Source organism: Pseudomonas caricapapayae (assembly GCF_001400735.1).
Taxonomy (GTDB): Bacteria; Pseudomonadota; Gammaproteobacteria; order Pseudomonadales; family Pseudomonadaceae; genus Aquipseudomonas; species Aquipseudomonas caricapapayae.
This window is the reverse complement of the sequence record NZ_LJPW01000065.1, coordinates 1-54,794: the sequence shown is the minus strand read 5'-3', so window position 1 is coordinate 54,794 and position 54,794 is coordinate 1. Positions and strand designations below refer to the sequence as shown.

The 54,794-nt window shown below is 60.0% G+C and carries 45 protein-coding genes and 1 pseudogene; 28 read left to right on the top strand and 18 right to left on the bottom strand.

The features are described 5' to 3' along the window. Positions 1 to 443 precede the first annotated feature (443 nt). Positions 444 to 1,223: a ParA family protein gene (locus ALO80_RS10105; RefSeq protein WP_055008908.1), complete on the bottom strand. Its 780-nt coding sequence runs from the start codon at positions 1,221 to 1,223 to the stop codon at positions 444 to 446. A 305-nt stretch (positions 1,224 to 1,528) separates the two neighbouring features. Between ALO80_RS10105 and ALO80_RS10100 the strand changes: the two genes are divergently transcribed. The 20 genes and pseudogenes from ALO80_RS10100 to ALO80_RS10005 all read left to right on the top strand — a co-directional run bounded on the left by ALO80_RS10100 (position 1,529) and on the right by ALO80_RS10005 (position 19,544). After that, a complete protein-coding gene (locus ALO80_RS10100) occupies positions 1,529 to 2,248 on the top strand; it encodes a beta-ketoacyl synthase chain length factor (RefSeq protein WP_055008907.1) in 720 nt (239 codons plus the stop codon). Further along, on the top strand, positions 2,224 to 3,036 hold the full coding sequence (locus ALO80_RS10095; protein WP_055008906.1) for a lysophospholipid acyltransferase family protein: 813 nt from the start codon (positions 2,224 to 2,226) through the stop codon (positions 3,034 to 3,036). Before ALO80_RS10100 ends, ALO80_RS10095 begins: the two co-directional genes overlap by 25 nt. Beyond that, positions 3,011 to 3,271 (top strand): phosphopantetheine-binding protein, encoded by a 261-nt coding sequence (locus ALO80_RS10090; protein ID WP_002551687.1) that lies wholly within the window; start codon positions 3,011 to 3,013, stop codon positions 3,269 to 3,271. The genes ALO80_RS10095 and ALO80_RS10090 overlap by 26 nt, the downstream gene beginning before the upstream one ends. Before the next feature lie 9 nt (positions 3,272 to 3,280). After that, positions 3,281 to 3,535, top strand: a complete 255-nt coding sequence (locus ALO80_RS10085; RefSeq protein ID WP_055008905.1) for an acyl carrier protein — start codon at positions 3,281 to 3,283, stop codon at positions 3,533 to 3,535. After that, complete coding sequence (locus ALO80_RS10080; protein WP_055008904.1) at positions 3,532 to 4,077, top strand: COG4648 family protein; 546 nt, start codon at positions 3,532 to 3,534, stop codon at positions 4,075 to 4,077. The genes ALO80_RS10085 and ALO80_RS10080 overlap by 4 nt, the downstream gene beginning before the upstream one ends. Positions 4,078 to 4,087: 10 nt before the next feature. Further along, complete coding sequence (locus tag ALO80_RS10075) at positions 4,088 to 5,770, top strand: acyl-CoA synthetase family protein (protein ID WP_055008912.1); 1,683 nt, start codon at positions 4,088 to 4,090, stop codon at positions 5,768 to 5,770. Beyond that, positions 5,763 to 6,497: a glycosyltransferase family 2 protein gene (locus ALO80_RS10070; RefSeq protein ID WP_055008903.1), complete on the top strand. Its 735-nt coding sequence runs from the start codon at positions 5,763 to 5,765 to the stop codon at positions 6,495 to 6,497. Before ALO80_RS10075 ends, ALO80_RS10070 begins: the two co-directional genes overlap by 8 nt. After that, positions 6,494 to 7,441, top strand: a complete 948-nt coding sequence (locus ALO80_RS10065) for an LpxL/LpxP family acyltransferase (protein WP_055008911.1) — start codon at positions 6,494 to 6,496, stop codon at positions 7,439 to 7,441. The genes ALO80_RS10070 and ALO80_RS10065 overlap by 4 nt, the downstream gene beginning before the upstream one ends. Beyond that, positions 7,422 to 8,969, top strand: coding sequence for an HAL/PAL/TAL family ammonia-lyase (locus ALO80_RS10060; protein ID WP_055008902.1), 1,548 nt, complete (start codon positions 7,422 to 7,424; stop codon positions 8,967 to 8,969). Before ALO80_RS10065 ends, ALO80_RS10060 begins: the two co-directional genes overlap by 20 nt. Further along, positions 8,959 to 9,396 (top strand): acyl-CoA thioesterase, encoded by a 438-nt coding sequence (locus tag ALO80_RS10055; protein ID WP_055008901.1) that lies wholly within the window; start codon positions 8,959 to 8,961, stop codon positions 9,394 to 9,396. The genes ALO80_RS10060 and ALO80_RS10055 overlap by 11 nt, the downstream gene beginning before the upstream one ends. Next, positions 9,393 to 10,007 carry an outer membrane lipoprotein carrier protein LolA gene (locus ALO80_RS10050; protein WP_055008900.1) on the top strand — a complete coding sequence of 205 codons (615 nt, stop codon included), beginning with the start codon at positions 9,393 to 9,395 and terminating at the stop codon, positions 10,005 to 10,007. The genes ALO80_RS10055 and ALO80_RS10050 overlap by 4 nt, the downstream gene beginning before the upstream one ends. Continuing rightward, positions 9,991 to 12,339, top strand: a complete 2,349-nt coding sequence (locus ALO80_RS10045; protein ID WP_055008910.1) for an MMPL family transporter — start codon at positions 9,991 to 9,993, stop codon at positions 12,337 to 12,339. Before ALO80_RS10050 ends, ALO80_RS10045 begins: the two co-directional genes overlap by 17 nt. After that, a complete protein-coding gene (locus tag ALO80_RS10040) occupies positions 12,336 to 13,508 on the top strand; it encodes a hypothetical protein (protein ID WP_055008899.1) in 1,173 nt (390 codons plus the stop codon). The genes ALO80_RS10045 and ALO80_RS10040 overlap by 4 nt, the downstream gene beginning before the upstream one ends. After that, the gene (locus tag ALO80_RS10035) at positions 13,495 to 14,742 is read left to right on the top strand and encodes an NAD(P)/FAD-dependent oxidoreductase (protein ID WP_055008898.1); all 1,248 of its coding nucleotides are present in this window, start codon (positions 13,495 to 13,497) and stop codon (positions 14,740 to 14,742) included. The genes ALO80_RS10040 and ALO80_RS10035 overlap by 14 nt, the downstream gene beginning before the upstream one ends. After that, positions 14,739 to 15,473, top strand: coding sequence for a class I SAM-dependent methyltransferase (locus tag ALO80_RS10030; RefSeq protein WP_055008897.1), 735 nt, complete (start codon positions 14,739 to 14,741; stop codon positions 15,471 to 15,473). The genes ALO80_RS10035 and ALO80_RS10030 overlap by 4 nt, the downstream gene beginning before the upstream one ends. After that, positions 15,470 to 15,952 (top strand): hypothetical protein, encoded by a 483-nt coding sequence (locus ALO80_RS10025; protein WP_055004890.1) that lies wholly within the window; start codon positions 15,470 to 15,472, stop codon positions 15,950 to 15,952. Before ALO80_RS10030 ends, ALO80_RS10025 begins: the two co-directional genes overlap by 4 nt. Further along, positions 15,949 to 17,145, top strand: a complete 1,197-nt coding sequence (locus ALO80_RS10020) for a beta-ketoacyl-[acyl-carrier-protein] synthase family protein (protein WP_055008896.1) — start codon at positions 15,949 to 15,951, stop codon at positions 17,143 to 17,145. Before ALO80_RS10025 ends, ALO80_RS10020 begins: the two co-directional genes overlap by 4 nt. Continuing rightward, positions 17,142 to 17,593 (top strand): annotated as a pseudogene (locus ALO80_RS10015) (ApeP family dehydratase). The gene ALO80_RS10020 and the pseudogene ALO80_RS10015 overlap by 4 nt, the downstream one beginning before the upstream one ends. Continuing rightward, positions 17,590 to 18,318 (top strand): 3-oxoacyl-ACP reductase FabG, encoded by a 729-nt coding sequence (gene fabG, locus ALO80_RS10010; RefSeq protein WP_055008895.1) that lies wholly within the window; start codon positions 17,590 to 17,592, stop codon positions 18,316 to 18,318. The pseudogene ALO80_RS10015 and the gene fabG overlap by 4 nt, the downstream one beginning before the upstream one ends. Next, positions 18,318 to 19,544 carry a beta-ketoacyl-ACP synthase gene (locus ALO80_RS10005; protein ID WP_055008894.1) on the top strand — a complete coding sequence of 409 codons (1,227 nt, stop codon included), beginning with the start codon at positions 18,318 to 18,320 and terminating at the stop codon, positions 19,542 to 19,544. Before fabG ends, ALO80_RS10005 begins: the two co-directional genes overlap by 1 nt. 173 nt (positions 19,545 to 19,717) lie before the next feature. On the opposite strand, the gene ALO80_RS10000 is transcribed toward ALO80_RS10005, so the two are convergent. Further along, positions 19,718 to 20,608: a LysR family transcriptional regulator gene (locus tag ALO80_RS10000; RefSeq protein WP_055008893.1), complete on the bottom strand. Its 891-nt coding sequence runs from the start codon at positions 20,606 to 20,608 to the stop codon at positions 19,718 to 19,720. A 115-nt stretch (positions 20,609 to 20,723) separates the two neighbouring features. Between ALO80_RS10000 and ALO80_RS09995 the strand changes: the two genes are divergently transcribed. The 6 genes from ALO80_RS09995 to ALO80_RS09970 all read left to right on the top strand — a co-directional run bounded on the left by ALO80_RS09995 (position 20,724) and on the right by ALO80_RS09970 (position 27,947). Next, entirely contained in the window at positions 20,724 to 21,980 is a 1,257-nt protein-coding gene (locus tag ALO80_RS09995; protein ID WP_055008909.1) for an MFS transporter, read from the top strand. 77 nt (positions 21,981 to 22,057) lie between these two features. Continuing rightward, positions 22,058 to 23,320 (top strand): AAA family ATPase, encoded by a 1,263-nt coding sequence (locus tag ALO80_RS09990; protein ID WP_055008892.1) that lies wholly within the window; start codon positions 22,058 to 22,060, stop codon positions 23,318 to 23,320. Continuing rightward, positions 23,317 to 23,958 carry a retron system putative HNH endonuclease gene (locus tag ALO80_RS09985; protein ID WP_055008891.1) on the top strand — a complete coding sequence of 214 codons (642 nt, stop codon included), beginning with the start codon at positions 23,317 to 23,319 and terminating at the stop codon, positions 23,956 to 23,958. Before ALO80_RS09990 ends, ALO80_RS09985 begins: the two co-directional genes overlap by 4 nt. A gap of 299 nt (positions 23,959 to 24,257) precedes the next feature. After that, positions 24,258 to 25,607 (top strand): GntP family permease, encoded by a 1,350-nt coding sequence (locus ALO80_RS09980; RefSeq protein ID WP_055008890.1) that lies wholly within the window; start codon positions 24,258 to 24,260, stop codon positions 25,605 to 25,607. Beyond that, entirely contained in the window at positions 25,608 to 26,468 is an 861-nt protein-coding gene (locus tag ALO80_RS09975; RefSeq protein ID WP_055008889.1) for a MurR/RpiR family transcriptional regulator, read from the top strand. A gap of 3 nt (positions 26,469 to 26,471) precedes the next feature. Continuing rightward, positions 26,472 to 27,947 carry an N-acyl-D-amino-acid deacylase family protein gene (locus ALO80_RS09970; RefSeq protein WP_055008888.1) on the top strand — a complete coding sequence of 492 codons (1,476 nt, stop codon included), beginning with the start codon at positions 26,472 to 26,474 and terminating at the stop codon, positions 27,945 to 27,947. A 29-nt stretch (positions 27,948 to 27,976) separates the two neighbouring features. On the opposite strand, the gene hemE is transcribed toward ALO80_RS09970, so the two are convergent. The 13 genes from hemE to ALO80_RS09905 all read right to left on the bottom strand — a co-directional run bounded on the left by hemE (position 27,977) and on the right by ALO80_RS09905 (position 49,115). Beyond that, a complete protein-coding gene (gene hemE / locus ALO80_RS09965) occupies positions 27,977 to 29,041 on the bottom strand; it encodes a uroporphyrinogen decarboxylase (protein ID WP_055008887.1) in 1,065 nt (354 codons plus the stop codon). Between the two features lie 144 nt (positions 29,042 to 29,185). Next, positions 29,186 to 32,407 (bottom strand): dermonecrotic toxin domain-containing protein, encoded by a 3,222-nt coding sequence (locus tag ALO80_RS09960; protein ID WP_055008886.1) that lies wholly within the window; start codon positions 32,405 to 32,407, stop codon positions 29,186 to 29,188. Positions 32,408 to 32,735: 328 nt separating this feature from the next. Further along, complete coding sequence (locus ALO80_RS09955) at positions 32,736 to 34,283, bottom strand: amidase family protein (protein ID WP_055008885.1); 1,548 nt, start codon at positions 34,281 to 34,283, stop codon at positions 32,736 to 32,738. Positions 34,284 to 34,449: 166 nt separating this feature from the next. Next, positions 34,450 to 35,868, bottom strand: coding sequence for an FAD-dependent oxidoreductase (locus tag ALO80_RS09950; RefSeq protein ID WP_055008884.1), 1,419 nt, complete (start codon positions 35,866 to 35,868; stop codon positions 34,450 to 34,452). A 122-nt stretch (positions 35,869 to 35,990) separates the two neighbouring features. Continuing rightward, entirely contained in the window at positions 35,991 to 40,436 is a 4,446-nt protein-coding gene (gene gltB / locus ALO80_RS09945; RefSeq protein WP_055008883.1) for a glutamate synthase large subunit, read from the bottom strand. A 358-nt stretch (positions 40,437 to 40,794) separates the two neighbouring features. Continuing rightward, complete coding sequence (locus tag ALO80_RS09940; RefSeq protein ID WP_055008882.1) at positions 40,795 to 42,420, bottom strand: SPOR domain-containing protein; 1,626 nt, start codon at positions 42,418 to 42,420, stop codon at positions 40,795 to 40,797. A gap of 10 nt (positions 42,421 to 42,430) precedes the next feature. Beyond that, complete coding sequence (gene aroB, locus ALO80_RS09935; RefSeq protein ID WP_055008881.1) at positions 42,431 to 43,534, bottom strand: 3-dehydroquinate synthase; 1,104 nt, start codon at positions 43,532 to 43,534, stop codon at positions 42,431 to 42,433. A gap of 115 nt (positions 43,535 to 43,649) precedes the next feature. Then, the gene (gene aroK, locus ALO80_RS09930; protein ID WP_054987984.1) at positions 43,650 to 44,168 is read right to left on the bottom strand and encodes a shikimate kinase AroK; all 519 of its coding nucleotides are present in this window, start codon (positions 44,166 to 44,168) and stop codon (positions 43,650 to 43,652) included. Between the two features lie 4 nt (positions 44,169 to 44,172). Continuing rightward, a complete protein-coding gene (pilQ, locus tag ALO80_RS09925; protein WP_055008880.1) occupies positions 44,173 to 46,278 on the bottom strand; it encodes a type IV pilus secretin PilQ in 2,106 nt (701 codons plus the stop codon). A gap of 47 nt (positions 46,279 to 46,325) precedes the next feature. Next, on the bottom strand, positions 46,326 to 46,853 hold the full coding sequence (gene pilP / locus ALO80_RS09920; protein ID WP_054987982.1) for a type 4a pilus biogenesis lipoprotein PilP: 528 nt from the start codon (positions 46,851 to 46,853) through the stop codon (positions 46,326 to 46,328). Next, positions 46,850 to 47,473: a type 4a pilus biogenesis protein PilO gene (pilO, locus tag ALO80_RS09915; RefSeq protein ID WP_055008879.1), complete on the bottom strand. Its 624-nt coding sequence runs from the start codon at positions 47,471 to 47,473 to the stop codon at positions 46,850 to 46,852. Before pilO ends, pilP begins: the two co-directional genes overlap by 4 nt. After that, positions 47,470 to 48,051, bottom strand: coding sequence for a PilN domain-containing protein (locus ALO80_RS09910; protein WP_054987980.1), 582 nt, complete (start codon positions 48,049 to 48,051; stop codon positions 47,470 to 47,472). The genes pilO and ALO80_RS09910 overlap by 4 nt, the downstream gene beginning before the upstream one ends. Beyond that, positions 48,051 to 49,115 (bottom strand): pilus assembly protein PilM, encoded by a 1,065-nt coding sequence (locus ALO80_RS09905; protein WP_002551652.1) that lies wholly within the window; start codon positions 49,113 to 49,115, stop codon positions 48,051 to 48,053. Before ALO80_RS09905 ends, ALO80_RS09910 begins: the two co-directional genes overlap by 1 nt. A gap of 209 nt (positions 49,116 to 49,324) precedes the next feature. On the opposite strand from ALO80_RS09905, the gene ALO80_RS09900 reads away from it, so the two are divergent. Then, on the top strand, positions 49,325 to 51,763 hold the full coding sequence (locus ALO80_RS09900; RefSeq protein ID WP_375232988.1) for a penicillin-binding protein 1A: 2,439 nt from the start codon (positions 49,325 to 49,327) through the stop codon (positions 51,761 to 51,763). Between the two features lie 115 nt (positions 51,764 to 51,878). Here the strand turns inward: ALO80_RS09900 and ALO80_RS09895 are convergent, their stop codons facing one another. The 3 genes from ALO80_RS09895 to rpmE form a co-directional block, all read right to left on the bottom strand. Next, a complete protein-coding gene (locus ALO80_RS09895; protein WP_055008877.1) occupies positions 51,879 to 53,147 on the bottom strand; it encodes a malic enzyme-like NAD(P)-binding protein in 1,269 nt (422 codons plus the stop codon). Between the two features lie 182 nt (positions 53,148 to 53,329). After that, the gene (locus tag ALO80_RS09890; RefSeq protein ID WP_055008876.1) at positions 53,330 to 54,133 is read right to left on the bottom strand and encodes a thermonuclease family protein; all 804 of its coding nucleotides are present in this window, start codon (positions 54,131 to 54,133) and stop codon (positions 53,330 to 53,332) included. A 13-nt stretch (positions 54,134 to 54,146) separates the two neighbouring features. Next, complete coding sequence (gene rpmE, locus ALO80_RS09885) at positions 54,147 to 54,368, bottom strand: 50S ribosomal protein L31 (RefSeq protein ID WP_002551648.1); 222 nt, start codon at positions 54,366 to 54,368, stop codon at positions 54,147 to 54,149. Between the two features lie 171 nt (positions 54,369 to 54,539). On the opposite strand from rpmE, the gene ALO80_RS09880 reads away from it, so the two are divergent. Beyond that, positions 54,540 to 54,794, top strand: a 255-nt coding sequence (locus ALO80_RS09880) for a primosomal protein N' family DNA-binding protein (protein ID WP_456238982.1), incomplete at its 3' end; no start/stop codon positions are given.

Genomic DNA, 54,794 nt, shown 5'->3' with positions numbered 1-54,794 from the left:
CGGTCGCGCCTGATGTACCGCATGCATCGGTTTTGCTGCCGGTTCCCGGCAGTTCGCGGACAAGTCCGCTCCTACAAAACCTAGATATCGTGGACAAGCAAAGCGCCGCCCGATCCCCACATCATCCGGCAGATTCGGCTCCGGCCCAGAGGACGTGGGAGCGGACTTGTCCGCGAAGGGCTGCGAAGCGGCACTGAGACAGGTTATCTCGGTCGCGCCTGATGTACCGTATGCATCGGTTTTGCTGCCGGTTCCCGGCAGTTCGCGGACAAGTCCGCTCCTACGTCCCGCGAGGTCGTGGACGAGCGAATACGGTATTTCAGACGATACATGTTCGGTGACTTTACAGGCCCTTTCGCGGACGAGGCCGCTCCCACGGCTTTCGGCCAGAATCAAAAGCAGACTTGTGTATAACGCTGGGTGCTACGCGCGGTACATACCCATTACGGATGAGCATTGGTCTCCAGCAGGTGATGCAGGTCAACGAACTGCTGAGTCAGTTTGTGGCGGGGGTCCAGATGGATCAGCGGCAGATTGGCCTGATGCGACTCGCGCATTTTGACTGATGCACTCAGATAGACCGGTAGCACCGGCATGCCCTCGGCAATCAGTTCGTCCAGCATCTGCTGCGGCAGGCTTGCTCTGGGCTGGAACTGGTTGACGATGATGCCTTCCACCTGAAGGTCTTCGTTGTGATCTTCTTTCAATTCCTCGATCTCGCGCATCAGTCCATACAGCGCCTGCCGCGAAAAACTGTCGCAGTCGAATGGAATCAGGACGCGATCAGACGCGATCAACGCCGAAACGGCATAAAAATTCAGTGCCGGGGGCGTATCCAGGTAAATACGCTCGTAATCCTCACTCAGTTCGTCCAGCAATTTGCGCAGCTTGTTGATCTTGTGCTTGGCCTCGAGTTTGGGCTGCAAGTCGGCAAGCTCCGCAGTGGCCGTGACCACATGCAGATTGTCGAATGGGGTTTCATAGATATCGACGTGGTTCTTCTTGGCGAACGGAGCTGCCGACAGTGTGTTCTTGAAGAACTCGGCAATCCCCATCGGAATATCCTGTCCGGTAAGACCTGTGAGGTACTGAGTCGAGTTTGCCTGGGCATCGAGATCGATCAACAACGTCCGATAGCCTTCGTGAGCGCTGACTGCAGCCAGATTGCAGGCGATGCTCGATTTGCCGACACCGCCCTTCTGATTGAATACCACGCGACGCATGCTTTGGATTCCTTGAAAGATGAAGAAACAGCAGGAGTGGCCGATAACGACCTTGAAGGGTCGAGTCTAGGCAATGCATATGACAGCAGCGAGCTTATCGCAAAACGGCACATGTCTGTCTGCCTCGCGGGATCAGACTTGAACTTTAAAATACACGCCTGTAAACGATTTTTATGTAACAAATTTGCTAGTCATGACCCCCATCGGGATAATGCGCGCACTCGGTCAAATTACCGCACCCAGGCTGATATCGACCTGATATCGATGTAGCGAGAAACAAGCCCGCAGGGGCGGGAAGAGAAGCCTTGATCACCTTCAACATTGCACGATGGCACGCTTGGGCACCGGGCCTGGCGAGCGCAGACGACCGGCTGCAATGGAGCCTTGATCCGACGCTGCTGGAAACCAGTGACGCCGCGCCGGACGTGTCTTTTCTGCCTGCCATGCAACGTCGCCGCCTGGGCCGCATGGCAAGAATGGCGTTTGCCGTCGGCTGGCCATTGACTGAAGGCCTAGGGCGCGTACCGCTGGTGTTTGTCTCGCGCCACGGAGAAACCCCGAGAATATTTGAAATCCTGCGTGATCTGGCCGCAAACGAACCGCTTTCGCCGACCCAGTTCAGCCTTTCGGTGCATAACGCGGTGATTGGTCTGTGGTCGATCATGCGCGGTGAAACAAGTGAGATGACAGCCCTGGCCGCCGCAGGTGACGGGCTGGAGTATGGAGCGTTCGAGGCCGCTGCGTTGCTGGCCGAGGGTGCAGAAGCAGTCTTGCTTGTGGTGACTGAAGAGCAGCCACCGCAGGCTTATGCCCAATGGATTGATGACGTGCCCTTTCCCTACGCCGTCGGCTTGCTGCTGACCGCCGGGAATGAGTGGCAATTGTCTCTGAACACCGATACGCAAGGCACCGAGCGGCCCCAGTGGCCACATGCACTAAACCTGCTGCGAGCCTTGCACACCCATCAGTCCGTCTGCCTGCACCCCTGGAATAACCGGTTATGGAACTGGCAACGCAACAACTGAAAAAAGGTCGGGATGCTTATTACTGGCGTCTGCTGGCAACCGCTTTCAGCTTTGCCCTGTTCGGGTTGAGCGGTCTGTGCCTGCGATTGTTCGTTTTTCCGGTCCTGAGTTGCCTGCCCGGCAGCGCGGCCAGTCATCAGCGCCGCGCCAGACGGACCATCAGCCGGCTGTTCTGGCTGTTCATCCGCATCATGGCGCGCATGGGTGTGCTGACCTATGAAGTGCAGGGTGCCGAAAAGCTTGGCCGTGCCGGGCAGATGATCATTGCCAACCATCCGTCGCTGATCGACGTCGTGTTCCTGATCGGTCTGGTACGTGACGCCAACTGCGTGGTCAAGCGCAGCCTGTGGGAGAACCCGTTCACCCGCGGTCCGGTGCGCTCCACCGGTTACATCAGTAACGATGGCAGCATGGACATGCTCGACGCCGCCGTGGATCGCCTGCAGACCGGCCAGACATTGATCATCTTCCCGGAGGGAACACGCACCCAGCCCGGCCAGCCACCGGTCTTTCACCGGGGCGCGGCTGCCATTGCACTGCGTGGGGCGAGCGTTATTACACCGGTGACCATCAAGGTCCAGCCAACCACCCTGACCAAGGCCGAACCCTGGTATCGCATTCCGCAACGCCGTGTGCACTTCATTTTGCGCGTTGGTGCCGATATAGACCCGACCGCCTTCAGTGCGCTGGGCCCGGCGCCCGTAGCGTCCCGCAAGCTCAACGATTACCTGCATGACTATTTCACCAAGGAGCTCGCCTCAGATGAGCGATCTGCACCAGGACATTAAATTGTTGATCATCGATGCCCTGGGCCTCGAAGACATCACCCCGGAGGATATCGGCAACGATATGACGCTGTTTGGCGAAGGACTGGGACTGGACTCGGTGGATGCGCTCGAACTGGGCCTGGCCATCCAGAAGCGCTATGGCATCAAGATCGATGCCGACGCAAAGGACACCCGTAACCATTTCGCCAGCGTCGACAGCCTTGCGGCCTTCGTCAGCGCCAGACAACCGGCCTGAGAATTGAACATGCAAACCCGTGAAGACATCTTCGAAATCCTGCGTACCGCCATGGTGGAACTGTTCGAACTGGAACCCGAGAGGGTCACGCTTGACGCCAACCTTTATCAGGACCTGGAAATAGACAGCATCGATGCCGTGGACCTGATCGACCACATCAAACGCAAGACCGGCAAGAAGATTGCCGCTGAAGAGTTCAAGTCGGTCAGGACCGTGAACGACGTGGTAGAGGCCGTCTACAAACTGGTCAACACCACCGAATGAAGCGGCTGATTGGCCTGATTCTGGTGCTGGCCGGTGTGCTGTATCCATTTGCCGTCTACTGGGGAACCGAGCACTTTGCGCCATGGCAGTTCGCGCTGCTGCTGGGCGGCCTGTGGCTGGCGCGTGCGCTGACGGGCGAGCGCAAGCCCGGCAGTCTGGCAATGGCGGTTGTCGCCCTGGTCTTTTGCATGGTGCTCGGCACGCTCGACAGCCATGTGATGCTGCGCTGGTATCCGGTACTGGTCAGCACGTTCATGCTCGGCCTGTTTGGCTCAAGCCTTGTTTACGGCCCGCCGATCGTGGAAAAAATGGCGCGCATAAACCGCCCCGAACTGCCTGAATCGGGCATCCGCTACACCCGTAAAGTGACACAGATCTGGTGCCTGTTCTTTCTGGCCAATGGCCTCACTGCAGCCATCCTGACACTGTGGGCACCATTGTCCTGGTGGACGCTGTACACCGGCCTGATTTCCTACGGGTTGATGGGCCTGTTGTTCGCTGTTGAATGGATCGTCCGCCCACCCGCTGCGGGCGGCAAATGAAATGGAACGCATGAACTGGTTGAACCTGGAACACCTGCTGCTCGATGCCCTTCCCGACCGGCTGCTGGCTCTGACCCCGAGCCTGGACCACGCGCAGTTTCGTGACCAGGCACTGAGCGTGGCCGCCGGGCTGCAAGCCCGAGGCGTCACACGCCTCGCTGTGCACCTTGAGGATGCCGCAGACCTGGCCATCGCCTTGTTTGGCGCCTGGCGGGCGGGTGTGCATGTGCTGTTGCCCGCAGACTTGCAGGGCCAGACCCGTGAGCGCTGGGCGAGTCAGGTGGACCTGTGGCTGACCGACCTGACGGATGACACACCGCTAAGCGACCTGTACGCCAAGCAGCTCGCTCCGACAGAGCTTGACCTTGATGAGTGCCGGTTGAGCCTGTGCACCTCCGGTTCCAGCGGCGAGCCCAAGCTGATCGAAAAGCGCCTGCGTCAACTGGCCAGCGAAGTCTGCGGGCTGGAACAACTGTGGGGCGCGGAGCTTGGTTCGGCGTGCATGATCGGCAGTGTGGCCACTCAACATATTTATGGCCTGCTGTTCCGTTTGCTATGGCCGCTGTGCGCTGCGCGTCCGTTCCTGCGCCGTCAATTGCCGTTCGCCGAAGACCTGCAACGCGCCAGCCGCGAATACCCCTCATTTGCCTGGGTTGCCAGTCCTGCGCTACTCAAGCGCATGGGCGACAACCTCGACTGGAACCGCCTCAGTGCCGTGCGCCGGGTGTTTTCATCCGGCGGCGCATTGCCGGCTGAAGCCGCGCATAGCCTGCAGCAACGTCTTGGCCAGTGGCCGACGGAAATTCTCGGCAGCTCGGAAACCGGTGGCATCGCCTGGCGTCAGGGCGAGCAGCATTGGCAAGCCTTCGACGGTGTAGAACTGAGCCAGGACAGCGAAGGTGCCCTGCGCATCAGCTCGCCCTATCTGCCGCCCGGTCATGTCGAGCAGACCGCCGATGCGGTGCTGATCGGCGCAGACGGACGCTTTGAGCTGCTGGGCAGGCTGGACCGTATCGTCAAACTCGAAGAAAAGCGCATTTCACTGCCACTGATCGAGCAGGCGCTGACAGCTCATGACTGGGTCTGCGAGGCGCGCCTTGGCGTGGTTCAGGAGAACCGTGCGTCACTCGGCGCGCTGCTGGTCCTGAGCGATGAGGGCTTGCTGGCCCTGCGTAATCAGGGCCGTCGGGCGCTGACCGAAACGTTGCGGCAGCACCTGCGACCGCATTGCGAAACCATTGCCCTGCCGCGTCGCTGGCGTCTGCTGCGGCAGATGCCGCTCAATGCTCAGGGCAAACTGGTGCAGACGCACGTTCAGGCCTTGCTCATGGCACCACGACCGAAACAGCCGGAAGTGCTTGAACAGCAGGCTGTCGACGGCGAATTGAATTTGCGGTTGATCGTCCCGCCCGATCTGGCTTTTTTCAGTGGCCATTTTCCCAAGGCTCCAGTCTTGCCGGGCGTGGTGCAGGTTGACTGGGCGTTCAGCCTGGGCCAGCGTTTGCTCGACCTGCCCTCCGGGTTTGCCGGAATGGAAGTGCTCAAATTCCAGCAACTGGTGCGCCCGGGTGACCGCCTCAAACTGACGCTGCGTTTCGATGCGGCGCGCTCCAAGCTGTATTTCGCCTTTCACAACGCCGACGGCGCACCCTGCTCCAGCGGCCGCATCGTGCTGGAGGGTGAGCATGCATAAACCTTGCGTGATCATTCCGGTGTTCGACCACGAGCTGGCCGTGCCCGACGTGGTCAAGGCCGTACGCGACACCGGCCTGCCCTGCATACTGGTGGACGATGCCAGCAGTCCCGCCTGCGCCGTCGTGTTACAGCAACTGGCGCAAGGTGAGGCTGTTTATCTGCTGCGTCTGCCAGTCAATCAGGGCAAGGGTGGCGCTGTCATGGCAGGTTTCCGCGAGGCGGCGCGCCTGGGTTTCAGCCACGCGTTGCAGGTCGACGCCGACGGCCAGCATGACCTGAGCGATATTCCGGTGTTTCTGGCGCAGTCGCGCCAGTACCCGGACGCGCTGATCTGCGGCTATCCACGGTTCGACGAGAGCGTCCCCAAAGGCCGCCTGTACGCGCGCTACCTGACTCACGTCTGGGTGTGGATCAACACGCTGTCGTTGCACATTCGCGACTCCATGTGCGGCTTCCGGCTTTACCCGCTGGCTCCGGTGCTGGCGCTGATCGACAGCGTGCGGATCGGCAGGCGCATGGACTTCGACTCGGAAATTCTCGTGCGCCTGTCCTGGCGTGGTCAGGCGATGCGCTGGCTGCCGACACGGGTTCATTACCCGCAGGACGGCCTGTCGCACTTCCGCCTGTTTCACGACAACGCATTGATCTCGAAAATGCACGCCAAACTGTTCTTCGGCATGCTGATCCGCCTTCCGGTGCTGCTATGGCGGCGGTGGCGCTCATGAGCGTCGACAAGTCGCCCAGGGAACATTGGGCCAGTCATCAGGAGCGTGGCAGCTTCATGCTCATGAAACTCACTGCCTGGGGCATGCGCGTGCTCGGTCGTCGCCTGCTCAGCCCGGTGTTGTATGGCATCGTGCTGTACTTCTTCGTGTTCGGCCGACGCGCCCGGCACAGCATCCACGAATACCAGCAGCGCCTGGCGGACTGGAGCGCCAGGCCGGAACTGCGCCCCAGTCAGTGCAGGGTGTTTGGTCAGTTCATGGCGTTTGCCGATGCGTTGCTCGACAAGCTGGACGTCTGGAACGGCAGGCTGGGCATCGATCAGATCGAGATCATCGACCCGGCGCTACTGCGCCAGAACCTGCGCGGCGAGCGCGGGCAGATGCTGGTCGGGGCGCACCTGGGCAATCTTGAAGTGTGCCGCGCGCTGGCCGAACTCGGTGAAAAAGTCACTATGAACGTGTTGGTGCACACCAAGCACGCCGAACGCTTCAATCGCCTGCTCGGTGAGGCCGGAGCGACCAATCTGCGTCTGATCCAGGTCAGCGAGCTGGACCCGGCCATCATGCTGCAATTAAGCCAGCGCCTGGACGAAGGCGAGTGGCTGGCCATCGCCGGCGATCGCGTCGCGCTGCATGGCGGGCGCAATGTACGGGTCGACTTTCTCGGTCAGCCTGCCACCTTCCCGCAAGGCCCCTGGCTGCTGGCCGGCCTGCTCAAATGCCCGGTCAATCTGTTTTTCTGCCTCAAGGGAGCGAAGGGCTACAGGGTGATTCTCGAACCGTTCGCCGAGGCCATCGAGTGGCGGCGCAGCGACCGCGCCGAAGTCATCGCCCACTGGGCCACGCGCTATGCCGAGCGTCTTGGGCACTATTGCCTGGAAGCGCCGCAGCAGTGGTTCAATTTCTACCCATTCTGGAAATCCGATGACGAATCAAGCTCCTGACCCGATCACTTTCGGCGAGCATGCCTTGCGTATCGAAGACGTGCTGGCACTGGCCAACCGTGAGGTGCCGAGCGTGCTGCAAAGCGACGGCGAGTTCCGCGCACGCATTGCCCGTGGCGCGCAGTTTCTGGATTCGCTGCTGGACAAGGAAGGCGTGATCTATGGCGTCACTACTGGCTACGGCGACTCTTGCGTGGTCGCCGTGCCGCTGGAGCATGTCGAGGCGTTGCCGCGTCATCTGTACACGTTTCATGGCTGTGGGCTGGGCAAACTGCTGGATGCCAAGGCCACTCGCGCAGTGCTGGCGGCGCGCTTGCAGTCTTTATGTCAGGGCGTTTCCGGTGTGCGTGTCGAACTGCTGGAGCGTTTGCAGGCATTTATCGATCAGGATGTGCTGCCGCTGATCCCTGAAGAGGGTTCGGTGGGCGCCAGCGGTGATCTGACGCCGCTGTCGTACGTGGCGGCGACCCTGTCCGGCGAGCGCGACGTCATGTACGGCGGTGAACGTCGCCAGGCCATCGATGTGCACCGTGAACTGGGCTGGACGCCGCTGGTGCTGCGCCCCAAGGAAGCGCTGGCGCTGATGAACGGCACCGCCGTCATGACCGGTATCGCCTGCCTGGCGTTCGCCCGTGCCGATTACCTGCTGCAACTGGCAACCCGTATCACGGCCATGAACGTGGTGGCGCTGCAAGGCAACCCGGAACATTTCGACGAGCGCCTGTTCGCCGCCAAGCCGCATCCGGGCCAGATGCAGGTGGCCGCATGGCTGCGTCAGGACCTGGCCATCGACGCACCGACTGCACCGCTGCATCGTCTTCAGGACCGCTATTCGCTGCGTTGCGCGCCGCATGTACTCGGCGTGCTGGCCGACAGCCTGAACTGGCTGCGTTCATTCATCGAGATCGAGCTGAACAGTGCCAACGACAACCCGATTATCGATGCCGAGGCCGCCCGTGTGCTGCACGGCGGACATTTCTACGGCGGGCACATCGCCTTTGCCATGGACAGCCTGAAAACCCTGATTGCCAATGTCGCAGACCTGCTCGACCGGCAACTGGCGCTGCTGGTAGACGAGCGTTACAACCACGGTCTGCCAAGCAATCTGTCGGGGGCCAGCGCCGAACGTGCCATGCTCAATCATGGCTTCAAAGCGGTACAGATAGGCACCAGCGCATGGACCGCCGAAGCCCTGAAAAACACCATGCCGGCCAGTGTGTTCTCTCGTTCTACCGAGTGCCACAATCAGGACAAGGTGAGCATGGGCACCATCGCCGCGCGTGATGCCATCCGGGTACTGGAACTGACCGAGCAGGTTGCTGCCGCCACGCTGATCGCCGCCAATCAGGGCGTCTGGCTGCGCAGCAAGGCCGCCGATGCGCGCCCACTGCCTCCGGCGCTGGCAGCCATGCATCAACAGTTGGGCGAAGACTTTGCCCCCGTCATCGAAGACCGGGCGCTGGAGAGCGAACTGCGCCTGTGCCTGAAACATATCGCCAACCGCCACTGGAGGTTGCATGCGCAGTAAGGGTTTTCTGCACGTCGACACTGAAATCGTGGTGCCCTTTTTCGACGTCGACATGATGAACATTGTCTGGCACGGGCATTACATCAAATACCTGGAAGTCGCACGTTGCGCGTTGCTGGACTGCATCGGGCATAACTACATGCAGATGCTCGAATCCGGTTATGGTTGGCCAGTGATCGACCTGCAATTGCGCTATGTGCGCAGCGCAGTGTTCGGCCAGACACTGAACGTGCGGGCCAGCCTGGTGGAGTGGGAGAACCGTCTGAAGATCAATTACCTGATCACCGACGCACACACCGGCGAACGCCTGACCCGCGCCAGCACCGTGCAGGTCGCGGTAGACAGCCAGAGCCGGGAAATGCAACTGGCCTCGCCCCGGGTCTTTATCGATGCCGTAGAAACAGCCATAGAGAGCGCCTTGCCATGAACCGCCCGCTTCGCACGTTGATTTTGCTGGGTTTGCTGTGTCTTTCTTCTCTGGCGCAGGCTTTCGACCTGCAGCAACTGAGCGAGCAGCTCGCCAGACCTGCAGTGGTGCAAGGCCGTTTCATTCAGGAAAAACACCTGCGCGCCCTGCCGCAACCGTTGCTCAGCAAGGGCCGCTTCGTGCTCGCCAAGGATTTCGGACTGCTCTGGCTGCTGGAAACACCGCTTGAACAGGATTACCGCATCACTGCCAGCGGTATTGCCCGCCGTGAAACCGTGGGCGACGTCGACACCTGGAAGCCCGTCCCGAACAAGAACGCCGGAGCCGAGCAGAACCGTTTGTTTCTTGCTGTATTGCAAGGCGACAGCAGCGGCCTGCAACGGGACTTCGATTTGCAGCTCAAGGGTGACGCAAACACCTGGCATCTCACGCTCACGCCGCGCTCGATGCTGCTGCAACAAGTGTTTAAACAGATCAACATTGAGGGCGGCGAACTGGTTCAGCGTATCGAGTTACTGGAAACCCAGGGCGACAGCACAGTCCTGAAAATGATCGACAGCAGCAGCTCCCCGACACTGACCGATGCACAGCGTCATGACTTCAACAACTGAGCGGCTGTTGCCGCGACTGTTCCTGCTGATTCTGGCGGGCGTACTGGCGCTGGCCGGCTGGCAGTGGCACGACCGCTCGCCGTTGTCGGCCAACCTCATGGAGCTGGTGCCGGGCACTGACAACGACGCGCGGGTGGTCAGCGCCGAAAAGCGCATGCAGGAGCCGCTCAATCGCGAAATGCTGGTGCTGGTCGGCCACGCCGATCGCCAACAAGCGGTCGAGCTGGCACGCACGCTGGCCGAGCAATGGCAATCGAGCGGCCTGTTCGAGAAGGTCCAGTGGTCGCTGCAGGCTGATCTGCCTGCGTTGCGCACACAATTGCTGCAAGGGCGTATCGCCATGTTACCGGCAGTGGATCGCGCCCTGCTTATCGACGACCCGAAGGCCTTCATCGAGCAGCGCGTACAGACGCTGTTCGACCCGTTTGCCGGGTTCAGCCTGGTGCCGGGTCAGGATGACTGGCTGGGGCTGACCGGACGTATCCAGAACGGGCTGCCGAAACAGGGCTCGGTCGAGGCGGATCTGGCCAGCGGCGCGTTGATTGCCAGCGCCGAGGGCAAAAGCTGGGTGCTGCTGCGTTCGCGAACCCGAACCGATGCCTTCGACCTGCACCTGCCAGGCCAGGTTGCCGACCTGCTGGCGAAAGCGCGGGAGCAGGCGAGTCAGGCCGGTGGTCAACTGCTGGCCGCCAGCGGCCTGTTGTACGCCGCCGACGGTCAGAAGCAGGCCAGCCGGGAAATCACCTGGGTCGGCGGTGGCGCAACGGTCGGCATTCTATTGCTGCTGTTGCTGGCCTTCCGGCGCTGGAGCGTGCTGCTGGCGTTCGTGCCGGTGGTGGTGGGCATGCTCTTCGGTGCTGTCGCTTGCGTGGCGCTGTTTGGCAGCATGCACGTCATGACGCTGGTGCTGGGTTCAAGCCTGATCGGCGTGGCAGTGGATTACCCACTGCATTACCTGTCCAAGAGCTGGAGCCTGAAACCCTGGCGCAGCTGGCCCGCCTTGCGCCTGACCCTGCCGGGCCTGACGCTGAGCCTGATCACCAGTTGCATCGGCTATCTGGCGCTGGCCTGGACACCGTTTCCGGCCTTGACACAAATTGCCGTGTTCTCGGCCGCAGGCCTGATCGGCGCTTACCTGACAGCGGTGTGCCTGCTGCCGGCACTGCTCGCAAACGTCGAAATAAGCCCTGCGCAATGGCCGCTGAAGCTGGCGCAATTGATGCTCGATTGCCGCGCCGCGCTGTTGCAGCGCATCAGCACGCCAATCCTGCTGGCGTTGCTGCTGGCCTTTTGTGGCGGCGGGCTCTGGCACCTGACCACCAAAAACGATATCCGCCAATGGGTAGCGGCACCTCAGGCGCTGACCGATGAAGCCCAGGCCATTGCGCGGATCACCGGTTATCAACCCACCAGCCAGTTTTTTCTGGTGCGCGGCAAGGATCAACAGCAGTTGCTGGACAGGCAGTCCGAGTTGACCCAGCGGCTCGATCAACTGGTCAGCATGGACAAGTTGCAGGGCTACATGGCGCTTAACCAGTTGCTCGATTCGCCTGCCGAGCAACAGTTGACCCGCGATGCACTGAGCAAATTGCCGCAACACTGGGCCCCCTTGGTACAGCTTGGCGTTCCGGCCAGTGCCTTGAAGGCTGAACTCGCTCAATTGCAGGCGCTGCCGACGCAAGACATCGATGACGCGCTCAAGGGGCCGCTCAGCGAACCGTGGCAAACGCTGTGGCTGGGGACCACCGATGAAGGCGTGGCAAGCATTGTCAGCCTGCGTGGCATGAACAGTATGGCGTTGCTGCGCGTGCAGGCCATTGGCCTGGAGGGCGTGCAACTGGTCGACCGTCTGGGCGAGCTCAATGAGGTGTTTGCCCACACGCAGATCAGCGCAGCGGAATTGAAGCTGGCGTCATGCGTATTGATTGTCCTGCTGCTGATTGCGCCGTTCGGCTTCAACGGCGCATTGCGCATCGTCACCCTGCCCCTGCTGGCCGCCCTGTGCAGCCTCGCCAGCCTGGGGTGGCTGGGGCAGCCGCTGACCCTGTTCAGCCTGTTTGGCCTGCTGCTGGTCACGGCGATCAGCGTCGATTACGCCATTCTGATGCGCGAGCAGATAGGCGGCGCGGCCGTCAGCCTGCTGGGTACGCTGCTGGCAGCGGTCACCACCTGGCTGTCGTTCGGGCTGCTGGCTGTTTCAGGCACCCCGGCGATCAGCAATTTCGGTCTGGCAGTCAGCCTGGGTCTGGCCTTCAGCTTTCTTCTGGCACCGTGGGCCAGCCCGCGCAAAGCGCCTCGGGCACCTGCCGAGTCATCGGAGACGCGCGCATGATGGTCGCAGTGTTCTGGCTGATGGCGCTGGCGTTGTTTGCGCTGGCCACCTGGGCGGAGCGACGGCTTGGCCTGATTCCCATCGTCAGCCAGTTACTGCTGGCGACTTTCGGCCTGCCGCTGCTGATGCTGTTCTGGATCGAGCCTCACTGGCACCTCAGCGGCGCACAACTGGTGTCTCCGGTCTGGCTGAAAAGCCTGTACGGCCTGGCATTTGCCATCGTGCTGGGGCAGATTCTCAGCGACGTGATCGACCTGCGGCTCGATCGCCAGAGCCTGAAAATCGCCGTACCGAGCTTTCTGGTGCCCTTCCTGACCGGGCTGACCTGCGCCGTATGGCTATTGCCGGAGCAAGCCTGGATCAGCTCGCTGGCCATCGGGCTGGTGTTCGCCATCACTGCGATTCCGGTGCTTTATCTGTATCTGCAGCACATCGATTACCCTCCCGCTGCCACTCGGCGTCTGGTGCAGACCGCGATCCTCATCGATCTGACCTGCTGGAGCCTGTTTGCCCTCGCTCAGGGCAGCCTGCACCTGAGCAGCCTGTTGCTGCCGCTGCTGGGGGCCTGCGTACCGCTGCTGTTTCGTCTGCTGCGCCTGCGCCAACCGCTGGTGTACAGCCTGACATTCTTCATTCTGCTGATGGTCGCCGAGCATTACCGGCTCAACGCACTGATTTTCGGCATCGGTTATCTGCTCTGCATGGCCCGTCTCGGCCAGGCCTGGGTGCCGCCGCTGAGCACTGCGCAACTGGGCTTCCTGCAAACCCGGCTGGCCATTCCGCTGCTGCTGACCTTCGGCATTGTGCAGATCAACGTGCACAGTGCGATCGGCGAGCTGGGCGCGGTGCAACTCGCCGCGCTGATCGTGCTGCCGATTGTCAGCAAAATGCTGGGCAACTGGATCGGCCTGCGCTGGGCTCCGCTGTCATTCGCCGGTGCCCGCCGCTGGCGAGAAAGCGTGCTGCTGAATATTCGCGGCTTGAGCGAAATCGTTTTCCTCAACCTGCTGCTGCAACAGCAACTCATCAGCCCGGCGTTGTATTTTGCACTGATGCTGATGAGCCTGCTCGCCACGCTCATGCCGGCCCTTACCGGCATGGGGCGTGCGCCCTTGCCGTCCCCTCCCGCCACCGTCCAACCGGAAAGGAATACCTGTGCCCATCACTGATAGGGAAATTCGTCAGGTCGTTGTCATCGGTGCCGGCCCGGCCGGTTCAATCGCGGCTGCCCTGCTCAAACGCCAGGGCCACGACGTGCTGATCGTCGAGCGCCAGCGGTTCCCGCGCTTCTCCATCGGCGAAAGCCTGCTGTGCCATTGCCTGGACTTCGTCGAAGAAGCCGGGATGCTCGACGCCGTGCAAGCCGCCGGCTTTCAGCTCAAGAACGGCGCTGCCTTTGCGCGTGGCGAGCAGTACAGCGATTTCGACTTTGGCGATACCTTCAGCCACGGCAAGCCGACCACTTTTCAGGTGCAGCGCAGCGAGTTCGATAAACTGCTCGCCGACCAAGCCGAACTGCAAGGCGTGGAAATTCGCTATCAGCAGGAAATCATCAGCGCCGACTTCGACAGCCCGCAGCCGGTATTGCATGTAAAGCGCGAGGACGGCAGCGAATACAGCGTGCAGGCGACCTTCGTACTCGACGCCAGCGGCTATGGCCGCGTGCTCCCGCGTCTGCTGGATCTGGAAGCGCCATCGGGCTTTCCGGTGCGTCAGGCCGTGTTTACCCATATTGAAGACCGCATCGAAAGCCCGCCCTTCGACCGCCAGAAGATCCTCGTCAGCATCCATCCACAGCACAGCGATGTATGGTTCTGGTCGATCCCGTTCAGCGAAGGTCGCTGTTCGATAGGCGTCGTGGCCTCGGCCGAGCGTTTCAAGGACAAGCCCGACGATCTGGACGCCTGCCTGCGTGCCTTCATCGATGAAACACCGCAACTGGCCAAGGTGCTGCAACACGCCGTCTGGGACACACCTGCGAGAACCATCGGCGGCTATTCGGCCAACGTCAAAACCCTGCATGGCAAAGGCTTTGCGCTGTTGGGCAATGCGGCGGAATTCCTCGATCCGGTGTTTTCTTCAGGCGTAACCATCGCCATGCGCTCGGCCAGCATGGCCGCTGGTGTGCTGAATCGGCAGTTGCAGGGTGAACGCGTGGAGTGGGAAACCGAGTTCGCCGTTCCGCTGAAGCGTGGCGTCGACACCTTTCGCGCCTATGTCGAAGGCTGGTACGACGGTACGTTCCAGAACGTGATTTTCTACCCCGGCAGCGCTCCGGACATCCGCCGTATGATCAGTGCCATTCTGGCCGGTTATGCCTGGGATGAGCGCAACCCGTTTGTCAGCGAGCCCAAACGCCGCTTGCGCACGCTCTCGGAAATCTGCGCGGACGGTGGCTCATGAATCGACCGTTCCTGAGTGACAGCTACGTCGAAGAAACCCGCTTCGGTCTGTGGTTTCTGCGCAGCCATACCTGGCAGTACCGTGTGTTGCGCGTGGCAATCGACGACTTGCGCAGCCTGTTCGCCAGCGCGCCGCCGGTTGCGCCGGTGCTGCTCGACGCCGGTTGCGGGCAGGGCCGCTCGTTCCAGCACCTGAACAAGGTTTTCAAGCCGTCCAGATTCATCGGCGTCGATGCCGACCCGCACAGCCTGGAGATGAGCCGTCAGGAAGCGCAGGCAAAAGGCGTGCAGGTCGAACTGATCGGCAGCGATTGCGCGGCGTTGCAAGTACCCGACGCCAGCGTCGATTTGCTGTTCTGCCATCAGACTTTCCATCATCTGGTCGAGCAGGAACGCGCGCTGGCCGAGTTTTATCGCGTGCTCAAGCCAGGTGGCTATCTGCTGTTCGCCGAGTCGACCGAGGCTTACATCGACACCTGGGTGATTCGCTGGCTGTTCCGCCACCCGATGCACGTTCAGAAAAGCGCGGCCCAGTACCTGCAGATGATCCGCGATCAGGGTTTCGAGTTCGATGCGCAGCATGTTTCCTACCCTTACCTGTGGTGGAGCCGCGCCAGGGATTTCGGCCTGCTCGAAGCCCTGAAACTGCAAAAGCCCAGGCCGTTCGGGCAACGGGAGGAAACGCTGGTCAATGTCGTGGCCCGCAAACCTTTGGAAGTGGAAGCATCATGATTCGCGTACTGTTTTTAGCTTTCCTGCTGCTTGGCGGCTGTGCTGCGCAGGCCCCGCTGCCGACCAGTGCACCGACCATGCAATTGCCGATGCAGCTGCATATCGAACGCCGAAAAGCCGATCAGCGTCAGGACTGGGTGCTGGTCATCCAGCGCGAAAACGCCGGTTTGCGCTGGTCGATGATGGACCCGCTGGGTATCCCGCAGGCGCGTCAGTTGCTGATCGACGGGCAGTGGCAAGCCGACGGCTTGCTGCCGCCCAATCCCGAAGCCCGCGAGCTTTTTGCTGCACTGATGTTTGCCATGACGCCGGATCTGGAAATGCATGGCCGCTACCCCACGGCTTATCGCCAGGGTATGCAGCGCCGTCTGGACGATCGCTGGCTGGTCGAATACCAGTCGGCCAATGCCTTCACCCTGCGCCTCAAGGACGGGCTGAGTTACAAGGTCACACCGCTGAACAACGAGAACATGCCATGACTGCCTATCTCAATGCGCTGGGCCTGACATGCTCGCTGGGCGACAGTCGTGAAGAGGTGTCGCGCAGACTGTTTGCGGGCGACAGCTCGGGCATGGTGTTCGAAAGCGGCTGGGTGCCGGAGCGCGCATTGCCGGTAGGCGCGGTCAAATCCGCGCTGCCGCCCATTCCGCCTGCCGTGCATTTGCATCACAGCCGCAATAACCAGTTGCTGCTGGCTGCCGCCTTGCAGATCGAGGATGACATCAGCCAGGCCATCACCCGCTTCGGGGCCGGACGGATTGGCGTGATCATTGGCACCAGCACTTCGGGCATCGATGAAGCGAGCGAGAGCATGGCCGTCTGGCTGCGTGAGCGGATCTTCCCCGACGATTACGATTATCGGCAACAGGAACTGGGCGCACCGGCGAATTTTCTCGCCGCCTGGCTGCAATTGAGCGGCCCGGCCTACGTCATATCGACAGCCTGCACGTCCAGCTCGCGGGCGTTGCTCAGTGCGCGACGGGCGCTGGACATGGGCCTGTGCGATGCGGTGCTGTGCGGCGGCGTCGACAGCCTGTGCAGGCTGACCCTGCAGGGGTTCTCGGCACTCGAGGCCATGTCGCCGCAGCTCTGCAACCCGTTCTCCAGCAACCGTAGCGGGATCAATATCGGCGAGGCGGCCGCGCTGTTTCTGATGACTCGCGAAGCCGACAGCAGGCACTCGATTGCCCTGCTGGGTGCAGGTGCCAGCTGCGACGCTCACCACATTTCGGCCCCCGAACCCACCGGACGTGGTGCGCGCGATGCCATGCTGCAAGCGCTGCGCAATGCCCGGCTCGAGGCGGAGCAGATCGGTTATCTGAACCTGCATGGCACCGCCACGCCGCACAACGACGCGATGGAAAGCCTGGCCGTGCAGGCGGTGTTCCCGAATGGCGTGCCCTGCTCGTCGACAAAACCGCTCAGCGGCCACACTCTGGGCGCGGCAGGCGCGCTGGAAGCGGCGTTTTGCTGGCTGAGCCTGGCACCGGAGAATACCGAACAGGCCCTGCCCCCGCACCTGTGGGACGGCGAGGCCGATCCGCTCTTGCCTGCGCTGCACTGGACCCGCGCAGGCTCGCGCCTGACACCTGCAAACGCTCGTTACATGATGAGCAATTCGTTTGCCTTCGGTGGCAACAACATCAGCCTGATTATCGGAGATGCCCCATGACCGAGTGGCTGCTCGCCGAACTCATTCCCCATGCCGGCGACATGATTCTCATCGATCAGGTGCTGGGTTTTGACGAAGAACAGATTCAAACCCGCCTGACCGTGCGCGCCAACGGCCTGTTCAACCAGCCGGACGGCAGCCTGCCTGGCTCGGCATAGAGCTGATGGCCCAGAGCGTCGCGGCCTATGCCGGGTGCCAGGCACGCAGCAAGGGCGAAGCGGTCAAACTGGGCTTTTTGCTGGGCAGCCGCAAGTTCGACTGCAACGTAACGCGCTTCCCGCTGGGCAGTGAACTGACCGTCCATGCCGTGCGCTCCTTGCAGGACGACAGCGGCATGGGTGTGTTCGAATGCACCCTTACCGGACCGGGGATCGAGGCTTTTGCCCGACTCAATGTATATTGCCCGCCCAACACTGCTGACTATCTGGCTGAAGGAGCCCCGGCATGACTGAATCAATACTGGTCACCGGCTCCAGCCGTGGCATCGGCCGCGCCATCGCTCTGCGCCTGGCCCGGGCCGGCTACGACCTGATCCTGCATTGCCGAACCGGGCGCAACGAAGCCGAAGCCGTGCAGGCCGAAATCGTTGCGCTGGGCCGTCAGGCCCGCGTGCTGCAATTCGATGTGTCGGACCGGGCTGCCTGCAAGGCGATTCTGGAAGACGATGTGGAGACCCACGGCGCGTGTTACGGAGTGGTGCTCAACGCCGGGCTGACCCGTGACGGCGCATTTCCGGCGCTTAGCGATGACGACTGGGATCAGGTGTTGCGGACCAATCTGGACGGTTTCTATAACGTTCTGCACCCCTTGACGATGCCAATGATTCGTCGGCGTGCGGCCGGTCGCATTGTCTGCATCACCTCGGTCTCCGGCCTGATCGGCAATCGTGGTCAGGTCAATTACAGCGCTTCCAAGGCGGGGCTGATCGGTGCGGCCAAGGCGCTGGCCATCGAACTGGGCAAGCGCAAGATCACCGTCAACTGCGTCGCGCCGGGGTTGATCGACACGGCAATGCTCGACGAGAACGTGCCGGTGGACGAACTGATGAAAATGATTCCGGCGCAACGCATGGGCACACCCGAGGAAGTCGCTGGTGCGGTGAACTTCCTGATGTCGGCCGAGGCGAGCTACATCACCCGTCAGGTACTGGCCGTCAACGGGGGACTGTGCTGATGAAGCGTGTGGTCGTCACCGGTATGTCCGGCATTACCTCGGTGGGCAGCGACTGGCCGACTATCGAGGCGAGCTTTAGCGCCAATCGCAGTGGCATCCGCCGGATGGACGAGTGGAACCGTTTTGCCGAACTGAATACCCGACTGGCTGGTCCTGTGGACGATTTCGCAGTGCCCGTGCACTGGACGCGCAAGCAATTGCGCAGCATGGGCCGCGTGTCACGACTGGCGGTGGCCGCAGCAGAGCAGGCACTGATCGACGCCGGGTTGCTGAATGATCCGATGATTCGCGATGGTCGCATGGGCACGGCATGCGGGTCGTCCACTGGCAGCACCGATGAAATCAAGGCCTTCGGCAACATGCTGATCAATTCTGTGGCAGTGGGCCTGAACGCCAACTCCTACGTGCGAATGATGCCGCACACCACCGCCGCCAACATCAGCATCTTCTTCGGCCTGACCGGACGCCTGATCCCGACTTCCAGCGCCTGTACCAGCGGCAGTCAAGGCATCGGCTATGCCTACGAGGCGATCAAGTTCGGTCGGCTGCCGCTGATGCTGGCGGGCGGTGCCGAAGAGTTGTGCCCGACCGAGGCGATGGTCTTCGACGCGCTGTACGCGACCAGCCTCAAGAATGACGCCCCCCACACCACACCACGCCCATACGACAGCGGGCGCGACGGCCTGGTGATTGGCGAAGGCGGCGGCATGCTGGTGCTTGAAGAGCTTGAGCACGCCAGGGCACGCGGCGCGCACATTTACGCCGAGATCGTCGGATTCGGCAGCAACGCCGACGGTGCCCACAGCACTCGTCCCGAGCAGGCCACCATGCGCCGCGCCATGGAACTGGCTCTGGAAGACGCCAGCCTGCCGCCCGACGCCATCGGGTACGTCAACGGCCACGGCACTGCGACAGAACAGGGCGACATCGCCGAAACCCTGGCCACCAGCAGCCTGTTCGGCTCGCGCATGCCACTCAGCTCACAAAAAAGCTTCCTCGGTCACACGCTCGGCGCATGCGGCGCGCTGGAGTCATGGTTCAGTATCGAGATGCTCAACAGCGACCGTTATATCCATACGCTCAACCTGGTCGACATCGATACTCAGTGCGGCGAACTGGATTACATCGTCGGCGAACCCCGGCGGATGAGTAATGAATATGTGATGAACAACAACTTTGCCTTTGGCGGGGTGAATACGTCATTGATATTCAAGCGTTGGGGGTGAGACCACGCACGTCTCAACTATTGTGCGTCGCTCCGCGTCGCATGCCGTTCTGGACGCTCTGCGTCCGGTCTTGATTCTACAGCGCGGCGCAGATTTGTGACGCAGAGCGTCACGACAGGCATTCCCACGCTGGAGCGTGAGAAACGATAGGTCTACCGGCTCCGCTTATCAAATCACCCGACATTGCGCGTTAAAAGCTCGGTAAATGCCTTGGCCATTGGTGACTGTTCGTCCTTGCGCTGCACCAGCCACACGGCACTGGTTGCGCCGGGGTCGAGGACGTTGCGGTAGACCACGCTGTCGATGCGCATTCGGCGGTAGGACGCTGGCAGTACGGTGACGCCCAGTCCAGCTGCGACCAAGCCGATGATGGTCATCACTTCGCCCGCTTCCTGAGTGATCAGCGGGCTGAAACCCGCAGCGCGCGCCAGGCTCAGGACTTGCGCGTAGATACCGCTGCCATAGGTGCGCGGGAAAAACACGAACGGCTCGGCGGCCAGCGCCGACATATAGATCCCGTCCTCGCTTTCGGCCGCCAGCGGATGGTCGGCGCGCATGATCGCAACCAACGGCTCGCTCAACAATTCAAACACCACCAGCGAATCGGGTAACGTCAGAGGGCGCATGATGCCGACCTGAATGGTCTTGTCCTCAAGACCTGCGGCCACTTCCTGACTGGTTATTTCGGTGAGTGTCAGGTGCACATCCGGGTAGGCCTGGCGGAAGGCAAAAATGGCCTGCGGAATGCTGGAAGTGAATGGCGCAGACGAGGTAAAGCCGATCTTCAGTTCGCCGATCTCACCCAGTTGTGCTCGCCGGGCAACGTCAGTGGCCTTGTCGACCTGCGCCAGCACCAGGCGCGCCTCATCGAGAAACAGCCGCCCTGATTCACTCAGGTCGACACGCCGGTTGGTGCGCTCGAACAGACGTGTGCCCAGTTCCTGTTCCAGTGCCTGAATCTGCTGGCTGAGCGGCGGCTGGGAAATCCCCAGTGCCAGGGCTGCACGGCCGAAATGCAGCTCTTCGGCAACCGCGATGAAGTAACGCAGATGACGCAATTCCATGCCGCCTCCATTAAGTCGTTTTACCTATTAAACAGGTCGAACAATATATTGGATGGAATGATTAGCGAGCTATATGATTTTTTCACCGCCTGCCCAACCGTGCTCCGAGGTCCTCGTGAATCCTGCCGTCGCCCCGCCCGCCTCAAACCTGAATACATCCGCCGGACCGTCTGGCGACACCTACATCGAAAAGAACACACCGCTTTTCAAACGTACTGCCCTGGCGCTGTTCGCTGGTGGGTTCTCGACGTTCACTTTGCTGTATTGCGTACAGCCGATGATGCCGACACTGTCGGGCGAGTTCTCCCTGTCTGCGGCACAAAGCAGCCTGATCCTGTCCGTTGCCACCGCGATGCTCGCCATCGGCCTGCTGATCACCGGGCCGATATCCGACCGGCTGGGGCGCAAGTCAGTGATGGTCATGGCGCTGTTCTGCGCGTCGCTGTTCACCATCGCCAGCGCCTTGATGCCCAGCTGGGAGGGCGTGCTCATCACCCGGGCAATGGTCGGTCTGTCGCTGAGCGGCCTGGCGGCAGTGGCGATGACTTACCTGAGCGAAGAAATACACCCCACGCATCTGGGCCTGGCAATGGGGCTGTATATCGGCGGCAGCGCGGTGGGCGGCATGAGCGGCCGGCTGATCGTCGGGGTGATGATCGATTATGTCAGTTGGCATGTGGCGATGCTGGTGGTCGGCGGGCTGGCCCTGATCGCAGCCGTGGTGTTCTGGAAGATACTCCCGGAATCACGCAACTTCCGTCCGCGCTCACTGCACCCTCGCAGCCTGCTGGACGGCTTTGTCGTACAGTTTCGCGATGCCGGGCTGCCGCTGCTGTTTCTGACCGGCTTTCTGCTGATGGGCGCGTTCGTCACCCTGTTCAACTACATTGCCTACCGCTTTCTGAGCGCCCCCTACAACCTGAGCCAGGCCGTGGTCGGTGTGTTTTCCGTGGTGTATCTGTCGGGCATCTACAGCTCGGCGAAGATCGGCTCACTGGCTGACCGACTCGGCCGCAGACAGGTGCTGTGGGCGGTGATCGTGATGATGTTGGCCGGCCTGCTACTGACCCTGTTCACCCCACTGCCGCTGGTGATCGTCGGCGTACTGATCTTCACCTTCGGCTTCTTCGGCGCGCATTCGGTGGCCAGCAGTTGGGTCGGACGCAGGGCCACCACCGCCAGAGGCCAGGCCGCGTCCTTGTACCTGTTCTGTTACTACGCAGGGTCGAGCGTGGCCGGAACCGGCGGCGGCGTGTTCTGGCACTACGCGGGCTGGAACGGTATCGGGCTGTTTATCGGCGTATTGCTGCTGATCGCGCTTGGGGTAGCGTTGCGGCTGGCAAGGCTGCAGCCGCTGGGGGCGAAGGTTTAGTCACACATCGGGCGATGGCGCATAGGGTGAGCCAAGGTACACTGGCGCATCCGCCAGTTTTGGTAAAGGAAACCGACATGCGCCTCGACCACCTCCATCTGCAGAATTTCCGTTGCTACGAAGATGCTCATTTCGACTTCCAGCCCGGTTTCAATCTGGTGGTGGGGGTCAATGGCAGTGGGAAGACGTCGTTGTTGCAAGGGGTGGCTTGTTGTTTCGGGAAATTCCTCGCGAACATGGGGGCGGGTAACTCACTCATCACGGAATCAGATGCCAGGTTCAACTTGGTAAAATCTGAAAACAGTGTTCACTTTGAACGTATCTTCCCCCTCAAGTTGGCTGCCCGAGGTGATGCGTTCGGGTTCCAGGATTGGTACGTCTCGCTCAAGCGCGATGGCAGTAACCATAATTCCAGCAACCTTGAAAGCGTTATATCTCCAGAGAACCCACACGTGTCGGAATCTCTTGAAATCGACATGCCTGTATTTGCGGTTTACCGAGCCAGTCGAGGCTGGCTGACCATGAATATAGCTGCCGAGCATGCAGCACAGAGCAAACTGTCAAGACTGGAAGCCTATACCAACTGGTTCGATGCAGCCTCCAACTTGAAGAACTTTGAGACCTGGTTCATCGGCAAGACACTGGAGCGCTTTCAAAGAATATCCAGATATGGCTTATCGGGCGTTTTCACTGATGAACTCACCTGGATCAATTCAGCTATCCAGTGCGCATTGCCGGAGTCCAAGGGGATTGAGTACGACATGGAAATGCGGGGGCTGATGGTGGACATGAATGACCAAAAAGTCCCGCTCAACGACCTGAGCGACGGACAACGCGGAATGGTCGCACTCTTCGCCGATATTGCTCGCCGTATCTGCCTGCTTAACCCGCACATGGGGAAGGACGTTCTAAGCAAGACAAACGGCATCATCGTGATCGATGAACTAGACATCCACCTGCACCCCGGCTGGCAACGCACCATTGCTCCGGCACTGAAAAAAGCATTTCCCAACGTCCAGTTCATCGCCGCCAGCCACTCGCCACAGGTCATCGGCAGCCTGCAGCCGGGCGAGGTCATCCTGCTGAATAACCATGACGGCTCTCACCCAAGAGCCACCTACGGCCTGGACTCCAGCAGCATTCTGGAAGAAGTCATGGGCGTGCCTCAGCGCGAGCCTGAAATTGAAGAATTGCTCGATCAGCTATTCAGCACTCTAGAAAACAACGAGCTTGAAAAAGCCAGGTCGCAGCTTGATGCACTGAAGAAAAAAGCGCCCGACCTGCCAGAGTTCGCGGGTGCCGAGGCGCTGCTCAAACGCAAGGAGATCATTGGCCGATGAGACGCGTTATCAAGGGAACTGAGCCTGTATCGTTCACGGAATGGAAAGCCAGCGCAAACGAAGACTGGACGCCCACCTATCCAACCTTGCAAAACCCGCAAAAACGCGACCTGCATAATCGCTTGCTGCAAGAGCAGAACTTTTCATGCTGCTATTGCGGCAGGGAAATAGAACTTGATAGCAGCCACATCGAACATTTCAGACCGCAGGAGCATTACCTGCCACTGGCACTGGAATACAGCAATCTTCATGCGTCCTGTCTGCGCGAGACCGCACCAGGAAACCCGTTGCACTGCGGCCACTACAAAGGCAGCTGGTTCGATGAGGACCTGCACATTTCTCCCACAGAGGACGATTGCGAACAGCGCTTCCGTTACTTGCTGACAGGCAAAATCCAGAGCACTTCCCACACAGACCTTCCCGCCACGACGATGATCGAAAAGCTCGCACTCGATATCGCGTATCTGACTAAAAGGCGCCAGGAGGCCATCACGGGTGTGTTTGACGAACAATTCCTATCCAGCGCCAGTGGTGCAGAGCTGAATCACCTCAGGGACAGACTGCGCTCGCAAGCTGACAACAATCCGATCAGCTTTGGCCATGTGATTGCACGTTATGCGGAACAACTACTGGCATAGAGGCAATCAGTCAGAAAAACAGGGTCAGGGAGACGCAGTTCGCGTCCTCTCGTCGGTCCCCTCGACAACCTTGGCCGGGAAATTTATTTTCATATATTTGTTTATATTTCGTTTTCGTGTAATTTATTTTCATCACGAAAACAGAGATAAAAACAATGAATGCCTGTGATCGCCCTGAAACGCACCTGCTCCACCTTATTGCGTCATCCCTGCCGAGTACCCCCGAGTCGCCTTCAAGCTGACGGCTTCAGCCGTTGGTGTTGCGCCCTCGCCTGTCCACTCTGCAAGGAACCGTCGCTATGTCGCCGTCACCCGGTATTTCGCTGTTGATCTACGCTGCTGTCGCCATCATCGCTTTGATCGTGCTGATCGCGCGGTATCGTCTCAATCCGTTTATTGTCATTACCCTCGTGTCGGTCGGGCTGGCACTGGTGGCCGGGATGCCGGCCAGTGGCGTGGTCGCCTCTTACGAAGCAGGGGTTGGCAAAACGCTGGGGCATATCGCGCTGGTCGTGGCGCTGGGCACCATGCTTGGCAAGATGATGGCCGAGTCCGGTGGTGCCGAGCAGGTGGCGCGTACCTTGATCGACCGTTTTGGCGAACGTAACGCGCACTGGGCCATGGTCTGTATTGCGTTTCTGGTGGGTTTGCCGCTTTTCTTCGAAGTGGGCTTCGTGCTGTTGGTGCCGATTGCGTTTACCGTGGCCAGACGTGTCGGGGTGTCGATTCTGATGGTCGGCCTGCCGATGGTCGCCGGTCTGTCGGTGGTGCACGCGCTGGTGCCGCCACACCCTGCGGCGATGCTGGCAGTTCAGGCCTATCAGGCGTCGGTGGGGCAGACCCTGTTTTACGCCATTTTGATCGGCATCCCCACGGCCATCATTGCCGGGCCCGTGTATGCCAGGTTTATCGTGCCGCGCATCCATTTGCCGGCTGAAAACCCGCTGGCAAGGCAGTTTCTCGACCGCGAACCACGCCAGAAGCTGCCCAGCTTCGGCTTGACCATGGCGACGATTCTGTTGCCGGTAGTGCTGATGCTGCTGGGTGGCTGGGCCAACCTGATCAGCACACCGGGCAGTGCATTCAATAGCTTTCTGTTATTCATCGGCAATTCGGTGATCGCACTGCTGCTGGCCACCCTGCTGAGTTTCTGGACGCTGGGCATCGCTCAGGGCTTCAATCGCGATGCCATCCTGAAATTCACCAATGAGTGCCTGGCACCGACCGCCAGTATCACGTTGCTGGTCGGTGCCGGTGGCGGATTGAACCGAATTCTGGTCGACAGCGGCGTCACCAATCAGTTCGTTGGTCTGGCGCAGGACTTTCACCTGTCGCCCCTGCTGATGGGCTGGCTGTTCGCTGCGCTGATGCGCGTTGCGACGGGCTCGGCGACGGTAGCGATGACCACCGCATCAGGCATCGTTGCACCTGTGGCGATGGGCCTTGGCTACCCGCATCCAGAATTGCTGGTACTGGCGACGGGCGCAGGCTCGGTGATTTTTTCCCACGTCAACGACGGTGGTTTCTGGCTTATCAAGGAATATTTCAACATGACCGTAGCGCAAACGTTCAAGACCTGGACGGTGCTGGAAACGCTGATTTCCATCGTCGCTTTCGCCCTGACCCTGGGCCTGGCGCAGGTGCTCTGAGTGGACATTCTGTACCAGATACGTGCCCGCCAGGATTCGCTCAGCGCGGGCGAAGGCCGAATCGCCAAACTGCTGCTCAGCGATATCGCCTTTGCCGCCAGTGCCAGCCTGGATGAGCTGGCCAGCCGCGCCGAGGTCAGCAGCGCGACCCTGTCGCGGTTCGCGCGCAGCATCGGCTGTCGGGATCTGCGCGATCTGCGGCTGCAATTGGCTCAGGCCAGCGGCGTTGGCAGCCGTTTTCTGCATCCGCAACCCGCTCCGGAGCAGTCGGCCTTTTTCACCCGCATCGTCGATGACATCGAAGCCACGCTGCGCCAGCACCTGGCCGGTTTTGACACATCACGCTTTGCCGCCGCTGTAGCGTGTATCGCCGATGCACGAATGATTCACGCATTCGGCATGGGCGGTTGCTCAAGCCTGTGCAGCGAGGAACTGCAAACCCGCCTGGTGCGCCTCGGCTACCCGGTGGCCGCCTGCCGCGACACGGTGATGATGCGTATGGTTGCTGCCACGCTTGGCCCGCAGCACAGCCTGATTGCCTGCTCCCTCAGCGGACGCACACCGGAACTGCTCGATGCCGTGACTCTGGCGCGCAGTTATGGCACCCGAGTGCTGGCCATCACCCTGCCTGACTCACCGCTGGCGCACTTGGCCGAGGTGGTATTACCCCTGCAAATTGCTGAAACCAATTTCATCTATAAACCTACTGCAGCGCGCTACGGCATGCTGCTGACCATCGATGTGCTGGCCACTGAACTGGCGTTGCTCAGCCCTGAAGACAATCAGGAGCGGCTGCGCCGGATCAAGCTCGCGCTGGATGAATACCGTGGCGGCGAAGATGGTCTGCCGCTGGGAGACTGAACCATGCTTTATGACCTGATCATTCGCGACGCGCTGGTCATCGACGGCAGTAATACGCCTGGGGTGCGTGCCGATGTTGCGATTGGCGAAGGACGCATCCAGCGGATCGGCAACCTCGCCGGGGCCAGAGCACGAGAAGAGGTCAAGGCGGCCGGTCGCGTGCTGGCCCCCGGATTTATCGACGTCCACACCCATGACGACACGGTAGTCATCCGCAAACCCGAGATGCTGCCGAAAATCAGCCAGGGTGTGACAACGGTGATTGTCGGCAACTGCGGGATCAGTGCGTCACCGGTCTCGCTGCGCGGCAATCCGCCTGATCCGATGAACCTGCTGGGTGACGCGGCGGCGTTTGTCTATCCGCGTTTTGCCGACTATCGCGCAGCCGTGGACAGCGCTCGGCCAGCCGTGAATGTGGCCGCTCTGATTGGCCATACGGCCTTGCGCAGTAACCACATGAATGACTTGTTACGCAGCGCCAGCCCGGAAGAAATCGCCGCGATGCGCGAGCAACTGCGCGACAGCCTGGAGGCCGGCGCGCTGGGGCTATCGACCGGTCTTGCCTACGCTTCCGCGTTCTCGGCCGAAACCGATGAAGTCAAGCAACTGGCTGAGGAGCTCAGCGCTTTTGGCGCGATCTACACCACCCACCTGCGCAGTGAATTCGAACCGGTGCTGGAGGCTATGGCGGAAGCTTTCGATATAGGCCGCCATGCGCGCGCGCCGGTCGTTATCTCGCACATGAAATGCGCCGGCGCGGGTAATTGGGGTCGCAGTCCGCAACTGCTCGCAGCGCTGGAAAAAGCCGCGCTGGACCACCCGGTGGGCTGCGATTGTTATCCCTATGCGGCCAGCTCTTCGACGCTGGACCTCAAGCAGGTCACCGACGCGTTTCGCATTACCATCACCTGGTCTACCCCGCACCCGGATCAGGGCGGCAGGGATTTGCAGGCGATTGCCGCCGACTGGGGGCTTTCGTTGCTGGACGCCGCACGCAGATTGCAGCCTGCGGGCGCGGTGTACTACGGGATGGATGAGAGCGACGTCGAGCGCATCATGGCTCATCCCTTGTCGATGATCGGCTCCGATGGTCTTCCGGAAGACCCCTTTCCACATCCTCGTTTATGGGGAGCGTTCCCGAGAGTGCTCGGCCATTTCAGCCGGGACAAAGGGCTTTTTGCGTTGCACACCGCCGTGCACAAAATGACCGGGCTTTCGGCTGCACGCTTTGCCTTGCACGAGCGCGGCCTGATCCGCGAAGGTTATTGGGCGGATCTGGTGTTGTTCAATCCGCAAACCGTGCGCGACGTCGCAGACTTCAAAGACCCTCAGCGAGCGGCGCAAGGCATTGATGGTGTCTGGGTGAACGGTCGATTGAGCTATGCCGAGGGCAAACCGCAAGGTCAGCGTCAGGGCAGATTCCTGCCCCGCAGCGGCTCGCTGGTGGAGGGATTTGCGGATACAAAAGCGCCGACATAGTCGTCGGCGCTGAGAGGAACAGATGCGTTTTACAGGTGATACTGCGCCGACAGCTCGTGCACGGCGTCGATGAACGCGCCGGCATTGGCCGGATCGACTTCAGGCGTGATGCCGTGGCCGAGGTTGAAGACGTGACCGGTACCGCTGCCGTAGCTGGCAAGAATGCGTGCGACTTCCTGGCGGATGGCTTCCGGGCGCGCATAAAGCACGGTCGGGTCCATGTTGCCTTGCAGGGAAACCTTGCTGCCGACACGCTGACGCGCTTCGCCGATGTCGCAGGTCCAGTCCAGGCCGAGGGTGTCGGCACCGATGTCGGCGATGCTTTCCAGCCACAGCCCGCCGCCTTTGGTAAACACGATGACCGGCACCTTGCGCCCGTCGTGCTCTCGAATCAGGCCATTGACGATCTTGCGCATGTAAGCCAGCGAGAACTCCTGATACGCCGCCGAAGACAGGCTGCCGCCCCAGCTGTCGAAGATCTGCACGGCCTGGGCGCCGGCCAGAATCTGACCATTGAGGTAAGAGGTCACTGACTGTGCCAGCTTGTCGAGCAGCATGTGCATGGCGTGCGGGTTGTCGTAGAGCATGGCCTTGGATTTGCGGAAGTCCTTCGACGAGCCGCCTTCGACCATGTAGGTCGCCAGGGTCCAGGGGCTGCCGGCAAAACCGATCAGCGGCACCCGCCCGTTGAGTTCACGGCGGATGGTGCTGACCGCGCCCATAACGTAGCCCAGATCCTTCTGCGCATCCGGGATTGGCAGTGCTTCGATGTCAGCCAGCGTGCTCACGGTTTTCTTGAAGCGCGGGCCTTCGCCGGTCTCGAAATACAGGCCCAGCCCCATTGCATCGGGGATGGTCAGGATGTCGGAGAACAGAATCGCCGCGTCCAGCGGGTAGCGATCCAGCGGCTGCAGGGTGACTTCACAGGCGAACTGCGGGTTCTTGCACAGGCTCATGAAGTCCCCGGCACTGGCACGGCTGGCGCGGTATTCCGGCAGGTAGCGACCTGCCTGACGCATCATCCATACCGGCGTGACGTCTACGGGTTGCTTGAGCAAAGCGCGAAGGAAACGGTCGTTCTTCAGGGCAGTCATGTCGGCATCCGCAATAAAAGTGCCGGCATTTTCTCAGAGCGCGACGCAAAAGGCACGGCGAGAGCCGTGCCTTTTGTCTATCGTACCGATTTGCAATACCCATTCAGCGCATCAGACTGCACCTGATTGCGTCGGACGGCCCTATTAATGGGGGTCCTTGACATCCACAGCCTTGATCACGCCTTTTTCGCTTGGCTTGAGTATCAAACGCCAGGCACCTCTTCCCGTGCTTTTGCCAACACCTGGAAGATCCAGTGAAAACGCCGTTTTACCATAGCTATGCAGGCTGCCATTGCCGTCCAGCACGAACCGTTCAGTTGCCTTGTTGACGGCGACGACCAGATCATCCTCGATATTTTTCTGGGCGTTCCTGAAGGCGCGGCTTTCAAAGAACCCTTCCAGATCAACTTTGTAACGTTTTACCCGATCCTTGTTGTCCGGCGACCCGCTGTCACTGCCGGAACCATTGGATGGCCTGGCTTTTGAATGCTTTTTGCCGCCGCGCAGCCCTACCGAGGCATGCACCCAGACACCCTGATTATCAAGCTGGATAGGCAATTGGTAATACGCATCTGGCCGTCGGGGATCGATTACCCTCCACACGGCGGAATCGTCATCGTACCTGACGGCATAGGTTTTACCTTGTTGCACCGCATAAAAGCGGCTTGGCGCAGCGTCCTCAGCCTTTTCGTAAATACCTCTGTACACACCGTCGTCGCGCAATTTCACGCCACCGGGGTTTTTTGCCAACGCTGTTTTCGGGTCAAGGGTAGAACGGCCGACAGAGGTTGCCGACGAGGTCCTGACCCTTCGCCCCCTGGGCAGCGTTAAACCATCGGCCAGCAGCAATGCTGCCTGAACAAAATACAACGGGGCACTGCCTTCTTGACTGGCAGCCTTCGCAACGCCCTGCCAGATGGCGTAGAAACTGCGCAATGCGGCAATGGGCAGCCGCACTTTGAAAGGCGCGAAAGCAAGCACGATGTCGCCGACGATTTTGGTGATTTCCCAGGCACTTTCCCAATAGGTCTCCCAGTTGGTATTGGTCTGCTCATCGACAGCAGAAATCACTCGTGCGACTTCAGACTCATAAACCGCCTCAAGAAAACTCCCGGTGCAGGGGCGCAGCTCCATGAACAGCGTGTCACGGCCCGCCGTCAGCAGATACCTGACATTGACCTGGGATGCCAAAGGTGCCCTGCTCACCAGATAGTCCAGCAGCTCGGGTTCAAGCAATATCTGTTGCTGAAATGCTTGCGGATCGATCATCTCCCGAAAGCATCGACCGTCAGGAGTCTGCGGGGTGAAGATCACCAGATTGGCGACACTGGAACGGGACTGCGCACCGATCACGAGTATTCCACTCAGCGGTACATCATTGATGACCAACTGACTGACCTGGATGCTGTGACCTTCCACAAGCGCACGATCATCACCATCGACCGGATGATCCAGCACAGCGGCAAGCCATTTGTAACCTCTGTTCGCCAGCTCGGGAGGCAGCCCCCCATCGCCCAGAAAATCTCCTGCCATTCTTGCTTCAATTGCGTCCAGACGCATTTGCGCGCGCATGACGCTCGCGAAACGCTCACGGTGCCACTGGCCGGCCGCCGAGGTCGAGAGAGTGGTCATGAGGAATGCGGCGTAGTCTTCACCGATGTTCAGACCACGAATCAGCCGGAACAGATAACCGGCGCTCAGCGCGCTGATCAGTTGCCCCTGATCGTCGTACGCACGACTGGTCAGCAGAAAGTTGATGTTGGTAACCGCAATGTTTTCCAACGACAGATCAGTCAGGCTGCGGTCCTGGATTTCGTAATGCGGCTCCACCTCTGAAGGGCCGACATACACGTAATCCGTATCTATGATGGTATCCGGATCAATCTCGATGCTTACCGTGCGCACAGTGATTTCGTCAGGGTTCAAGACCACTCCGTGGTCAAGCGTGATGCGCTCTTGCAGCTTCTCCCGGGCATATTTCCGCAACTGGTCAGGCTGTCCGTAACCGGAGGGATCCAGCAGGTCAGGTGCCTGAGCTTCGAGCAATGCCTGGCTGTAGTCCTGCACCGCCATTTTCCAGCTTTGTTTTTCCACTTCGGTCGCGCTCGCGAACCACTCAGGTAAAAATCCGGTTTCAATTTCGGTCGGATTGTCGGGATCGAACCAACCGCGATTTTCCTGGATCGCCTGCCGGGTCAGAACCTCGCGAAAACCTTTAACATCCTGCTCGAATTGCATGCCCAGCGACGGTCGCTCATCGGCCTTCACTTGCGAACTGATCGCCAGGTAAAAGCTGTCGGTGCCTGGCTTGAATGACGTTATCTCGCCGTTACCATTATCCCGTGCACTGTAATTGCCGTAGCCGTCATGCAGCAAAACGATGCGGGTATCGTCCGGGTCGGCCGGGACGTACTGACTGACGCCGTGTTCGATGATCCGCAGATCTCGTTTCAATGTTTCAGCCAGTAACTCCCTGGCAATGTCGCGCGCCAGCTCATCTGTGTACTGATTGAAACTCCGCGTTCGCGACAGGCCATCAATCGCCAGACTGCTGCTCCACTCATCCAGCGAAATGTTCATCGCTTCGCCCAACGCGTCTGGCAGAACGAGATTTTCCAGGAAATCAGCTTCTTCCTGTTCCGTCAGCGGCACTTGCTCCAGCAGCTCTTCAAAACGTCCGACCGGAACCTCGGGGCATAAGGCACACAGCGCGCCTAAGGCAGGAGACAGCGGAGTTTGCCGACGAACCCACAATGGCAGGAAGGGATTGTGTGTGCGGGTATCCAGCCGGCTTTTTGAGGTGCCTTCGTCTGTCACCACAAGCGCATCGAATAACAGTGGTCTCTGGTCTTTTGCCAATCCTGCTATTTGCTCGCGCAGAGTAACGATTCGCCCGGCGACGCTGTGACTGCCAGGAAAGTTGCCGCCCATCCCGACACCGGAACCTGCCGGCAACTGACTGAACACCCAGTGCAGCAACGGCTCGTCATCGGTGACCTGGACATCGTCCGGAACCACATACGTGTCGCCGCTCTGCATGAGGACAATGCTGTCCTGAACGAGGCTTTCATCGCGGCCTTTCAGAAAAACCGCGAGGGGTTCATCGTTTTCGTTCTGAATCCTGATCGACAGGTCTGCCGGCCATTCCGGCAACTGAACCAGCAAGGCAAACAACGCCTCTTCACCGTCGTCAGGGAAAAAATTCTTTTCGGTAAAACGCTCGACGAACTGATCGATGATCCGGTCAGCACGCTCTCGACTCCGGTGTTCGCGTACCGCAACTGTGCTGGGCACAAACCTGTCCGGCTCGAGAAGTTTCTGCTCAGTGGATCGAGCAAGTTTGCCCATAGGTGCTGCTTTCAACATGGCTATTTCCTTATAGCGACATGGAGGGCGGGAGTGTCGATGCGGCGATGACCCTCCCGATGAAAGCGCGAGAGCGTAATCCTTTCCAGAAGCAGGCACAGCGGGTGGCAAAGAGAGGTAACAAACGCCTGTCGCACACGCCGGAACAGGGCACGATCGAGGTTCAGAGAAAGGGATTGAAACCCTGATGCACCGCCCTTGGCAGGGCGGCGTGGAGCGATAAAACGCGCGTGGTAACAACATGAACAGGTTATTTCAAAACATCACAACCCGTTTTTCAAACCCGGAAGCCCTGTCATCCAGCCTATGCCTGCGCTGGAATCGGACATCAACCCTCCTGGCCGATGCCTGGACGGTTCAAGGTTGCAGAGGCCGCAAGCGCCTGTTCAAGTGCGTAGGCATAGCTCAGCAATTTAGCCTCATCCCAGGCAGTAGAAAGAAAATACAACCCTTTTGGCAGGCCTTTATCGTCGAGCCCGACAGGCACGGTGATCCCCGGATAACCCGCGATGGCACCTGTGGATTTGAAAGAATATTCTGACCAGTCAATGAGTGCGTCAAGTGAGTGTTGCTGCAAGAGGCCATCGATTAATTGTCGATGCGCGTTGCGCACATTCGTTGCAATGGACAAGTAGTCTTCCTGATCGAGAGACGCGTTAGAGGACTCAATCAGTAAATCCTGGTCATAGGCGTGCCCCCCAGGAGACGCAGTGTTGAATGCAATTATCTCATCGAGCGTGCTGACCCCCAGCCCGGAGCGGGTTTCAAGGTAAGCGTTAAGCTCACGCTTGAAGTCATGTAACAACACTAGAAACTCCGGGGTGCTGTCGATAGAGGGAGCGTCGATTGGAACCAGTGTCGCCCCGGCAGACTGCAAACTGTTCTTTACCTTCTGGAATTCAGGGTCATCGTTCATTGCCACGCCCTCAGGCGTCTGGCTTGGATAGCCCAGGCGCTTGCCTCTCAACGCTTCCGCTCTGAGGTGATCGACATAGTTCACAACGTGGGTGGCGACCCGATCGGTCGCTTGATCCAGAGGGTCAGTGCCGCTCATCACCGTTAGCATGATGGCAGTATCAGTGACCGTTCGCGCCATTGGGCCGGCCGTGTCCTGACGACTGGAGATCGGAATCATACCGGCTCGGCTGAGCAGCCCCAGCGTAGGCCTTAGCCCTATGACGCCACTCGTGGCCGCAGGTTGAATGATCGAGCCGTTGGTCTCGGTGCCCACCGCCAGAGGCGAAAATCCGGCCGCAAGACCCACTGCCGAGCCTGAGCTGGAGCCGCGCGGATCAGCACTCAGGTCATAGGGGTGACGCGTCTGCCCACCTCGGCCGCTCCAGCCGCTCGGCACCTCGAATCCCCGAAAATGAGCCCATTCGCTAAGATTGGCCTTGCCGATAATGATCGCGCCGGCTTCGCGAAGCCGATGCACCACAAAAGCATCATGTTGCGCAGGCCGCCCGACCATCGCGAGCGCGCCCGCCGTCGTCTGCATCTTGTCCGCCGTATCGAGATTGTCTTTCACCAATACGGGAATGCCATGCAGCGGCCCACGTTTCTCGCCGCGGGAACGCTCCCCGTCCATTCGAGCGGCTATCTGTAGAGCGTCGGGGTTGATTTCAATGACAGCGTTAAGCGCCGGGCCACTGTTGTTCAACGCTTCAATCCGCTGGAGCAGACCTGTCACCAGTTCGGCTGAGGTCAGGCTGCCCGCACTCATGCGCTGCTGAAGCTCGACACTGGATTCGAAATAAACGGCTTTGTTTTCGATGACCGAACCGAAAACGGGGCCATCAAAGTTTGCGTTCGCCTGACTGGCAAACGCAAATGGCGCAATCGATAGCGCGAGGCAGAAACCAAACTGAATATTCATAACGTCCTTCCCTGATTGATAAAACGCTCGTCTTGAGCGAGTCACATCGAGCTTAGGAAGGACGTGGCAGGAGGAATGTCAGAAAAAGCAGGCAAGTTACCTGCGAGTCGTCGACGCTTGTTGTCAGAGTACGCCTCAGTAACGGCGTACTCTGACAACGCGACACTCAGACGCCCAGATAATCCAGAATCCCCTCGGCCGCATTGCGGCCTTCGAAGATAGCAGTCACCACCAGATCGGAACCGCGAACCATATCGCCACCGGCGAAGATTTTCGGGTTGCTGGTCTGATGCTTGTACTGCGCCTGTTCCGGTGCCACGACACGGCCTTGGCTGTCGGTGCTGATCGTGAACTGCTCGAACCACGCTGCCGGGCTGGGGCGGAAGCCAAAGGCGATGACCACGGCATCTGCCGGGATGATCTCTTCGGAACCCGGAATCGGCTCGGGACTGCGACGGCCGCGGGCGTCAGGCTCACCGAGACGCGTCTCGACGACCTTGACCCCTTCGACCCTGCCATCGCCCACGATGGCGATAGGCTGACGGTTGTAGAGGAACTTAACGCCTTCTTCCTTGGCGTTTTTCACTTCCTTGCGCGAACCCGGCATGTTTTCTTCGTCACGGCGATAGGCGCACGTCACTGACTTGGCACCCTGCCGGATCGACGTACGGTTGCAGTCCATCGCCGTGTCGCCACCGCCCAGAACCACGACCCGCTTGCCTTTCATGTCGACAAAGTCTTCCGGCGCCTTTTCAAAGCCCAGATTGCGGTTGACGTTGGCAATCAGGAAGTCGAGCGCATCGTGCACGCCAGGCAGGTCTTCACCGGCAAAACCGCCTTTCATGTAGGTGTAGGTGCCCATGCCCATGAACACGGCATCGTACTCTTCGAGCAGTTGATCGATGCTGACGTCCTTGCCGACTTCGGTATTGAGCCGGAACTCGATGCCCATGCCGGTGAACACTTCACGCCGATGGCTCAGCACGGATTTTTCCAGTTTGAATTCCGGGATACCGAACGTCAGCAGACCGCCGATTTCCGGGTTCTTGTCGAACACCACCGGTGTCACGCCGCCACGCACCAGCACGTCGGCGCAGCCCAGGCCCGCAGGCCCTGCACCGATGATTGCAACGCGTTTGCCGGTCGGCACGACTCTGGACATGTCCGGACGCCAGCCCATCGCAAACGCAGTATCGGTGATGTACTTCTCGACCGAACCAATGGTGACGGCACCAAAACCGTCGTTCAGTGTGCAGGCACCTTCACACAGACGATCCTGCGGGCAGACGCGGCCGCAGACTTCCGGCAGGGTATTGGTCTGGTGAGACAATTCCGCCGCCGCGAGGATATTGCCCTCGGCGACCAGCTTGAGCCAGTTGGGAATGAAGTTGTGCACCGGGCACTTCCACTCGCAATACGGGTTGCCGCAACCCAGGCAGCGGTGCGCCTGATCGGCAGACTGCTGGGGCTTGAAAGGTTCGTAGATCTCCACGAACTCTTTTTTGCGTTGACGCAGCAGTTTCTTCTTCGGGTCTTTACGTCCGACGTCGATGAACTGGAAGTCGTTACTGAGACGTTCAGCCATTCTCTGGAGCCTCTTTACGGCAGCTTCAAGCGACTGGCTTGAAGCTGCAAGAAATCATGATCGCAGGCAATTCGCGCACTGCCGTTGGCTTGCGGCTTGAAGCTGACCGCGAGCAGCTGCTTTTATTGCGGATTCGCCCGGGTACTGGAGAGCAGCGATTTCAGGTTGGCAGCCTTGGGCTTGACCAACCAGAAACGACGCAGGTAATCGTCCAGATTTTCCGCAAGATTGCGGCCCCATTCGCTGTCGGTTTCCGCGACATATTCATTCAGGACGCTTTGCAGGTGAGTGCGGTAGGCCTCCATCGATTCGCCGCTGATGCGCTGGATCTCGACCAGCTCATGGTTGACGAGGTCAACGAAGGTGTTGTCCTGATCGAGCACGTAGGCGAAACCGCCGGTCATGCCGGAACCGAAGTTGTAACCGGTCTTGCCCAGTACGCAGACGAAACCGCCGGTCATGTATTCGCAGCAGTGGTCACCAGTGCCTTCCACGACGGTATGGGCACCGGAGTTACGCACCGCGAAACGCTCACCTGCTGTGCCCGCCGCAAACAGCTTGCCGCCGGTTGCGCCGTACAGGCAGGTGTTACCGATAATGGCGCTTTCGTTGGTCTTGAACGGGCTGCCCTTGGGCGGCACGATCACCAGCTTGCCAGCGGTCATGCCCTTGCCAACGTAGTCGTTGGCATCGCCTTCCAGGTACATGTTCAGGCCACCGGCGTTCCAGACGCCGAAGCTCTGCCCGGCAGTGCCTCTGAAGCGGAAAGTGATCGGTGCCTTGTTCATGCCCTGATTGCCGTGCAAGCGAGCGATTTCACCGGAAATCCGTGCACCGATGGAACGGTCGCAGTTACAGATGTCCAGCTCATACTCACCGCCGCTGAGGGATTCGATGGCCGGCTTGGCCATCTCCACCATCTGCTCGGCCAGCAGCCCCTTGTCGAACGGCGGGTTGCGATCCACCAGGCTGAACTGAGGCTTGTCGGCCGGAATATGGTCGCTGCCCAGCAGCGGTGTCAGGTCCAGATGCTGCTGCTTCTCGGTTTCGCCGGGCAGGATGTCCAGCAGGTCGGTACGGCCGATCAGTTCTTCCAGCGAGCGAACACCCAGTCTGGCCAGCCACTCGCGGGTTTCCTCAGCCACGTAGGTGAAGAAGTTGATCACCATGTCGACGGTGCCGATGTAGTGGTCCTTGCGCAGCTTCTCGTTCTGGGTCGCAACACCGGTGGCACAGTTGTTCAGGTGGCAGATACGCAGGTATTTGCAGCCCAGCGCGATCATCGGCGCGGTGCCGAAGCCGAAGCTTTCAGCACCCAGAATGGCTGCCTTGATCACGTCCAGACCGGTTTTCAGGCCACCGTCGGTCTGCACCCGGACCTTGCCGCGCAGGTCGTTGCCGCGCAGGGTCTGGTGAGTTTCGGCCAGCCCCAGTTCCCACGGCGCGCCAGCGTACTTGATCGAGGTCAGCGGCGATGCGCCGGTGCCGCCGTCGTAACCGGAAATGGTGATCAGGTCGGCATAAGCCTTGGCCACGCCAGCGGCAATGGTGCCGACGCCGGCTTCTGCCACCAGCTTGACCGAAACCAGCGCCGCCGGATTGACCTGCTTCAGGTCAAAAATCAGCTGCGACAAGTCTTCGATGGAATAGATGTCATGGTGCGGCGGCGGCGAAATCAGCGTCACGCCCGGTACCGCATAGCGCAGCTTGGCAATCAGGCCATTGACCTTGCCGCCCGGCAGTTGCCCGCCCTCGCCCGGCTTGGCACCCTGCGCAACCTTGATCTGCAGCACATCGGCGTTAACCAGGTACTCGGGCGTCACACCAAAGCGACCGGTAGCGATCTGCTTGATCTTGGAGCTGCGGATAGTGCCGTAGCGCGCCGGGTCTTCGCCGCCTTCACCAGAGTTGGAGCGCGCACCCAGACGGTTCATCGCCTCGGCCAGCGCTTCATGAGCCTCCGGCGACAAGGCGCCCAGAGAAATGCCGGCCGAGTCGAAGCGCTTGAGGATTTCGCTCAGCGGCTCGATCTCGTCGATATTCAACGGCTGATCAAGTGTCTTGACCTGCAGCAGGTCGCGAATCATCGACACCGGACGCTGATCCACCAGCGAGGTGTATTCCTTGAACTTGCTGTAGTCGCCCTGCTGCACAGCAGCCTGCAGGGTGCTGACCACGTCCGGGTTGTAAGCGTGGTATTCGCCACCAAACACGAATTTGAGCAGGCCGCCTTGCTGGATCGGCTTGCGCGTGCTCCAGGCTTCGGCAGCCAGGGCCTTCTGCTCGGCTTCGATATCGACGAAGCGCGCGCCTTTCAGACGACTCGGTACACCGCGGAAACTGGTATCGCAGACTTCTTCGGACAAGCCGATGGCTTCGAACAACTGCGCGCCGCGGTAAGACGCAACGGTCGAGATACCCATCTTCGACAAGATCTTGAGCAGGCCTTTGGTAATGCCTTTGCGGTAGTTCTTGAAGACTTCGTAAAGATCGCCCAGCACTTCGCCGGTACGGATCAGGTCGCCCAGCACTTCGTAGGCCAGGAACGGATAAACCGCCGACGCGCCGAAGCCGATCAAGACGGCGAAATGGTGCGGGTCACGCGCCGTCGCCGTTTCGACCAGGATGTTGCTGTCGCAACGCAGCCCCTGCTCGGTCAGACGGTGGTGAACCGCGCCGACTGCCAGCGAAGCGTGAACCGGCAGTTTGCCCGGTGCAATGTGTCGGTCGCTCAGCACGATCAGGGTTCGACCGGCGCGCACTGCCTCTTCGGCCTGATCGGCGACGCTGCGCACCGCAGCTTCAAGACCGAGGCTTTCGTCGTAGTTCAGGTCAATGATATGGCGTTCGAACCCCGGACGTTCCAGGTTCATCAGCGAACGCCATTTGGCCGGTGAAATGACCGGCGAACTGAGAATCACGCGTGACGCGTGCTCTGGCGACTCCTGGAAGATATTGCGCTCGGCACCTAGGCAGATTTCCAGCGACATGACGATGGCTTCGCGCAGCGGGTCGATCGGCGGGTTGGTCACCTGCGCGAACTGCTGTCGGAAGTAATCATAAGGCGAGCGCACCCGGCGCGACAGCACGGCCATTGGCGTGTCGTCGCCCATCGAGCCCACGGCTTCCTGGCCCTGCTCGCCCAGCGGACGCAGCACCTGATCACGCTCTTCGAACGTGACCTGGTACATCTTCATGTACTGCTTGAGCTGCTCGCTGTCGTAAAAAGCCGAACCATGATCGTTGTCTTCCATGGTGGCCTGAATGCGCAGGGCATTCTTGCGCAGCCATTGCTTGTACGGATGGCGCGACTTGAGGCGGTTATCGATGGCATCGGTGTCGAGGATCTGGCCGGTTTCAGTGTCCACGGCAAAGATCTGCCCAGGGCCGACACGGCCCTTGGCGATGACGTCTTCAGGCTTGTAGTCCCATACGCCGATCTCCGACGCCAAGGTGATGTAACCGTTTTTAGTGGTGACCCAGCGCGCCGGGCGCAAGCCGTTGCGGTCGAGCAGGCAGACGGCATGGCGACCTTCGGTCATCACGATACCGGCCGGACCATCCCACGGCTCCATGTGCATGGAGTTGTATTCGTAGAATGCCCGCAGATCAGGGTCCATTGTCTCGACGTTCTGCCACGCAGGCGGAATGATCATGCGCACGCCACGGAACAGGTCGATGCCACCGGTCACCATCAGCTCGAGCATGTTGTCCATGCTCGACGAGTCGGAGCCCACGCGGTTGACCAGCGGGCCCAGCTCGTCCAGATCCATCAAATCGTTGGTGAACTTGGTGCGGCGCGCCTGAGCCCAGTTGCGGTTGCCGGTGATGGTGTTGATCTCGCCGTTGTGGGCAAGAAAACGGAACGGCTGCGCCAGCGGCCATTTCGGCAGGGTATTGGTCGAAAAGCGCTGGTGGAACACGCAGATGGCGGTCTGTAGACGCTCGTCGCTCAGGTCCGGGAAGAAGGCCGTGAGATCGGCCGGCATCATCAGGCCTTTATAAATAATGGTCTTGTGCGAAAAGCTGCAGATGTAATGATCGGTATCCGCTGCATTGGATACCGACGAACGGCGGCGCGCACTGAACAGCTTGATGGCAAATTCCTGATCGCTCAGGCCTTCACCGCCAATGTATACCTGCTCGATTTTCGGCAAGCGCTCCAATGCCAGGCGACCCAGAACACTGGTATCGATCGGCACCTGACGCCAGCCGACCAGATCCAGGCCCTCGGCCAGGATTTCGCGATTCATGTTTTCGCGTGCAGCGTCGGCCTTGGCGTCGTCCTGATTGAGGAACACCATGCCTACAGCGTACTGGCGGGGCAGATCGACGCCGAAGTGATCCTTGGCGATTGCACGCAGGAAGCCGTCAGGCTTCTGAATCAACAGACCGCAACCGTCACCGGTCTTGCCGTCGGCGTTGATACCGCCACGGTGGGTCATGCAGGTCAGGGCCTGAACGGCCGTCTGCAACAGGTGATGACTGGGCTCGCCCTGCATATGAGCGATGAGGCCAAAGCCGCAGTTATCCTTGAATTCATCTGGTTGGTACAGACCTGCTTTCATAGACACTTTCTCACCAGGCTGCCTCTATGCGAGGCAAATTTCCTTTTAATTCAACCAATTACCCGTCACGCCGAACGTGCGCCAGCTTCGGACAGGCAAAACGGAGGTCATTGTACACAGCGACACAAGGGCTCACAAATTTAACGACGACTGGCTGATAATCAATGTCGCAATTATGAAAGTTTTAAAGCGGGTCGCTGTGCTAGTCAAAGCATTTCTTCAAGTATCTGACTGACGCGACGGGAGACTGTAAGGCGTTTGTAACGCAGACGCCGCAAGGCGCGCGCCAATCAGGCGGCGCACCGGGCGGGTTAAGTCAGGTGTGTCGGCGGACGGCCCGGATAGGGCCGTTGCGACTTCAACGAGTGGCGCCGAGCTCTTGTTGGACGCTGGCGACAGTACGAGGCCAAGGTTTACCAGCCTGGACCTTGGCTGGCAATACCTTGATGGCGGCCAGGGCGGCAGCACGGTCAGGAAAGTTGCCGTACGTGATGACGTACAACGGCTTGCCCTGCAGGGTTTTCTTGAAATAACGGTACTCGCCACCCTGCTCTGCGATGTAGGCCTGAGCGGTGGCTTCGGAGCTGGTGCCCAGAATCTGGACCACATAATGGCCCGGTGCCTGACTGCTGTACCAGTTACTGCCGGCTGCCGGTTTGGCGGCCGCAGCAGCGGGTTTTTCTGCAGGTTTGGCAGCCGGAGCCGGAGCAGGCTTCGCGGTGGCGACCTGGGCAGGCGCAGGTGCCGGTTTTGCGGCTGGCGCGGGTGCAGGCGTTGGCGCAGGAATCGACGAGCGCGGTGTCTGAGCAGCGGCCTGACCTGCGGGAACACCCGCCGGCGGCGCAGTGGTCGTCACGGTCGGCGGCTGGGCAGGCGAACCTGTCGGCACCGCGTCTTCGTCGCTATCACTCGACCCGGCGGCTTCGGCCAGCGGACCGCGCATCACCGGCTGCGAGTTGCCATTCATCGGCAACGGCATGGGCTGGGAGTTGCCCGCAAACTCGATGGCCGGGCTACCGTTGTTCGATTGCTGAGCAGTTGGCTTGCCCTCGCCCAGTGGCAATTGCGCCTGAGCAGAAGCAGGGGCATTGGCTGGCGTGCCCGTCTTGTCACCGCGACCCGGGATCAGCACTGCTGCTGCCACGGCCACTATGACGACGGCACCCAAGGCCAATACGTGTTTTTTCGGCATGTTGAACCCCACACTTGGACGCTTGACCGCGGAACGACTCGCGATCATCGCCTCGATCATTGAATCGCGGGCTACCTGGTTGATTGCCCCAGGCCAGCCATCGGACTGTTCATGAATATCGGTAATCTGGTCGGCAGTAAACAACGCGATTCCTTGCCCTGCACCCTCCAGACGCTGAGCCAGATACTCCCGGGTTTCCTCTTCCGTGTAGGGTTGCAGCTCGATGACGTGAAAGCGTTCGCCTTCGACATCGCCCTGCAGGTCGGCACACATCTGATCGAGACGATCGAGCAGCGAGGGCTCTCCGAACAGGAACACATGCGGACGCCCTTCAGGCGTTCCCGCAGCAAGACCCAGCAACGCTTCGAGCGCCGAATCGCCAAGTTGTTCCGCATCGTCAACCAGCAGGTAGACTTCCTGGCCCGTCAGCCCCAACTGCACGACCTGCGAAAGGATCGATTGCATTTCAGCCTGAGCGACGCTCAGCGCCTCAGCGACCTGTTGCAGCACACCTGCAGCGTCGCCTGCACCGCGCGCAGAAATCACGACACTTTGCACCGACTGTTTGTTGGTGCTGGCCACCAGCGCCTGGCGCAGCAGGGTCTTGCCGCTGCCCTGTGGCCCGGTAACTGCTAGCAACAGCTGGCTGTAGCGCGCCAGATGATGAAGCTGACCCAGCACAGGCTTGCGCTGGGCAGGGAAGAATTTGAAGCCAGGTACCCGCGCCGCAAAGGGGTCATGACTCAACTGGTAATGGCCGAGGAAGGCCTCGTCGGCATGCAAACTAGTCATGGGTTTTCCGTTAACCTCTAAGCTGATCCACCAGGGCGCGATAGTCCGCAACCAGGGTGGCCTGTAATACTTCTTTTGGATAATCGTCCGTGATAACCGCTTCACCCAGCCGGCGCAACAGCACCAGACGCAGGCGACCGTCGATGACTTTCTTGTCGATCGCCATGTGTTCGAGGAAATTGTCTTCCGTCATGTCCTGCGGTGGCACGACCGGCAGCCCGGCGCGCTGAAACAGGCGAATACCGCGATCCCGCTCCTGCGTGCTGATCCAGCCCAGACGCGAGGACATTTCCAGCGCCATGACCGTACCGACAGCTACCGCCTCGCCATGCAGCCAGACACCATAGCCCATATGCGTCTCGATGGCGTGACCGAATGTGTGACCCAGGTTCAATGTCGCACGAACACCGGACTCACGCTCGTCGGCCCCGACGACCAGCGCCTTGGCCGCACAGGAGCGCTCGATGGCCACGGTCAGCGCAGCCTGATCCAGACCGCGCAGCGCGTCGACGTGTTCTTCGAGCCAGGTCAGGAACGGTTCGTCGCAGATCAGACCGTACTTGATGACCTCTGCCAGCCCGGCGGACAGTTCACGCTCGGGCAGGGTATTGAGCGAAGTGGTATCGATCAGCACGACGCTCGGCTGATAGAAAGCACCCACCATGTTCTTGCCCAGCGGATGATTGATGCCGGTCTTGCCGCCGACCGACGAGTCCACCTGGGACAGCAGCGTGGTCGGGATCTGGATGAAATTCACACCGCGTTGATAGCATGCGGCAGCGAACCCGGCCATATCGCCGATCACACCACCGCCCAGCGCAATGACTGTGGTGCGACGATCGTGACGAGCGGTCAGCAGGCCATCGAAAACGGTTTGCAGGGTTTCCCAGTTCTTGAATGCCTCGCCATCGGGCAGAACGATCGGCAGAACGTTGTAGCCGGCCAGGGTCCGGGTCAGACGCTCCAGATACAGCGGTGCCACTGTCGTGTTGGAGACGATGGCCACCTGACGCCCGACGATATGCGGGGTCAGGAGCCCAGGCTGATCCAGCAGGCCTTCGCCAATATGGATCGGGTAGCTACGCTCACCAAGCTCGACCTTAAGTGTCTGCATGTATCCCCACATTGATTACCGATTGGACGGTTTGTGCTTCGGCAGATCATGACCCAAGGCCATGCGCCGTCGCTGTTTTGCTGGTCGACGAGAATAGCGCATTTTCGCCTGCGCTTTAACGGGGGGGAAGCTCTGCCAGTCGCGCCAGTATCTCGAGAACCACCATTCGGGGTGGCCGCTCATCGGTTTCAATCACCACGTCGGCTATTTCCCGGTACAGCGGGTCACGGATCGCCAGCAACTCACTCAAGACACGGGCCGGATCGGCGGTACGCAACAGCGGGCGATTGCGATCACGTGCGGTGCGTCCGACCTGTTGCTCGATCGAGGCGTGCAAATACACGACTCGGCCTCCCGAGCGCAGCGCCTGACGATTTTCGCTGCGCATGACCGCACCGCCACCGGTCGCCAGAACCACGCCATCGGCGTCGCACAGTTCGGCAATCATGGCCTGCTCGCGATCACGAAAGCCCGGCTCGCCTTCCTTGTCGAAGATCCAGGGGATATTGGCGCCCGTACGCAGCTCGATTTCCTTGTCGGAATCCTTGAACGGCAGTCGCAACTCTTTGGCAAGCAAGCGGCCGATGGTGCTCTTGCCAGCACCCATCGGCCCCACAAGTATTAAATTTCGCACAAAATCAACGACTCACAGAAATCGCCTGGTTGTTCATGATACGCGGAGTCAGAAATACCAACAGCTCGGATTTGGACTCGGATACCACATCACGCCTGAAAAGCCGGCCAAGATACGGTACATCGCCAAGAAATGGCACTTTATCGACAACTTTACTTTGCGTATTCGAGAACACACCACCGATGACGATGGTTTCGCCATCGGAAATCAGCACCTTGGCGTTGACCTCGTTTTTCTTGATGGGCGGCACACCCAGCACCGCATTCAGGTAGTCCGGCTCGTCCTTGGTGACCTTCACTTCCATGATGATGCGATTATCGGGAGTGATCTGCGGTGTGACTTCAAGCGACAGTGAAGCCTCCTTGAAGCTCACCGTCGTTGCGCCACTGGAGCTGGATTCCTGATACGGAATCTCCGTGCCCTTGAGGATCTTGGCGGTCTCCTTGTCGGAGGTAACGACCTTGGGCTGCGAGACGATTTCACCGTTGCCGGTTTTCTCCATAGCGCTCAGTTCCAGGTCCAGCAACGTGTTGTTGGTCACGAAGCCAAGACCAATCCCGGAGGTCGCACCAGAGGCGCCGAGGTCGACGAACGGCACGTTGGACGTCACGTTGCTGCCGGTGTTGCCTGCCTCATCGCCGTTATTGTCCAGACCGTAGGTTGTCCACTTTCTATTGCCGCTGGTGTTGGTCGAGCCGCCCCAGCGAACACCCAGCTGCTTGTTGTAATCGACATTGGCCTCGACGATACGCGCCTCGATCATCACCTGGCGCACAGGAATGTCCAGTTGCGACACGATACGGCGCAGTTCGTCGAGCCGCTCTTGGGTCTGATAGGCAATGATGTTGTTGGTGCGGTCGTCTACCGTGATCGAGCCGCGTTCGTCGGTCTTGGACTCGGCACTGGTCACCGACTGGAAAAGCTTGGCAATGTCGGCAGCCTTCGCGTAATTGACCTGCAGCAGCTCACGACGCAGGGGTGCCAGCTCGGCGATCTGCTTGAGCGACTCAAGCTCCTGACGCTCACGGGCGGCAATTTCATCGGCAGGCGCGACCAGCAGAACGCTGCCGACCTTGCGCTTGTCCAGCCCTTTGGTTTTCAGCACCAGGTCCAGTGCCTGATCCCACGGCACATTCTGCAGACGCAGGGTGATGCCGCCCTGAACAGTGTCGCTGGCAACCAGATTGAGGTTAGTGAAGTCGGCAATCAACTGCAGTACCGAACGCACGTCGATGTCCTGGAAGTTCAGCGACAGCTTTTCACCGGTGTACACCGGCTTGTCGGCGGCGCGGCGGTCCAGGTCTTCGTTGGTCAACGGACGCACACTGATGGTCAGCTTGTTTTCGGTCTGAAACGCTGAGTAATCGAAGGCACCCGAAGGTTCGATCAGAATACTGGCCTTGTCGCCCGAAGCCGAGGCACTGACAAACTGCACCGGCGTGGCGAAGTCCTTGACATCCAGACGGACGCGCAGCGGCTCGGGCAGTTGGGTTTTGGCGAAGTCCACGCGAATCTTGCCGCCCTGCTCCTGAATATCCGGAGCGATGCTGGGATTGCTCAGGTCTATGACCACATTGCCTTCACCCAGCTCGCCGCGCTGGAAGTCGACATTTCTGATGGCCCTGGCACCTGCAGGAATAAACGGTCTGGCGGATGCCGGCGTCGGTGGCGGCACCGCTACGCGCTGCGCGCCCATCGCGGTGGTTGGCTGGGAAGCCTGCGCAGCGGCGGCACCCTGGCCGATCACCACGTACAGGTTGTTGCCGTCGACACGGGAGCTGTAAGGCGAGAGCGTGGTCAGGTTGATGATCACCCGCGTGCGGTCCTGGGCCTGCACCACGACCACGCTGCGTGCATTACCGGTGCCCAGGTCACGGCTTTTGGTCGCCAGCTGGCTGGTCACACCCGGCAGGTCCAGCGCGATACGCGCCGGTTGCGCCGTGGTATAGCCGCGCGGCGCAGGCACCGGCGCGTCGAATGCCAGCTTGAGTTCGATGCGATCACCCGGCAGGGCGGCGACATCCAGCGTCTTGAGGTTGGCAGCCTGGAGAACCGGCGACAGCATCGCGATGCATAACGACGCGCCGATAATCGAGAAAATCCGGATCATGATCAATTTCCGTTGAGCGCTACTGTGCATACTTGGCCTTGCCCACTTCATGAGCGTTCTTTGAGGGCGATAGTGCGCGGCCTTTCCAGCCATGCCCCCTCTCCATCAGGAACAATTTCAATGACGTCCACCTGCGCATCACCGATTGACACTACCCGGCCGTTGTTACGACCCAGGTAATCCCCGACCTTGACGCGATGAACGCCTCCCGCCCCGCGCAACAGGGCAAATGTCCCTGACTCGTTGCCGATCGTGCCGACCATCTCGAACGACTCGATATTGAACCCTTCAAGAAACTGCCTGACCCGGTGTTCGTCCGGTGCCACCAGCCGCGAGCCCCTCTGGCGGTTGAGAAGATCGATCTTGACCGGCGGCTGAAACGGACTGCGCAGCGTGGACGCGTTATACGTGAAGGCCTCATACGGCCGAAACTTTGGCAGGGCCTCGATAGTACCGCTCGGGCGCGCTCGGGCCTGATCCATGAACGCAGTCAGATCGGCAAAATCATTGTCATTACCGCACCCGGCCAGCCCTGTCAGAACCACACTGACGCACAGCAATCGCGCCGCCCTCATTTCTTCAACCCTTCATCGTTGTAGCGGTAGGTCTTGGCCAGAATGCTCATGCGCAACTTGGTCGGCACCTTCGGATCGACCGGCTTGATCTCGAAATCATGCAGCGTGACGATGCGCGGCAGGCTGGCAACGCCGCTGACGAAGGTTGCCAGGTCGTGGTAGCCACCGACCACGGTGATCTGTATCGGCAGCTCGATATAGAACTGCTGGACCGCCTCGGGCAACAGCTTGATTTCCTCGAACTCAAGCCCGCTGCCCAGACCAGTGCGGGTGATGTCCTCGAGCAGGCCAGGCACCTCGGTATCGCTGGGCAATTGCCGCAGCAGGGCACCGAAGGTGTTTTCCATTTCTTCCATCTGTTTCTTGTAAGGCTCCAGGTTGGCCGCCTGAAAAGCCTTGTTGGAAAACTGCTCCTTGAGCGTCACCTCACTGCTTTGGGCCGTTTCCAGCTGGGTTTCCAGATCCTGAATAAAGAAGAAGTAGCCCAGCGCGAAAATCAGCACCGCGACCAGCACACCGGCAATGACCTTGACCGCTGCAGGCCAGGAACCGAGGTTGTTCAGGTCAAGCTCGCTCAGGTCAACCTTGCGAAGCCCTTCCAGCCATTCGGACATATTCATGGCTTGGCTCCTGCGGGCGCAGCTGCGGCAACCGGTGGCTGGGTCTGTCGCACCGTCAGTTGAAAGACGTTGGCCTGATCCACGGCACCGGCAGTCGTGGCCTTCACCTCGGTCAGGCTCGGTGCCTCCAGCCAGTCAGACGCTTCGAGGTTGCGCATCAGGTCGGAAACCCGGTTGTTCGATTCGGCAGCACCGTTGATGGCAATCAGCTTGTCGGTCATTTTGACCTGCGAGTAATAGACGCCATCTGGCAAGGTGCGCGCCAGTTGATCGAATACGCGCCCCGTGATCGGGCGGTTGCCTTGCAGGTCCTGGATGATTTTCATCCGCTCGAGCAGCTGCTTGCGACGCGCCTTCAGGTCGCTGATCTCCTTGATGCGGATATCCAGCTGGGCGATCTGCGTTTGCAGAAACGCATTACGCGCCATCTGATGCTCTATCGCGTTGCTGACATAGCGATCGATCAGAAACAGAATCCCGACAGACACCACCAGTACGCCGACCAGCGCGGTCAGGAAACGCTTTTTACGTTCTTCACGAAGTTCTTCGCGCCACGGTAATAAGTTGATCCGCGCCATCAGTCGAAGCTCCTCAACGCCAGACCGCACGCGATCATCAAGGCGGGTGCGTCACTGGCCAGGGCCCCGGCATTGACCTTGGAGCTCAAGGCCATGTCGGCAAACGGGTTGGCAACCATGGTCGGGGTGCCGATACGTCGCTGAATCAAGTGTTCCAGCCCTGAAATCGAAGCCGTGCCGCCTGCCAGCATGATGTGATCCACAGAGTTGTATTGACCGGCCGCAAAGAAGAACTGCAGGGAGCGGGAAACCTGCTGCACCAGCGCGTCCTTGAACGGGTCCAGGACTTCGCTCACATAATCGTCGGGCAGCCCGCCCTGCTTCTTGGCGAGTCCGGCTTCTTCCATGGAAAGCCCGTAGCGGCGCTGGATTTCATCCGTCAGTTGGCGACCACCGAACAACTGCTCGCGGGTATAAATGATCCGGCCATGGTGCAGCACGCTCAGGGTGGTCATGGTGGCACCGATATCGACCACGGCAACGGTAAGCTCGTCGTGACCGTTGCCCAGCTGCGCAGCCAGCAAACCGAACGAACGCTCAAGGGCATAGGCCTCGACATCCACCACCCGCGCGGTCAGCCCGGCCAGCGCCAGTGCCGCCTCACGCACCTCGACGTTCTCCTTGCGGCAGGCAGCCAGCAACACTTCGACGCGTTCGGGATTGCGCACCGAATAGCCCTGCACCTCGAAATCGATGGCGACCTCTTCGAGCGGGTAAGGGATGTACTGGTCAGCTTCAAGCTTGAGCTGGTTTTCCATGTCGTCGTCGGAAAGACCGGCATCCATCTCGATTGTCTTGGTGATCACGGCAGAACCGGCTACGGCGACCGCCACAATCTTGACGCTGGTCTTGGCCTTGGCCAGCACGCGAGACAGCGCCTGGCCAACCCCTTCGAGTTCGGCAATATTCTTTTCGACGACGGCGTTGGCCGGCAATGGCTCGACTGCGTAAGACTCGACCTTGTAACGGGTGCCGGAACGACTCAATTCCAGGAGTTTTACCGAGGTGGAGCTAATATCGATCCCTAGAAGGGTGTTGGCCTTCTTACTGAAGAGTTCGAACACAACCTGATTCCTATGAGTTTCCGTCACTTACGGAGTTATTTCGGGTCAACGTCACTGTCGACAGCCTTGACAGTAGCGCAAATCACGCTTGGGGACGAAAAATGCTTATAATGCCCAGCGTTTTTTTCGTTTAACAAAGCTTCAAGGCGTGTTCATTTGTAAATGCCTGCGCTTAACCCATTATTTTTTCTGGAAATCCAAAAGCCTTGATACGCCTGCTGAAGTTTTTCTGGTGGTCCCTCGTCGCGGTATTCTGCTCGCTGTTGCTTGGCCTGAGCGGCGCGTTTCTTTACCTGAGCCCGACCCTGCCATCGGTTGAAGCGCTGCGAAGCATTCAACTGCAAATCCCCCTTCGCGTATTCAGCAGCGACGGCAAGCTGATCGCCGAGTTCGGCGAAATGCGCCGGACACCGATTCGCTTCGCGGAAATCCCGCCCAATTTCATCAACGCCCTGCTATCGGCCGAGGACGACAACTTCGCCAACCACTATGGCGTCGATCCGAGCAGCCTGATGCGCGCCGCTACGCAACTGGTAAAGAGCGGCCATATTCAGTCAGGCGGCAGTACCATCACCATGCAGGTCGCGAAAAACTTTTTCCTGACCAGCGAAAGAAGCTTTTCGCGCAAAACCACCGAGATTCTTCTGGCCTTGCAAATCGAGCGCCAACTTACCAAGGACGAGATTCTCGAGCTGTATGTAAACAAGATTTATCTGGGTAACCGCGCCTACGGAATCGAAGCGGCGGCGCAAGTCTACTATGGCAAATCGATTCGCGATGTAAGCCTTGCGCAAATGGCCATGATTGCCGGCCTGCCAAAGGCACCGTCCCGCTTCAACCCGCTGGCCAACCCGACCCGTGCCAAGGAGCGCCGCGACTGGATCCTCGGCCGCATGTACCGCCTGGGCAAGATCGACCAGAGCGCTTACCAGGCCGCCTTGAACGAACCGCTTAATGCCAGTTATCACGTACCGACGCCGGAAGTGAACGCGCCGTACATTGCTGAAATGGCACGTGCGGAAATGGTCGGCCGTTATGGCAGCGAGGCCTACACAGAAGGCTTCCGCGTCACGACCACAGTGCCGAGCGACCTCCAGGAGCACGCCAACAAGTCCATCCAGCAGGGCCTGATTGATTACGACCAGCGCCACGGCTATCGTGGTCCGGAAAGCCGCTTCCCGGGCATGACTCGCGCCAACTGGGCACAAGAGCTGACCCGGCAGCGCATGATCAACGGCCTTGAGCCCGGCATCGTGACTCAGGTCGACAAGACCGGTTTGCGCGTTCTGACCCGCAATGGCGAGAAGGAAGAAACCGTCGACTGGGCCACCATGAAATGGGCGCGGCCTTATCTGAATACCAACAGCCTGGGTGCCAATCCGAAGCAGCCCGGTGATGTCGCACATGTCGGCGACCTGGTTCGCCTGTTGCGCCAGGACGACGGCTCGCTGAAATTCAGTCAAATTCCCGTCGCGCAGAGTGCACTGGTTTCGCTTGACCCGCAAAATGGTGCCATTCGCGCGCTGGTCGGCGGCTTCGCTTTCGAGCAAAGCAACTACAACCGGGCAATGCAGGCGAAACGTCAACCGGGTTCCAGCTTCAAGCCATTCATCTATAGCGCTGCTCTTGATAACGGCTACACCGCTTCCAGCCTGGTAAACGATGCACCTATCGTGTTCGTCGACGAGTATCTGGACAAGGTATGGCGTCCGAAAAATGACACCAATACCTTCCTGGGGCCGATCCGCCTGCGCGAAGCGCTGTACAAGTCACGCAACCTGGTGTCGATCCGCCTGCTGCAGGCACTCGGCATCGACACCACCATCGACTACATCACCCGCTTCGGCTTCTCCAAACAAGACCTGCCGCGCAATCTGTCGCTGGCTCTGGGCACGGCAACGCTGACCCCGATGGAGATTGCCACCGGCTGGGCGACCTTTGCCAATGGCGGCTACAAGGTCAGTCCCTATCTGATCCAGACCATCGAGAACCGTGACGGCCAGACCCTGTTTGTCGCCAACCCGCCAAGCGTTCCGGCCAACGACGTTAACACGGCACCCAATACGTCGACCTTTGCCGTGCACGACAGCCCGAGCGTGGTCGCAGGCCCACCGGGAACACCGGCCCAGCCGCAAGCGCCAGCCGTTGCAGAGCGCATTGTCGATGGCCGCACGACCTACATTCTGAACAGCATGCTGCAGGATGTGATCAAGCGCGGCACCGGACGCCGCGCACTGGCCATGAACAGGCCGGATATTGCCGGCAAGACCGGTACGACCAACGACTCCAAGGATGCGTGGTTCTCCGGCTATAACGCGGACTACGTGACAACGGTCTGGAGCGGTTTTGATCAGCCTGAAAGCCTTGGCCGTCATGAATTTGGCGGTACAGTGTCGCTGCCGATCTGGATGGATTACATGAGCGCTGCACTGAAAGACAAGCCACCTCATCAGCAGGCAGAACCGCCAGGCATTCTCAGCCTGCGCGTCGACCCTCTGAGCGGTCGTGCGGCCACCCCGAGCACGCCCAATGCATTCTTCGAGCTGTTCAAGAGCGAAGACACACCGCCAAGCGTCAACGAACTGGGCGGCAGCGCACCAGGCAGCCCGCTGCCAGCAGACGAGTCAGCGCCAATCGACTTGTTCTGATAGCACTGCGCAGCCATGTGACGCTGAGCGTCACATGGCCCGTGAGGAACGATAATCTCAACCAGACATAAAAAAACCCCTGCATCGCTGCAGGGGTTTTTTATTGCATCAAGGATCAGCCCTTGAACACGTCATCCACGCTGGTCAGCGGGTAGTGCTTCGGATACGGCAGGGTAGCAACGCCGCTTTCGATGGCGGCCTTGGCTACCGCGTCGGCGATCAGGCCCAGCAGGCGGGTGTCCATTGGTTTAGGGATGATGTACTCACGCCCGAATTCCAGCTTGATACCGCCGTAGGCATCGCTGACTTCCTGTGGCACAGGCAGCTTGGCCAGTTCGCGCAGGGCGTTGGCCGCGGCGATTTTCATTTCCTCGTTGATGCGCTTGGCGCGAACGTCCAGCGCACCGCGGAAGATGAACGGGAAGCCCAGAACGTTGTTGACCTGGTTCGGGTAGTCCGAACGGCCGGTGGCCATGATCACATCGCTGCGCGTGGCGTGAGCCAGTTCCGGGGAGATTTCCGGATCAGGGTTCGAGCAGGCAAACACGATCGGGTCCTTGGCCATCAGCTTGAGGTTTTCAGCGCTCAGCAGGTTAGGACCTGACAGGCCCACGAATACGTCAGCACCTTCCAGCGCATCGGTCAGCGAGCGCTTCTCTGTAGCGTGCGCAAATACAGCCTTGTACTGGTTGAGGTCAGTACGGCCGGAGTGAATGACGCCAGTCCGGTCGACCATGAAGATGTTTTCGATCTTCGCGCCCATGCTCACCAGCAGCTTCATGCAGGAGATCGCTGCAGCGCCAGCGCCCAGGCAGACGATCTTCGCGGAATCGAGGGTTTTGCCGACGATTTCCAGCGCGTTGATCATACCGGCTGCGGTCACGATGGCGGTGCCGTGCTGGTCGTCGTGGAATACCGGGATATCGCACTGTTCGATCAGCGCCTTCTCGATTTCAAAGCACTCGGGTGCCTTGATGTCTTCCAGGTTGATGCCGCCGAACGTGATGGAGATGCGTTTTACGGTGTCGATGAACGCCTGCGGGCTTTCGGAATCGACTTCGATATCGAAAACGTCGATACCGGCGAAGCGCTTGAACAGAACCCCTTTACCTTCCATGACCGGCTTGGAAGCCAACGGACCCAGATCGCCGAGGCCGAGAATCGCGGTGCCATCGGAAATAACTGCTACCAGGTTGCCTTTGCCGGTGTACGTGTAGGCCAGCTCGGGGTCACGGGCAATTTCACGCACGGGTTCAGCAACACCGGGGCTGTAGGCCAGAGCCAGGTCACGAGCGGTTGCGGTCGGCTTGGTGAGTTCGACGCTCAGCTTCCCCGGACGAGGATTGGCATGGTATTCGAGCGCGGCAGTTTTCAAATCTGACATGTATTGGATTCCGCTTTTTTACTGTGGGACAGACGGACCGCCGAGGATACGCAAGATGCATAGTCCTAACAAGACTGACCAGTCACTGCTGTCAATAGGCACAGGATTAGACTTTACGCTTAGATGCCTGAAACGTGAACATGCAGTCACTCACCGTCAGACAACTGGCCGGAAGGCAGTTTTCAGCGGCCTGACGCGCTGAGCATCGCGGGATGAGTCAAGGGCAGCAGCCAGCGTGACTGGCCTGATTTCAGACCACCACGCCGGGAACGATCGACCACCCAGCCGCGCGCTTCAACCTGCCGCCCCTGGAGACGCTCCAGCATCGCCGTGTCGAAGGCGGACAACCGGTCAGGCGCGACACGCAGGACCAGCGAGCCTTGCAGCTCGATCCAGATACCGCCGCGATTGCGCTGCACGCTCCTGACCTGACCGGACACAATCGCAAAGCCGCTTTTGCTCAGGCTGGCGGAAGGCTGCACCGGTGAATCGCGCCACACCCCCAGCCGTGCCTGGCGTGCCTGACGCTCGGCACCTTGCTGGCAATCGACCAGAGCAACATTGGGCGCAACGGCCACCAGATAACCCAGCCCCTCGCTTAGCAACTGCGCTTCGAAGTTGGTGCCTTTGCCGCCATAGACGTTGGCCAGCGTGCGCCCGTAGTGATCCTTGCTCTGCTGACCGACACGCAGGCTGACCTGACCGCCGCTTTCATCAACCAGCGCCTGCAGGCGTCTTTTGGCAGCCTCGGCAAACGGCTCGGCAGACTGGCCTTTCTTGCCGGTTTCAGGCGTGTTAAGCCCGATCATCCGCACACTGCGGCCATCAGCCAGCTTAAGTGTGTCGCCATCGACCACACGCTGCACCTGTGCAACCGGCAAAGAAACAGGCGACGGGCAGAAGGCCTGTACGCCGGATACCCAAATCGCAGGCATAAAAAAGACGCCCACAAGGAGCGCCTTTTCAAGCAGCCTGGAAATGCCCATGGGGCAGCCAGTCTTACTTCGCTTTGGTAGCGCCGAACGCACCGAAACGGGATTTGAACTTGTCGACACGGCCGCCAACGTCAAGCGTCTTCTGCTTGCCGGTGTAGAACGGGTGGCACTCGTTGCACACGTCCAGGCTCAGCGGAGCGGCCAGGGTGGAACGGGTCTTGATGACATTGCCGCAGCTGCAGGTAGCGTCAATGGCTTCGTAAACTGGATGGATATCAGCTTTCATCGGTACTTCCTCGGTCTAACGCGCCGCCATCCAACACTATTGTTGAATACCGCACGGAAATAGGCTGCGGATAGTACCAGACAATTGCAACGACGCAAGCAAACCTTCACACCGGTCGTCTGCTAAGATCGCGCCTCCGTCATCATTCTCACCATCACAGGGAAACACCGCGTGCCCGACGCCATCCTGCGCCTTGCCCTGCCCTCGCCGCTTCGCCGCCTGTTCGACTATCGCGCGCCTGCAGGTGTGTCGCGCAGTGCGTTGCAGCCGGGCATGCGCCTGCGGGTGCCTTTCGGTCGACGGGAGATGATCGGAATCCTGGTGGAGGTGGTCGATCACAGCGAAGTGCCTGCCGACAAGCTCAAACCGGCTATCGCTCTGCTCGACAGCGAAGCGCCGTTGCCACCTGCGTTGTTCAGGCTGTGC

Excerpts from the sequence above, each read along its gene's own strand:
- ALO80_RS09970 (WP_055008888.1), top strand. The coding sequence starts at position 26,472 with ATGCTTTATGACCTGATCATTCGCGACGCGCTGGTCATCGACGGCAGT.
- ALO80_RS10070 (WP_055008903.1), top strand. The coding sequence starts at position 5,763 with ATGCATAAACCTTGCGTGATCATTCCGGTGTTCGACCACGAGCTGGCC.
- rpmE (WP_002551648.1), bottom strand. The coding sequence starts at position 54,368 with ATGAAAGCTGATATCCATCCAGTTTACGAAGCCATTGACGCTACCTGC.
- hemE (WP_055008887.1), bottom strand. The coding sequence starts at position 29,041 with ATGACTGCCCTGAAGAACGACCGTTTCCTTCGCGCTTTGCTCAAGCAA.
- ALO80_RS09910 (WP_054987980.1), bottom strand. The coding sequence starts at position 48,051 with ATGGCGCGGATCAACTTATTACCGTGGCGCGAAGAACTTCGTGAAGAA.
- ALO80_RS09985 (WP_055008891.1), top strand. The coding sequence starts at position 23,317 with ATGAGACGCGTTATCAAGGGAACTGAGCCTGTATCGTTCACGGAATGG.
- ALO80_RS10030 (WP_055008897.1), top strand. The coding sequence starts at position 14,739 with ATGAATCGACCGTTCCTGAGTGACAGCTACGTCGAAGAAACCCGCTTC.
- ALO80_RS10065 (WP_055008911.1), top strand. The coding sequence starts at position 6,494 with ATGAGCGTCGACAAGTCGCCCAGGGAACATTGGGCCAGTCATCAGGAG.
- ALO80_RS10020 (WP_055008896.1), top strand. The coding sequence starts at position 15,949 with ATGACTGCCTATCTCAATGCGCTGGGCCTGACATGCTCGCTGGGCGAC.
- ALO80_RS09980 (WP_055008890.1), top strand. The coding sequence starts at position 24,258 with ATGTCGCCGTCACCCGGTATTTCGCTGTTGATCTACGCTGCTGTCGCC.
- ALO80_RS10095 (WP_055008906.1), top strand. The coding sequence starts at position 2,224 with ATGGAACTGGCAACGCAACAACTGAAAAAAGGTCGGGATGCTTATTAC.
- ALO80_RS09895 (WP_055008877.1), bottom strand. The coding sequence starts at position 53,147 with ATGTCAGATTTGAAAACTGCCGCGCTCGAATACCATGCCAATCCTCGT.
- ALO80_RS10005 (WP_055008894.1), top strand. The coding sequence starts at position 18,318 with ATGAAGCGTGTGGTCGTCACCGGTATGTCCGGCATTACCTCGGTGGGC.
- gltB (WP_055008883.1), bottom strand. The coding sequence starts at position 40,436 with ATGAAAGCAGGTCTGTACCAACCAGATGAATTCAAGGATAACTGCGGC.
- ALO80_RS10060 (WP_055008902.1), top strand. The coding sequence starts at position 7,422 with ATGACGAATCAAGCTCCTGACCCGATCACTTTCGGCGAGCATGCCTTG.
- ALO80_RS10045 (WP_055008910.1), top strand. The coding sequence starts at position 9,991 with ATGACTTCAACAACTGAGCGGCTGTTGCCGCGACTGTTCCTGCTGATT.
- ALO80_RS10080 (WP_055008904.1), top strand. The coding sequence starts at position 3,532 with ATGAAGCGGCTGATTGGCCTGATTCTGGTGCTGGCCGGTGTGCTGTAT.
- ALO80_RS09960 (WP_055008886.1), bottom strand. The coding sequence starts at position 32,407 with ATGTTGAAAGCAGCACCTATGGGCAAACTTGCTCGATCCACTGAGCAG.
- ALO80_RS10075 (WP_055008912.1), top strand. The coding sequence starts at position 4,088 with ATGAACTGGTTGAACCTGGAACACCTGCTGCTCGATGCCCTTCCCGAC.
- pilQ (WP_055008880.1), bottom strand. The coding sequence starts at position 46,278 with ATGATCCGGATTTTCTCGATTATCGGCGCGTCGTTATGCATCGCGATG.
- ALO80_RS09950 (WP_055008884.1), bottom strand. The coding sequence starts at position 35,868 with ATGGCTGAACGTCTCAGTAACGACTTCCAGTTCATCGACGTCGGACGT.
- ALO80_RS09955 (WP_055008885.1), bottom strand. The coding sequence starts at position 34,283 with ATGAATATTCAGTTTGGTTTCTGCCTCGCGCTATCGATTGCGCCATTT.
- ALO80_RS10090 (WP_002551687.1), top strand. The coding sequence starts at position 3,011 with ATGAGCGATCTGCACCAGGACATTAAATTGTTGATCATCGATGCCCTG.
- pilO (WP_055008879.1), bottom strand. The coding sequence starts at position 47,473 with ATGAATATGTCCGAATGGCTGGAAGGGCTTCGCAAGGTTGACCTGAGC.
- ALO80_RS10085 (WP_055008905.1), top strand. The coding sequence starts at position 3,281 with ATGCAAACCCGTGAAGACATCTTCGAAATCCTGCGTACCGCCATGGTG.
- ALO80_RS10000 (WP_055008893.1), bottom strand. The coding sequence starts at position 20,608 with ATGGAATTGCGTCATCTGCGTTACTTCATCGCGGTTGCCGAAGAGCTG.
- aroB (WP_055008881.1), bottom strand. The coding sequence starts at position 43,534 with ATGCAGACACTTAAGGTCGAGCTTGGTGAGCGTAGCTACCCGATCCAT.
- ALO80_RS09940 (WP_055008882.1), bottom strand. The coding sequence starts at position 42,420 with ATGACTAGTTTGCATGCCGACGAGGCCTTCCTCGGCCATTACCAGTTG.
- ALO80_RS09890 (WP_055008876.1), bottom strand. The coding sequence starts at position 54,133 with ATGGGCATTTCCAGGCTGCTTGAAAAGGCGCTCCTTGTGGGCGTCTTT.
- ALO80_RS10025 (WP_055004890.1), top strand. The coding sequence starts at position 15,470 with ATGATTCGCGTACTGTTTTTAGCTTTCCTGCTGCTTGGCGGCTGTGCT.
- ALO80_RS10105 (WP_055008908.1), bottom strand. The coding sequence starts at position 1,223 with ATGCGTCGCGTGGTATTCAATCAGAAGGGCGGTGTCGGCAAATCGAGC.
- ALO80_RS10055 (WP_055008901.1), top strand. The coding sequence starts at position 8,959 with ATGCGCAGTAAGGGTTTTCTGCACGTCGACACTGAAATCGTGGTGCCC.
- ALO80_RS10040 (WP_055008899.1), top strand. The coding sequence starts at position 12,336 with ATGATGGTCGCAGTGTTCTGGCTGATGGCGCTGGCGTTGTTTGCGCTG.
- fabG (WP_055008895.1), top strand. The coding sequence starts at position 17,590 with ATGACTGAATCAATACTGGTCACCGGCTCCAGCCGTGGCATCGGCCGC.
- ALO80_RS10050 (WP_055008900.1), top strand. The coding sequence starts at position 9,393 with ATGAACCGCCCGCTTCGCACGTTGATTTTGCTGGGTTTGCTGTGTCTT.
- pilP (WP_054987982.1), bottom strand. The coding sequence starts at position 46,853 with ATGAGGGCGGCGCGATTGCTGTGCGTCAGTGTGGTTCTGACAGGGCTG.
- ALO80_RS09990 (WP_055008892.1), top strand. The coding sequence starts at position 22,058 with ATGCGCCTCGACCACCTCCATCTGCAGAATTTCCGTTGCTACGAAGAT.